At 65.4% G+C, this 55,531-nt stretch carries 49 protein-coding genes and 3 tRNA genes (2 of these 52 cut by a window edge); 19 read left to right on the top strand and 33 right to left on the bottom strand.

Features of this window, described 5'->3' with window-relative positions:
- Positions 1-953, bottom strand: partial view of a type 2 periplasmic-binding domain-containing protein gene (locus tag C7H85_RS06785; RefSeq protein WP_106728956.1) — the 5' portion only. It extends 127 nt beyond the left edge of the window; the window shows 953 of its 1,080 coding nt (coding positions 1-953); it begins with the start codon at positions 951-953; its stop codon lies off the left edge, out of view.
- Between the two features lie 50 nt (positions 954-1,003).
- Complete coding sequence (locus tag C7H85_RS06780; protein ID WP_106728955.1) at positions 1,004-2,065, bottom strand: 4-oxalomesaconate tautomerase; 1,062 nt, start codon at positions 2,063-2,065, stop codon at positions 1,004-1,006.
- 109 nt (positions 2,066-2,174) lie between these two features.
- Between C7H85_RS06780 and C7H85_RS06775 the strand changes: the two genes are divergently transcribed.
- Positions 2,175-3,071 (top strand): LysR family transcriptional regulator, encoded by an 897-nt coding sequence (locus tag C7H85_RS06775; RefSeq protein WP_106728954.1) that lies wholly within the window; start codon positions 2,175-2,177, stop codon positions 3,069-3,071.
- A 42-nt stretch (positions 3,072-3,113) separates the two neighbouring features.
- Here the strand turns inward: C7H85_RS06775 and C7H85_RS06770 are convergent, their stop codons facing one another.
- Positions 3,114-3,845, bottom strand: a complete 732-nt coding sequence (locus C7H85_RS06770) for a glycerophosphoryl diester phosphodiesterase (protein ID WP_106728953.1) — start codon at positions 3,843-3,845, stop codon at positions 3,114-3,116.
- 387 nt (positions 3,846-4,232) lie between these two features.
- On the opposite strand from C7H85_RS06770, the gene C7H85_RS06765 reads away from it, so the two are divergent.
- From C7H85_RS06765 to C7H85_RS06755, 3 genes are read left to right on the top strand one after another with little or no spacing between them, the layout of a single operon-like run.
- On the top strand, positions 4,233-5,426 hold the full coding sequence (locus C7H85_RS06765) for a methyl-accepting chemotaxis protein (protein ID WP_106728952.1): 1,194 nt from the start codon (positions 4,233-4,235) through the stop codon (positions 5,424-5,426).
- Positions 5,419-6,342, top strand: coding sequence for a nitrate- and nitrite sensing domain-containing protein (locus C7H85_RS06760; protein ID WP_106728951.1), 924 nt, complete (start codon positions 5,419-5,421; stop codon positions 6,340-6,342). The genes C7H85_RS06765 and C7H85_RS06760 overlap by 8 nt, the downstream gene beginning before the upstream one ends.
- The gene (locus tag C7H85_RS06755) at positions 6,312-8,447 is read left to right on the top strand and encodes a putative bifunctional diguanylate cyclase/phosphodiesterase (RefSeq protein ID WP_210433586.1); all 2,136 of its coding nucleotides are present in this window, start codon (positions 6,312-6,314) and stop codon (positions 8,445-8,447) included. The genes C7H85_RS06760 and C7H85_RS06755 overlap by 31 nt, the downstream gene beginning before the upstream one ends.
- 1 nt (position 8,448) lies before the next feature.
- On the opposite strand, the gene C7H85_RS06750 is transcribed toward C7H85_RS06755, so the two are convergent.
- On the bottom strand, positions 8,449-8,781 hold the full coding sequence (locus C7H85_RS06750) for an SMR family transporter (protein WP_106728950.1): 333 nt from the start codon (positions 8,779-8,781) through the stop codon (positions 8,449-8,451).
- 126 nt (positions 8,782-8,907) lie between these two features.
- Positions 8,908-9,810 (bottom strand): ChaN family lipoprotein, encoded by a 903-nt coding sequence (locus tag C7H85_RS06745; protein ID WP_106728949.1) that lies wholly within the window; start codon positions 9,808-9,810, stop codon positions 8,908-8,910.
- 86 nt (positions 9,811-9,896) lie between these two features.
- On the opposite strand from C7H85_RS06745, the gene C7H85_RS06740 reads away from it, so the two are divergent.
- A complete protein-coding gene (locus C7H85_RS06740; RefSeq protein WP_106728948.1) occupies positions 9,897-11,042 on the top strand; it encodes a 3-phenylpropionate MFS transporter in 1,146 nt (381 codons plus the stop codon).
- Positions 11,039-14,494 (top strand): hybrid sensor histidine kinase/response regulator, encoded by a 3,456-nt coding sequence (locus C7H85_RS06735; RefSeq protein WP_106728947.1) that lies wholly within the window; start codon positions 11,039-11,041, stop codon positions 14,492-14,494. The genes C7H85_RS06740 and C7H85_RS06735 overlap by 4 nt, the downstream gene beginning before the upstream one ends.
- Positions 14,495-14,670: 176 nt before the next feature.
- On the opposite strand, the gene C7H85_RS06730 is transcribed toward C7H85_RS06735, so the two are convergent.
- A complete protein-coding gene (locus C7H85_RS06730; protein WP_106728946.1) occupies positions 14,671-15,309 on the bottom strand; it encodes a response regulator transcription factor in 639 nt (212 codons plus the stop codon).
- 137 nt (positions 15,310-15,446) lie between these two features.
- Between C7H85_RS06730 and C7H85_RS06725 the strand changes: the two genes are divergently transcribed.
- Both C7H85_RS06725 and C7H85_RS06720 read left to right on the top strand, forming a co-directional pair.
- Positions 15,447-16,766 (top strand): MFS transporter, encoded by a 1,320-nt coding sequence (locus tag C7H85_RS06725; RefSeq protein ID WP_106728945.1) that lies wholly within the window; start codon positions 15,447-15,449, stop codon positions 16,764-16,766.
- Between the two features lie 15 nt (positions 16,767-16,781).
- Positions 16,782-17,504 carry a DUF3108 domain-containing protein gene (locus C7H85_RS06720; RefSeq protein WP_106728944.1) on the top strand — a complete coding sequence of 241 codons (723 nt, stop codon included), beginning with the start codon at positions 16,782-16,784 and terminating at the stop codon, positions 17,502-17,504.
- Positions 17,505-17,653: 149 nt separating this feature from the next.
- Here the strand turns inward: C7H85_RS06720 and C7H85_RS06715 are convergent, their stop codons facing one another.
- Positions 17,654-19,165 (bottom strand): sensor domain-containing diguanylate cyclase, encoded by a 1,512-nt coding sequence (locus tag C7H85_RS06715; protein WP_158260069.1) that lies wholly within the window; start codon positions 19,163-19,165, stop codon positions 17,654-17,656.
- Positions 19,166-19,384: 219 nt separating this feature from the next.
- Between C7H85_RS06715 and C7H85_RS06710 the strand changes: the two genes are divergently transcribed.
- Positions 19,385-19,828 (top strand): RrF2 family transcriptional regulator, encoded by a 444-nt coding sequence (locus C7H85_RS06710; protein WP_106728942.1) that lies wholly within the window; start codon positions 19,385-19,387, stop codon positions 19,826-19,828.
- Here the strand turns inward: C7H85_RS06710 and C7H85_RS06705 are convergent.
- The 5 genes from C7H85_RS06705 to C7H85_RS06685 all read right to left on the bottom strand — a co-directional run bounded on the left by C7H85_RS06705 (position 19,813) and on the right by C7H85_RS06685 (position 26,346).
- Entirely contained in the window at positions 19,813-21,132 is a 1,320-nt protein-coding gene (locus tag C7H85_RS06705) for a sigma-54-dependent transcriptional regulator (protein WP_106728941.1), read from the bottom strand. The two genes, C7H85_RS06710 and C7H85_RS06705, sit on opposite strands and share 16 nt — an antisense overlap.
- Positions 21,113-22,834 (bottom strand): ATP-binding protein, encoded by a 1,722-nt coding sequence (locus C7H85_RS20240; RefSeq protein ID WP_106728940.1) that lies wholly within the window; start codon positions 22,832-22,834, stop codon positions 21,113-21,115. Before C7H85_RS20240 ends, C7H85_RS06705 begins: the two co-directional genes overlap by 20 nt.
- A gap of 44 nt (positions 22,835-22,878) precedes the next feature.
- Complete coding sequence (locus tag C7H85_RS06695) at positions 22,879-23,253, bottom strand: DUF1850 domain-containing protein (RefSeq protein WP_106728939.1); 375 nt, start codon at positions 23,251-23,253, stop codon at positions 22,879-22,881.
- Complete coding sequence (locus tag C7H85_RS06690) at positions 23,253-25,265, bottom strand: TRAP transporter permease (RefSeq protein WP_106728938.1); 2,013 nt, start codon at positions 25,263-25,265, stop codon at positions 23,253-23,255. Before C7H85_RS06690 ends, C7H85_RS06695 begins: the two co-directional genes overlap by 1 nt.
- Positions 25,266-25,398: 133 nt before the next feature.
- Entirely contained in the window at positions 25,399-26,346 is a 948-nt protein-coding gene (locus C7H85_RS06685) for a TAXI family TRAP transporter solute-binding subunit (RefSeq protein ID WP_106728937.1), read from the bottom strand.
- A gap of 278 nt (positions 26,347-26,624) precedes the next feature.
- Between C7H85_RS06685 and C7H85_RS06680 the strand changes: the two genes are divergently transcribed.
- The gene (locus C7H85_RS06680) at positions 26,625-27,251 is read left to right on the top strand and encodes an energy-coupling factor ABC transporter permease (protein ID WP_106728936.1); all 627 of its coding nucleotides are present in this window, start codon (positions 26,625-26,627) and stop codon (positions 27,249-27,251) included.
- 68 nt (positions 27,252-27,319) lie between these two features.
- On the top strand, positions 27,320-28,051 hold the full coding sequence (locus C7H85_RS06675; RefSeq protein ID WP_106728935.1) for a DsbA family protein: 732 nt from the start codon (positions 27,320-27,322) through the stop codon (positions 28,049-28,051).
- 298 nt (positions 28,052-28,349) lie between these two features.
- Here C7H85_RS06675 and ycaO read toward each other — a convergent pair whose 3' ends face one another.
- The 7 genes from ycaO to C7H85_RS06640 all read right to left on the bottom strand — a co-directional run bounded on the left by ycaO (position 28,350) and on the right by C7H85_RS06640 (position 37,506).
- Positions 28,350-30,107: a 30S ribosomal protein S12 methylthiotransferase accessory factor YcaO gene (gene ycaO / locus C7H85_RS06670; RefSeq protein WP_106728934.1), complete on the bottom strand. Its 1,758-nt coding sequence runs from the start codon at positions 30,105-30,107 to the stop codon at positions 28,350-28,352.
- A gap of 319 nt (positions 30,108-30,426) precedes the next feature.
- Positions 30,427-31,530 carry an aspartate-semialdehyde dehydrogenase gene (gene asd, locus C7H85_RS06665; protein WP_106729387.1) on the bottom strand — a complete coding sequence of 368 codons (1,104 nt, stop codon included), beginning with the start codon at positions 31,528-31,530 and terminating at the stop codon, positions 30,427-30,429.
- Between the two features lie 112 nt (positions 31,531-31,642).
- On the bottom strand, positions 31,643-32,206 hold the full coding sequence (locus tag C7H85_RS06660; protein ID WP_210433585.1) for an MltR family transcriptional regulator: 564 nt from the start codon (positions 32,204-32,206) through the stop codon (positions 31,643-31,645).
- A gap of 7 nt (positions 32,207-32,213) precedes the next feature.
- The gene (locus tag C7H85_RS06655) at positions 32,214-33,365 is read right to left on the bottom strand and encodes a mannitol-1-phosphate 5-dehydrogenase (protein ID WP_106728932.1); all 1,152 of its coding nucleotides are present in this window, start codon (positions 33,363-33,365) and stop codon (positions 32,214-32,216) included.
- A gap of 62 nt (positions 33,366-33,427) precedes the next feature.
- Positions 33,428-35,350 carry a PTS mannitol transporter subunit IICBA gene (locus C7H85_RS06650; RefSeq protein ID WP_106728931.1) on the bottom strand — a complete coding sequence of 641 codons (1,923 nt, stop codon included), beginning with the start codon at positions 35,348-35,350 and terminating at the stop codon, positions 33,428-33,430.
- A 429-nt stretch (positions 35,351-35,779) separates the two neighbouring features.
- Positions 35,780-36,688, bottom strand: a complete 909-nt coding sequence (locus C7H85_RS06645) for a LysO family transporter (RefSeq protein ID WP_106728930.1) — start codon at positions 36,686-36,688, stop codon at positions 35,780-35,782.
- Between the two features lie 164 nt (positions 36,689-36,852).
- Positions 36,853-37,506, bottom strand: coding sequence for a TIGR04219 family outer membrane beta-barrel protein (locus C7H85_RS06640; protein ID WP_106728929.1), 654 nt, complete (start codon positions 37,504-37,506; stop codon positions 36,853-36,855).
- Between the two features lie 436 nt (positions 37,507-37,942).
- On the opposite strand from C7H85_RS06640, the gene C7H85_RS06635 reads away from it, so the two are divergent.
- The 4 genes from C7H85_RS06635 to C7H85_RS06620 are packed head-to-tail and all read left to right on the top strand — an operon-like array spanning position 37,943 to position 41,014.
- The gene (locus C7H85_RS06635; protein ID WP_106728928.1) at positions 37,943-38,710 is read left to right on the top strand and encodes an ABC transporter ATP-binding protein; all 768 of its coding nucleotides are present in this window, start codon (positions 37,943-37,945) and stop codon (positions 38,708-38,710) included.
- Between the two features lie 42 nt (positions 38,711-38,752).
- A complete protein-coding gene (locus C7H85_RS06630; protein ID WP_106728927.1) occupies positions 38,753-39,529 on the top strand; it encodes an ABC transporter substrate-binding protein in 777 nt (258 codons plus the stop codon).
- A gap of 48 nt (positions 39,530-39,577) precedes the next feature.
- Positions 39,578-40,318, top strand: a complete 741-nt coding sequence (locus tag C7H85_RS06625) for an ABC transporter permease (RefSeq protein ID WP_106728926.1) — start codon at positions 39,578-39,580, stop codon at positions 40,316-40,318.
- Between the two features lie 3 nt (positions 40,319-40,321).
- Positions 40,322-41,014 carry an ABC transporter permease gene (locus C7H85_RS06620; protein ID WP_106728925.1) on the top strand — a complete coding sequence of 231 codons (693 nt, stop codon included), beginning with the start codon at positions 40,322-40,324 and terminating at the stop codon, positions 41,012-41,014.
- Between the two features lie 107 nt (positions 41,015-41,121).
- On the opposite strand, the gene xthA is transcribed toward C7H85_RS06620, so the two are convergent.
- Complete coding sequence (gene xthA, locus C7H85_RS06615) at positions 41,122-41,931, bottom strand: exodeoxyribonuclease III (protein WP_106728924.1); 810 nt, start codon at positions 41,929-41,931, stop codon at positions 41,122-41,124.
- Between the two features lie 47 nt (positions 41,932-41,978).
- Positions 41,979-42,740 carry an SDR family oxidoreductase gene (locus C7H85_RS06610; RefSeq protein WP_106728923.1) on the bottom strand — a complete coding sequence of 254 codons (762 nt, stop codon included), beginning with the start codon at positions 42,738-42,740 and terminating at the stop codon, positions 41,979-41,981.
- Positions 42,741-42,932: 192 nt separating this feature from the next.
- Here C7H85_RS06610 and C7H85_RS06605 point away from each other — a divergent pair, with 192 nt between their 5' ends.
- Together C7H85_RS06605 and C7H85_RS06600 are read left to right on the top strand one after the other, a co-directional pair.
- A complete protein-coding gene (locus C7H85_RS06605; RefSeq protein ID WP_106728922.1) occupies positions 42,933-43,955 on the top strand; it encodes an efflux RND transporter periplasmic adaptor subunit in 1,023 nt (340 codons plus the stop codon).
- The gene (locus C7H85_RS06600) at positions 43,942-47,031 is read left to right on the top strand and encodes an efflux RND transporter permease subunit (RefSeq protein WP_106728921.1); all 3,090 of its coding nucleotides are present in this window, start codon (positions 43,942-43,944) and stop codon (positions 47,029-47,031) included. The genes C7H85_RS06605 and C7H85_RS06600 overlap by 14 nt, the downstream gene beginning before the upstream one ends.
- A gap of 84 nt (positions 47,032-47,115) precedes the next feature.
- On the opposite strand, the gene wrbA is transcribed toward C7H85_RS06600, so the two are convergent.
- From wrbA to C7H85_RS06585, 3 genes are all read right to left on the bottom strand, one after another.
- Complete coding sequence (gene wrbA, locus C7H85_RS06595; protein ID WP_106728920.1) at positions 47,116-47,712, bottom strand: NAD(P)H:quinone oxidoreductase; 597 nt, start codon at positions 47,710-47,712, stop codon at positions 47,116-47,118.
- A gap of 97 nt (positions 47,713-47,809) precedes the next feature.
- Positions 47,810-47,894: transfer RNA gene (locus C7H85_RS06590), tRNA-Tyr, on the bottom strand.
- A gap of 55 nt (positions 47,895-47,949) precedes the next feature.
- Positions 47,950-48,034 (bottom strand) — tRNA-Tyr (locus tag C7H85_RS06585).
- A gap of 124 nt (positions 48,035-48,158) precedes the next feature.
- On the opposite strand from C7H85_RS06585, the gene C7H85_RS06580 reads away from it, so the two are divergent.
- A complete protein-coding gene (locus tag C7H85_RS06580) occupies positions 48,159-48,635 on the top strand; it encodes a VC2046/SO_2500 family protein (RefSeq protein WP_106728919.1) in 477 nt (158 codons plus the stop codon).
- Here the strand turns inward: C7H85_RS06580 and C7H85_RS06575 are convergent.
- The 6 genes from C7H85_RS06575 to C7H85_RS06550 all read right to left on the bottom strand — a co-directional run bounded on the left by C7H85_RS06575 (position 48,632) and on the right by C7H85_RS06550 (position 53,545).
- Entirely contained in the window at positions 48,632-49,714 is a 1,083-nt protein-coding gene (locus tag C7H85_RS06575; RefSeq protein ID WP_106728918.1) for a ketoacyl-ACP synthase III, read from the bottom strand. The genes C7H85_RS06580 and C7H85_RS06575 overlap by 4 nt on opposite strands.
- 103 nt (positions 49,715-49,817) lie before the next feature.
- Complete coding sequence (locus C7H85_RS06570; protein ID WP_245879592.1) at positions 49,818-50,198, bottom strand: thiol-disulfide oxidoreductase DCC family protein; 381 nt, start codon at positions 50,196-50,198, stop codon at positions 49,818-49,820.
- Positions 50,199-50,270: 72 nt separating this feature from the next.
- On the bottom strand, positions 50,271-51,746 hold the full coding sequence (locus C7H85_RS06565; protein ID WP_106728917.1) for a carboxypeptidase M32: 1,476 nt from the start codon (positions 51,744-51,746) through the stop codon (positions 50,271-50,273).
- 32 nt (positions 51,747-51,778) lie between these two features.
- Entirely contained in the window at positions 51,779-52,360 is a 582-nt protein-coding gene (gene smrA, locus C7H85_RS06560; RefSeq protein ID WP_106728916.1) for a DNA endonuclease SmrA, read from the bottom strand.
- 117 nt (positions 52,361-52,477) lie between these two features.
- Positions 52,478-52,618, bottom strand: coding sequence for a DUF3149 domain-containing protein (locus tag C7H85_RS06555; protein ID WP_106728915.1), 141 nt, complete (start codon positions 52,616-52,618; stop codon positions 52,478-52,480).
- Positions 52,619-52,687: 69 nt separating this feature from the next.
- A complete protein-coding gene (locus C7H85_RS06550) occupies positions 52,688-53,545 on the bottom strand; it encodes a TraB/GumN family protein (protein WP_106728914.1) in 858 nt (285 codons plus the stop codon).
- Between the two features lie 76 nt (positions 53,546-53,621).
- Here C7H85_RS06550 and C7H85_RS06545 point away from each other — a divergent pair, with 76 nt between their 5' ends.
- Positions 53,622-53,957 carry a DUF1904 domain-containing protein gene (locus C7H85_RS06545; protein ID WP_106728913.1) on the top strand — a complete coding sequence of 112 codons (336 nt, stop codon included), beginning with the start codon at positions 53,622-53,624 and terminating at the stop codon, positions 53,955-53,957.
- A 4-nt stretch (positions 53,958-53,961) separates the two neighbouring features.
- Here the strand turns inward: C7H85_RS06545 and C7H85_RS06540 are convergent, their stop codons facing one another.
- From C7H85_RS06540 to C7H85_RS06530, 3 genes are all read right to left on the bottom strand, one after another.
- Positions 53,962-54,792 (bottom strand): SDR family oxidoreductase, encoded by an 831-nt coding sequence (locus C7H85_RS06540; protein ID WP_106728912.1) that lies wholly within the window; start codon positions 54,790-54,792, stop codon positions 53,962-53,964.
- Positions 54,793-54,907: 115 nt separating this feature from the next.
- A tRNA-Arg gene (locus tag C7H85_RS06535) sits at positions 54,908-54,983 on the bottom strand.
- An 83-nt stretch (positions 54,984-55,066) separates the two neighbouring features.
- A protein-coding gene (locus C7H85_RS06530; protein ID WP_245879591.1) for a flagellar assembly protein T N-terminal domain-containing protein crosses the window boundary here: on the bottom strand, positions 55,067-55,531 show its 3' end. It continues 669 nt past the right edge of the window; the window shows 465 of its 1,134 coding nt (coding positions 670-1,134); the start codon falls outside the window, past its right edge; its stop codon occupies positions 55,067-55,069.

The following is a 55,531-nucleotide window of genomic DNA, read 5'->3' as shown; positions in this document are numbered from 1 at the left end:
CCTATCTGCTCGACCGCATCCTGCTGGAAAGCCTGATCCTCGACCATGCGATCCACCGCCAGCAGCAGCTCCTGCTTCATGGGCGCGGGAATGTCCTTGGGTACCAGCAGCACCTTCTGCAGGGCGAAGCCGGCGGTCAGGAACTTGCGGTAGGCGTCGTACTGCATGCCCTCAGGATCCTCGCCCTTGTATTCCTTATAGACTTCCTCGAAGGTGGGAATATCCGGGAAGGCCGGATCGCGCACGGTATTGCCTTCGTCATCGATGATGCCGAGGGAGAACAGGGGCACCGCCTTGTTGCCGTTCACCAGATCGGTGACCGAGTTGATATAGGCGGACGTGGTCTGGAAGTCGACCTTGGCCTCGCCCCGCTCGAACGCCAGTCGGCCTTCGCCCCGGCTGGTCATGCCGAACACCGGCCGCAGATCCAGGCCCAGCATATCGAGCCCCAGCATCACCGGCAGTTCCAGCTGGGTAGGCCCCTGGGCGGCAAAGGGCAGGGTGACGCCGGCCAGCTTGCCCAGATCCTTGCCGGTGGCGACCCCGAGATCGGGCTGGATATAGACCACGCCGCCGGTGGGGGACGCCATGATCGGGGTCCACTTGTCGAAGTCGTAGCGGACCCGGGAATCGCCCAGCATGTAGGGATAGAGGGTGGAGGCGGAAATGCCCAGCATCTCGCTGCCATTGTCCTTGGCCCGCATGTAGAACAGGTTGGTACCGGTGATGGAGCCGCCGCCGGGCACGTTTTTGATCACCAGGGTCGGCGAGCCGGGCAGCTGTTTGGTCAGGTGGGGCGACATGAAGCGGGCCCAGACGTCGGTGCCGCCACCGACCCCGAAGGGGATGGTCCAGTGGATGGTGGAGGGCAGGGCTTGCGCCAGTACGGGTGCCGAGAGGGTGCAGGTGCCGGCCAGCAGGGTGGCACTCAGCAGCATTTTTAATTTTTTCATGATGTTACCTTCCTATGGTGGTGTCGCTTGAATCGTCACCGCGACGATGTTCAGGGTAGAAAAATGGTGCCGCTCAGGATCTTGCGGGCCGTGCGGAGCAGGGAGACGGCGGCAATGCGGTGGTCGTCTCCCCCCGCCTTGCAGACCTCGAGCTCCAGCATGCCCGAGGGATGCTCGATGCGGATGGTGGCGGAGGCCGGGGCCGCGGACGTCAGCCCGGCGGCCACGGTGCCTTCGATGCCACAGGCACTGGCGATGGCGATGCCGCCGGTGACCGCCAGTGCCTTGTGACAGCTGTGGGGCACGAAGTAGCGGGCGTGGATGTCGCCGCCGTCCCGGGCCGCCGCCAGCAGCACCGGCTTGGGGATCACCTGGTGGCTGACGTCGCCCATGCCCATCAATTGTCCGGCCTGGCGGCGGATGTGCTCAATCCTGGCCAGCAGCACCGTATCGCCGTCCAGCTCGGCGGGGGATTCGTAGCCGGTCTTGCCCAGATCCCGGGCCCGGATCAGCACGCAGGGAGTGGCGGCATCGATACAGGTGACACTGATGTTGTCGATGCTATCAGTGACCCGGCCGGTGGGAAACAGCCGGCCGGTCTTGGCACCCTGAACATCCAGAAAGGTCAGTTTGATCGGCGCCGCCGGGTTGGGGGCGCCGCTGATCAGGGCCTCGCCTTCGTAGCTGACCTGGCCGTTCGGCGTGGATACCTGGGCATGGATGATTTTGCCGGTGTTGAGGTTGCGGATCCGCACCAGGGTGACCGGCGAGGCGGCCGCCGCCATGCCGGTTTCGATGGCGAAGGGGGCCACCCCCGCCAGCATGTTGCCGCAATTGGGGGAAAAATCCACGCTGCGCTCTTTGATGCCCACCTGGGCGAAGAGGTAATCCACGTCGGCGGCGGGATCGGTGGACACCCCGACCATGGCGACCTTGCTGGTGAGGCTGTTGCCGCCGCCGATACCGTCCAGCTGCAGTTCATGGCCGGAGCCCATGATTTTCTGCAGCATCAGGGCGCAGTCATCACGGTTCGCGGGCAGCTCGCTGAGCTTGAGGTAGGGTCCCCGGGAGGTGCCGCCGCGCATGATGATACAGGAAATGGCTTGTGACATGGTTGTTTCCCACTGGTTGCTTTCTTGGGGGGAAGGTTGTCACGTTTTTGACATTTGCATCAAATGCAAAGAAAATCGGGTATTGATTTGTTTATTGCATTAATGGCCTATGCACCAGATTGAATTCAAGGACCTGGCGATCTTTATCCGGGTGGCCGAGAGCGGCAACTTCCATGAGGCAGCGGCATTCGTGCACCTGTCCCAGCCGGCCCTGAGCCGGCGCATGCAGCGGCTGGAGGCGATACTGGGCACGCCCTTGTTCGAACGCACCACCCGCAAGACCTGGCTGACCCCGGCCGGGCGGGAGTTCCTGCCCAAGGCGCGCCGCATGCTGGAGGACTTCGAGTTGTCGGTGCTGGGCATCAAGGAAATGGCCACCCATCAGAAGGGCAAGGTCACCATCGCCTGCATACCGACCGCGGCCTTCTATTTCCTGCCCGGCGTGATCCGCGAATTTAACCAGCTTTACCCCGGTATTCGCATCAAAATCCTCGACGTTAGCGCCAATGAAGGGCTGGAGTGCGTGATCCGCGGGGACGCGGATTTCGGTATCAACATGGCGATTGCCCAGTATCCGGAAGTCAGCTTTACCCACCTGCTGGACGATCCCTTCGTGGTCTGCATTCGGCGGGATCACCCCCTGGCGCAACAGCAGGACATCGGCTGGGCGGACATGGAACCCCACAAGCTCATCACCGTCAGCAAGGACAGCGGCAACCGAACCCTGCTGGACAGCGCCCTGGTGGAAAGCAATGTCCGGCTGAACGGCTTTTACGAGGTGCAGCACCTGTCGACGTCGCTGGGGCTGGTGGAAATGGGGCTGGGGATAGCGGTGATACCGCAACTGGCGATGCCGAGCAACGACAGCACCATGCTGACCTGCCGGCCGTTGCGAGGGGCCCCGATCAAACGGGTGATCGGGGTGGTCAGGCGAACCCATACCAGCATTACCCCGGCGGCGGATCTCTTTATCAATATCCTGCTGGAGAAATGGTCGACGCCCTGAAGCCGGAGGGGGGCGGCCAGGGCCGCCGCCCCGTGCCCGGGTTCAGCCGGCGGGCCAGCCCGCCTCCAGGTAGTCCTGGGGCTTGTCGGTGAAGATCATGTCGACGCCCCAGGCGGGGAAGTCCTTCACCTTGTCCGGGTGGTTGGCGGTGTAGCAGTGCAGCCGGTAGCCGGTGGCCTTGACCGCCTCGGCCTGCTCCCGGCTCAGGTAGCGGTAGTTACAGTGCAGGGCGGCGCACTCGAGCCGCTCCAGCTGCTGCTGCCAGTCGTCGGGGACATGCTCCACCAGCAGGCCGCGGGGCACCTGCGGCTGCAGCACCTGCAAATAGCGCAGGCAGTCGGGATCGAAACTGGAGAGCAGCAGGCTGCCCTTGTCGAACCCGTGCTTGTCAATCAGCTTGCTGAGCCGGCGGCACAGCCGGCCGGCGTCGTCCTTGTCGTACACCTTGAGCTCGACATTGACCTTGATGCCGAGCTCCCGGGCCAGGGCCAGGTAGTCCCTGAGCCGGGGGATGCGCTCCTGTTCGAAGGCCGGGTCGAACCAGCTGCCCGCGTCCAGCTTGCGCAGTTCGTCCCACTCGTACTTGCGCAGCTTGCCCTTGCCGTCGCTGCAGCGGTTGACCTTTTCGTCGTGGATCACCACCACCTTCTGATCCCTGGTCAGCTGCACGTCTATCTCCACCCAGGAAAGGCCCAGCTCCGCGGCTTTCCGCAGGCCGGCCAGGGTGTTTTCCGGGGCCAGGCTGGCCACGCCTCTGTGTCCGCACAAGATCATCGCAATGTCCTTCTAAAATGGGTCCTTGGCCGAGGGTAGAACGTCACCATGACAGATTTGTGACAAGGCCGCACCTGCAACCGCCAGGGTATTATCGGCGACTCGTTCCGCCGGCGGCTTGCCGGGCTGGTCCGAGCCTGCAGGAGGTCCGAGGAAGACGGCGCCAGCCTGATATTGCACCCATTCGGGGCGCTGCGCCGGCGTCCCGCACCCTGGGGAGGCATTCGGCACCGACCCGGGGCCCGGCTTCTTCCGTCCTTTCCCTGAACCGGTTGGGCGACCGCCTCTGGCGGGAGCTGGCGCAATTATTGCTTGGCCGGACTAACCCTATGGTGTTACCCCGATGGGATTAGCGGCGAGCGGCTGCCCGGGGCTTAAGGAGAAAACATGGACAAGTTGCTGGATAGGCCTGGCGCGGGCACGCGGAGCCAGGGGCGGCAAGGTACTCTGGCGCGTTGGCTGGTGGCGGCCTGGGGCGGGCCGGCCCTGGGCCTGGTGCTGTTCTGGGCGCTGCCGTCGGTCACCACGGCCGTCCTGGCCGTGCTGCTGGCGCTGGCGGGACTGGCGGCGGCGCTGCTGGTGTGGCGCCAGTACCGCCGGGGGCTGCGGGCCCTGGCCGGCTTTGCCGCCGAGCTGGGCAGCGGGCGGCTGACCGCCCGGCTGTCCACCGCCCGGGAGGACGACTTCACCCCGGTGGCGGAGCAATTAAATGGTGCCATACGGGGCTTTTCTGGTGTACTGATTGAGCTGGGCCGAGCGGCGGACGAGTTGCACAGCGTGGCGGCGGAGGCGACGCTCAACGCCGCCACCGGGGAAGAGGGGGTGCGCGCCCAGCGCGATACCACGGTGTCGGCCGCCGCCACCCTGGAGGAGCTGATCACCAGCCTGGCCGGCACCCGGGACGGTGCCGCCGAGGCGGCACGGACCGCGGAAATGGCGGTGGCCGAGGCGCGCCAGGGCGCCGGCCTGGTGAGTGCGGTGGATCAGTCGATGCACGGCCTGGCCCGGGACGTGAGCGACGCCGCCGATGCCGCCGCCGCGCTGGCCGACGGCTCGCGCAAGATCGGCTCCATCGCCACCATCATCGCCGAGATAGCGGCGCGCACCAACCTGCTGGCGCTCAACGCCGCCATCGAAGCGGCCCGGGCCGGAGACGCCGGCCGCGGCTTCGCGGTGGTGGCCGACGAGGTGCGCCAGCTGGCGGAACGCACCACCAGTGCCACCAGCGATATCAACGGGCTGATCGGCGATGTCCAGCATCAGGCCGGCTACCTGACCCAGGTGGTGGAGGCGGCCGACGACAAGTCGAAGCAGAGCGCCCGTCAGGCGGCGGAGGCGGCGGCGGCGCTCGCCTCCATCGAGCGGGCGGCGCTGTCGTCGCTGACCCGCATGCAGGAGATCGCCGAGGCCAACGCCGGCCAGAGCGTGGCGGGGGAGCAGATCGCCATCGACAATCAGAAGGTGGCGGAACTGGCCGACGACAACGCCCGCCGGGTGAGCGAAAGCAGCGAACTGGCCCGTTATCTGGAACAACTGGTGACCCGGCTCAAGGAGCGGGTGACGAGCTATCGCTATGAGTGAGGCTGAAATGAACAGCATGATCATCGGGGTATTGGCGGCCGTCCTGCTGGGTGGCCTGTTATGGGGCTGGTACCGGCGCCGGTGGCTGGCCGGGCTGCGGCCGCAACGGGCCCGGGCCGGGCTCGACTGCGCCGGCGAGCTGGTGGCGCTGGTGGCCGAGGTGCAGCAGCATCGGGGCATGAGCGGCGCCTGGCTGGCCGGCGATCAGGGTTTCGCCGGCCGGTTGCCGGCCAAACAGCAGGCGGTGGCACGCGGTTTCCAGGCGCTGCTGGCCCATGGCGAGCGGGAACAGCGGGAACGCTACTGCTGCTTCGGCCGGGACCAGGTAACGGTGTTGCAGCGGCAGTGGCAGGGCCTGGTGCAGGGGTTGGCGGCGAGCACTCCTGAGCAGAACTTCCAGGCCCATTGCCGGCTGGTGTCGGTGCTGCTGGAATGGCTGGCGGCGGTGGCCGAGGCGCGCATCGAACAGCCGCAGGTCCTGGCCGGCGCCGGCGACAGCGAGCGTAACTTCGGCCATCGGCTGCCGGCCCTGGCGGAATGCCTGGGCCAGGCGCGGGCCCTGGGCAGTTCGGTGGCGGCGCGGCGCTATTGTCCGCCGGTGGCCCGGGTACGGCTGCTGTTCCTCACCGGGCGGGCCGAGTCGCTGCTGGTCCAGGCCCTGGCCGCCGGCGGCCAGGGCGCCGAGGTGAACGCGGCCCGGCAGGCGGTGCACGTCTTCATCTCGGCCTTGCGCGACCGGCTGCTGCCGGCGGACGCCGCCGGCATGTCGGCGGTCGACTGCTTCAACCTGGGCACGGCGGCGGTGGATGCGGTGTTCCGCTGGCTGGAGCAGGAACGGTTGCGACTGGACGGCGCCCTCGGGCAGGCCGCAACCGGCATACCGGCATGGACGGCCACGGCGCCCGGGGCCTCGTGATGGGCGCGGTGATGACGGCGGCCTTTCCGCTCGAGGCAGCGTCCCCGCCGCCGCCCGGTCTGCTCTGCCTGCTAAACCGGCTGGAGGGCCTGGTGTATCGCGCCGGGCTGGACCGGTCCGCCGACTTCGTCAGCACCGGCAGCGTGGCGCTGTGCGGCCACCAGGCGGCCTGGCTGCAAGGGCGGCGGGACGGGCTGCACCGGCGGCTGGTGGTGGCGGAGGACTGGCCCCGGGTGCGGCGCGCCCTGGCCCGGGCACTGGCCGAACAGGGCTATTACCGGCTGGAATACCGGCTGCGCTGTCGCGATGGCAGCCTGAAATGGGTGAAGGACAGCGGCCGGGCGCTGCCCGGTGCCGGCGGCGAGGCGGTGCTGGAAGGCATGCTGAGCGACGTGCAGGAGCAGGTGCAGGACCGCTATCGGCTAGCTAGGGCCGAAGCCCGCTACCAGGGGCTGTTCGATCACTCGGTGATCGGCATGTTCCAGAGCACACCGGACGGCCACTACCTGGCCGCCAACCAGGCCCTGGCGGAGATGTACGGCTACGACGCCACCACGGCGCTGATGGCGGAGCTGAAGGACATCGGCAACCGGCTCTATGTCATGCCCGACCGGCGCGAACAATTCAAGCGGCAGATCCGCGAGCGGGGCTTCGTCAGCGACTTCGAGTCCGAGGTGTACCGCCAGGACGGCTCCACCCTGTGGATCGCCGAAACCGCCCACGCGGTGCACGATCTGGACGGCGAGCTGCTCTACTACCAGGGCACGGTAGAGGACATCACCGAGCGCAAGCGTTACCAGCAGCGGCTGGAATACCAGGCCAACTACGATCTGCTTACCGGCCTGCCCAATCGCCATCTGCTGGTGACCCGGCTGGAGCAGGGCCGACAGCAGGCCGGCGGTCGGGGCCAACTGGCGCTGGCCTTCGTGGATCTGGACAACTTCAAGGTAATCAACGACAGCCTGGGCCACGCCACCGGTGACCGGCTGCTGATCGATATCGCCCGGCGGCTCGAGTCCGCCCTGGGAGCCCAGGACACGGTGGCCCGCTACGGCGGCGATGAGTTTGTGCTGCTGGCGCGGCGGGAAAGCGCCGAGGCCCTGCACCGGGCGCTGGAGCGGGTGCTGGACGCGGTGTCCGCGCCGCTGCAACTGGACGGCCACGAGCTGCTGATCACCTGCAGCATCGGCGTGGCCCTGCTCGGCGCCGACGGCGACAACCTGGAGGCCCTGCTGCAGCACGCGGACGCGGCCATGTACTCCGCCAAGTCCCGCGGCCGATCGGGGCTGTGCTTCTACAACCGCCAGCTCAATGCGCCGGCGGTGGCGCGGCTGCGGCTGGAGGCGGCGCTGCGCCGGGCGCTGGAGCGGAACGAGATCGACGTGCACTTCCAGCCCAAGGTGGACCGGGACGGCCGGCCGCGATCGTTCGAGGCCCTGGTGCGCTGGCACAACCCCGAGTTCGGCGCCATCTCGCCGGCGGAATTCATTCCCATCGCCGAGGAAATCGGCCAGATCGAGCCGATCACCGAATTCGTGTTGGCCCGGGCCTGCCGGCTGGCCCGGGCCTGGCCCGGGGAACTGGCGGTGGCGGTCAACCTGTCGCCCCGGCTGTTCCACTCCGGCGAGTTGTGCCGCCGGGTGGAGCGGGCGCTGGCGGCGAGCGGGCTGGCGCCCCACCGGCTTGAGCTGGAGCTGACCGAGGGCATATTGATGGAGAAGAACATGAGGGCGGTGGCGCAGTTGCAGGCGCTGAAGGCGCTGGGGGTGCGGCTGGCGGTGGACGACTTCGGTACCGGCTATTCCTCGCTCGCCTACCTGCGCCGTTTTCCCCTCGATATCCTCAAGGTGGACAAGTCGTTCGTCGGCAACTGCCGGCCCGATGCCAGCGACGCCATTCTGGTGCGGGCCATCAGCTCCCTGGGCCGGGAGCTGGGGCTGACGGTGGTGGCGGAAGGGGTGGAAACCCGGGCCCAGTGGGACTTCCTGCGCCAGGCCGGCTGCGACGAGTTCCAGGGCTACCTGTTCGCCCGGCCGTTGCCCGCCGAGCAGACCCTGGCGTGGCTCGAACAGCACCGGCACGGCGTCGTCGGGGCGGCGCCGTAACTCAGTGGCCGCCGCTGTCGGACCACAGCTGGATCACCACCACCCCGGCGATGATCAATCCCATGCCGAGCAGGGCCGGCAGGTCGGGCAGCTGGCGGTAGACGACGACCGCCAGCAGGGTGATCAGCACGATGCCGGCGCCGGACCAGATGGCGTAGGCCACCCCCACCGGCACGGTGTGCATCACCAGCCCCAGCAGCCAGAAGGCGGCGCCGTAGCCGGCCACCACCAGCAGGCTGGGCCCGAGCCGGCTGAACCCCGCCGAGGCCTTGAGGGCGGTGGTGGCCACCACTTCGGCGGCGATGGCCATGGCCAGTAACAGATAAGGATTCATAGCGGCATCCGTGGCGTAAAGCGTCCAATGTGCCGCATTTCCCTCGCCCGGTAAAAGGAGGATCCATCGCTGAAATCGATAGACAGACGAGTCCGGTCCGCCGCCGCTGCCCGTTGGCGGACCGGCTCAGCAGGCGGTGCCGGCGGCGGTACCCATGGCCGGCAGCGGCTCGTCGCTCAGCCGGACCGGCGGCAGGGGCGCGACATGCAGCCGCCACAGCGGGGCCGGCGGGTTTTCCTCCCCGGCAACGACCGGGTAGATCAGCACGGTCCGCAGCGCCGGGGCCCGCAACCACAGGCGCTGGGCGGTGCCCAGCCCCTCGCCGATGTGAAAGCGACCCAGGGTCAGCATCACCCGGGTGCCGGGGTTGGCCCCCAGATGCTTGGCGATGCTTTCGGCCATGGTGTCGTCCCAGCTGGTCTGGGCGGCGAACTGGAATTCGCTGGGTGGCTGACCGTGGTGGCGGGAGGCCATGAAGCGGGCCTTGTAGGCATCGTCATCCAGGGTCAGCCGTTCGGCCACCCAGGCCCGGTGGCTGGCGGGCAGGCGGTCCAGGTAGCCCGGGCCCTCCTGGCCGATGCAGCGCACGATGTGGCGGGGGGCGTTGGCCGCCAGTACCGGGATGCCGGCGTCGCGGGCCAGCTCCAGCAGCGGGCGGTAGTCGCTGCGGTAACCGGGCCAGGCGTTGGCCCGTTCGATAAAGGTGTTCTCCCCCAGCTCCCGCTGCAGGTAGGCGTCGAGCACCGGCTGGCTGTCGCGGCTGAACTGTTCCATGGCCAGGGCGACGGGCCCCGGCCCTTGCAGCAGCCGGGCCAGCAGCTCGGCCTGAAAGCGATGAATACCCTGGTGGCCGTGCAGCTCGCCCACCATGATCACATCGGCGTCGGCCAGCCGGGCCGCCGCTTGCGCCAGCGACAGCGGCCGCCCCCCGGCATCCTGCAGCCGATAATTGAACAGGGTGGTCGGCGGCGGACCGGCCGCCTGGCAACCGCTCACCAGCAGCAGGACCAACAGCATGAGTACGTGCATGGGCTCACCTTTAACGCAATGGATAACAGCAATTTAACCGTAAAGTTATTATCATAGGCCGCATTATTCTATTACCCAGTGATGATATGGCGCCTGCGCTCTGGCTTTCCCTGTTTTTCGCGATTTACTATTTTGGTTACGGCATTTTCCTGCCGTTCTGGGCCCTGTGGCTCAGTCATGTCGGGGCGGAAGCCGGCTTTATCGGACTGCTGCTGGGCCTGGGCATGGCGGCCCGCTGTGCCGGCAACCTGGCGGTGATGAGCCGGATCCGGGCGGCGGAGCAGCTGTTGCCCGCCGCCCGCTGGTTGTGCCTGCTGAGCCTGCTGGTGTTTGCCGGCTTCTACGGCTGGCACTCCAGCCTGGCCCTGCTGGCGCTGATGGTGCTGGTCAACCTGATTTACCCGGCGCTGATGCCGGTGTCCGAGGCCATCGCCAGCCGCCTCATCGTGCAGGTGCACCTGGATTACGGCAAGGCCCGGCTGTGGGGCTCGGCGGCCTTTATCGCCGCCAACCTGACGGTCGGCAGCCTGAGCGGCAGCCTGGGGCCCCAGTGGGTGCTGCATACCATGGTGCTGTCGCTGGCGCTGATGCTGGCCATCTGCCTGCTGCCGATGAACCCGGCACCGGCCGATCTGCGCCGGGGCCGGCGCGGCGATACCATACTGCAGGCCCTGCGCCGGCCCGGTGTGCCGCGTTTCCTGCTGGTGACTTCCCTGCTGCAGGGCAGCCATGCCTTCTATTACGGCTTCAGCGCCCTGTACTGGCAGCAGCAGGGCTACAGCATGGCGGTGATCGGCTACCTGTGGGGGCTGGGGGTGCTGGCCGAGATCGCGGTCTTTGCCATGGACAAGAAGTGGTTCGGCCGCCTCCGGGCCCGCCACCTGCTGCTGGCCGGCGCCGCCTGCTCCCTGTTGCGCTGGGGCCTGATGGGCGCCACCACCGAGTTGGGCTGGCTGGTCTTCGCCCAGTTGCTGCACGCGGGCAGCTTCTGCCTGAGCCACCTGGGGGCCATCCGCTTCATCAGCCGGGAGCTCGACGGCGAGGCGGTGATCGGCACCCAGGCGCTCTATGCCGCCGTGTCCATGGGCATGGCGGTGGCGCTGCTGCTGGTGCTGTCCGGCCAGCTGTATCCGCTGCTCGGCGGCCAGACCTTCTGGCTGATGGGGGCGGCGGTACTGCCGGCACTGTGGCTGTCGGGGCGTAACGCCTGGCCCATGGCACAGGAGGCCTGATGCAGGGCTGGACCGTCATCAACATCGCGCTGGCCTACCTGGCGCTGCTGTTCGTGTTCGCCTGGCTGGGCGACAAGGTGCGCCTGGGGGCGCGCTCCCGCCGGGTGCGCCCGCTGCTGTACAGCTTTTCCCTGGCGGTGTACTGCACCTCCTGGAGCTTCTTCGGCACCGTCGGCCAGGCCAGCACGGATCCCTGGTCCTACTTCCCCATCTACCTGGGGCCGATACTGGTGTTCACCCTGGCCGGGCCCTTCATCGCCCGGCTGATCGAGGTGGCCAAGCGCGAGCACATCACCTCCATCGCCGACTTTATCGCCGCCCGCTACGGCAAATCCCAGCGGCTGGCGGTCTATGTCACCCTGATCGCCATTGTCGGGGTGCTGCCCTACATCGCCCTGCAGCTCAAGGCCATCGTCATGGGGCTGACCCTGGTGGCGCCCGAGGTGGTGGGCGGCGGCGGCCGCGATGCCGGCGAAGTGGCCTTTATGGTGGCGCTGCTGTTCATGTTGTTCATCCTGCTGTTCGGTACCCGCCATATCGACGCCACCGAGCACCAGCGCGGGGTGATGGTGGCCATCGCGGTGGAGTCGGTGGTCAAGCTGGTGGCCTTCATCGTGGTGGGGGGCTTCGCGCTCTGGCTGATCCTGGTCCATCCCAACCAGCAGCGGATGATGATCACCGAGGACTTCATCGCCGGCCTGACCGAGGTGACCGGCGCCAACCTGCTCGACATGGGGGTCTATACCCTGCTGTCGATGAGCGCCATCATCTGCCTGCCGCGCCAGTTCCACGTCACCGTGGTGGAGCACCACGACCCGGCCGACCTGCGCTGGGCCCGGCGCATCTTCCCGGTCTACCTGTTCCTGTTCGGGCTCTTCGTGTTGCCCCTGGCCCTGGCCGGTCAGCAGTGGCTGTCCGCCGATACCTCGCCCGACACTTATGTGATCAGCCTGCCCCTGGCGCTGGGGCACCCGGGCATTGCGGTGCTGGCCTTTATCGGCGGCGCCTCCGCCGCCACCGGCATGATGATCATCTCCACCATCGCCCTGGCGATCATGGTAAGCAACGATCTGGTGCTGCCGATGATACTGCGGCGCCGCCAACTGCAGGGGGCGGGCTTCGAGGACTTCGCCCAACTGCTGCTCAACGTGCGTCGCACCGCCATCATCGTGATCATGATGACCGCCTGGCTGGTGTTCCTCTGGCTGGGAGAGATACACAGCCTGTCGCGCATCGGCTACCTCAGCTTCGCCGCCATCGCCCAGTTCGCCCCGGCCCTGGTGCTGGGCCTGTTGTGGCGCGGCGGCAACCGGCGTGGCGCCTACTGGGGCCTGAGCCTGGGCATGCTGATGTGGCTGCTCAACCTGATGGCGGAAACCGGGCTGTTCGCCGGCGATGCGGACACCAACGTGCTGCTGTGGCTGCTGACCCCGCCCCAGTGGGGCCTGGTGGGCGAGATGAGCCCCGCCACCTGGGGCATACTGCTCAGCCTGTTGTGCAACCTGGCCGGCTACCTGCTGGGCTCCTGGCTGTCGGTGCCCTCGGTGAGCGAGCGCTTCCAGGCCGCCGCCTTCGTCGGCCGCCAGCACAAGGATGACGGCGACGTCTACCGGGCCAAGGTGTCGGTGCGGGATCTGGAGCAACTGGCCTCCCGTTTCGTGGGCGAATCCCGGGTCAAGCGGGCCTTCGCCCGCTACGCCGGCGAGCAGGGCACCCTGGACGGCAGCATGCAGGCGCCGGCCAGCCTGATCCGCCACACCGAACGGGTGCTGGCGGGGGTGTTCGGCGCCTCCTCGGCGCGGCTGGTGCTGTCGTCGGCGCTGCAGGGCCGTTCCATGGAACTGGAGGAGCTGGCCGCCATCGTCGACGAGGCCGGCGACGTGTTCCGCTTCAACCGGGGCCTGCTGCAGGGCGCCATCGAGCACATCGGCCAGGGTATTTCGGTGGTCGACAAGGAGCTCAGGCTGGTGGCCTGGAACCGGCGCTATATCGAGTTGTTCGCCTACCCGCCGGGCCTTGTCCGGGTGGGCCGGGCCATCGCCGACATCATCCGCTATAACGCCGAGAAGGGGCTGTGCGGCCCGGGCGAGGTGGAGCAGCAGGTGACCCGGCGGGTGGCCCATATGCGCGCCGGCACCGCCCACGTCTCGGCCCGTACCCGCCCCGACGGCCGGGTGATCGAGATGCAGGGCAATCCCATGCCCGGCGGCGGCTTCGTGATGACCTTCAACGACATCACCACCTTCCGCCAGGCGGAGCAGGTGCTGAAAGACGCCAACGTGGTGCTGGAGGCGCGGGTGGCGGAACGCACCCGGGAGCTGTCGGCGGTCAACCAGCAACTGCTGGCGGCGACCCGCCAGGCGGAGCGGGCCAATGCCTCCAAGGGCCGCTTCCTGGCGGCGGTGAGTCACGATCTGATGCAGCCGCTCAACGCCGCCAAGCTGTTTACTTCCTCCTGGCTGGAAACCTCGGGCGACGAGGAGAGCCGCCGGCTGGCGGGCCATATCGACCGCTCCCTCGGCGCCGCCGAGGAGCTGATCGGCGACCTGCTCGACATGTCCCGGCTGGAATCGGGCAAGCTCACCGCCCGGCCGAAAGACTTTGCCCTGAACAGCCTGTTCGACACCCTCAAGGCCGAGCTCGGGGTGCTGGCGGAGCAGGACGGCGGCCGCTTCGACGTGGTGGCCAGCCGGCTCGGGGTGCACAGCGATCCCCGACTGCTGCGTCGCATCCTGCAGAACTTCCTCACCAATGCCCTGCGCTACAACCCGGGCGGACGCATCCTGCTCGGGCTGCGCCGCCGTGGCCAGGAACTGTGCATCGAGGTGTGGGACAACGGCCCCGGTATTCCCGCCGACAAGCTGGGGGTGATCTTCGACGAGTTTCTGCGCCTCGATCATGGCCAGCGCCATCACCAGCAGGGGCTGGGCCTGGGGCTGGCCATCGCCCGGGGCCTGGCCGGCATCCTCGGCCATCGGCTGGCGGTGCGCTCGGTGGAGGGCAAGGGCTCGGTGTTCAGCGTGACGGTGCCGCGGGCCGAGCCCGGTGTGGCGCGGGACGAGCCCGCCGCACCGGCCAAGGGGCAACTGGCAGGGCTGCGGGTGCTGTGTATCGACAACGAGGCGGACATCCTGGTCGCCATGGCCAGCCTGTTGACGCGTTGGGGCTGCGAGGTGCGCCTGGCCGGTGACGGCCAGGCGGCGCGGCGCCATTGCCGGGAGGGCTTCAGGCCCCAGGTGATACTGTCGGATTACCACCTGGACGAGGGCGAGACCGGGGTGGCGGTGATCAATCTGCTGCGGCTGGAGTTCGGCGGTATACCGGCGGTGGTGATCAGCGCCGACCGCCAGCCGGAGCTGCAGGCCGAGCTGCAACAGTTGCAGCTGAGTTACCTGAGCAAGCCGGTCAAGCCGCTCAAGCTAAGGGCGCTGTTGCAGCATCTGGTGGCGTGATTCGGGGATTTGGGATTTGGGATTTGGGATTTGGGATTTGGGATTTGGGATTTTAAAATTGACTATTTGACATGGAAAATTTTTATTCAATTCTGCCAGTCCCCAGTCCCCAGTCCCCAGTCCCCAGTCCCCAGTCCCCAGTCCCCAGTCCCCAGTCCCCAGTCCCCAGTCCCCGCTCAGCGATCCCCACCGTCCAGTTGGGACAGGGCGATCACCGCCTGGGTGCGGTTCTTCACCCCCAGCTTGCGGAAAATGGCGGTGACGTGGGCTTTGATGGTGGCTTCGGACACCTCCAGCTCGTAGGCGATCTGCTTGTTGAGCTTGCCCTCGGACAGCATGGTGAGCACCTTGTACTGCTGGGGTGTCAGGCTGGCCAGGCGCTCGGCGATATCGTCTTCCGGTGCGTCCTCCAGGCTGATGCCTTCGGGAAACCAGGGTTCCCCCTCGAGGATGGTATTGAGGGCGCTGACCAGGGTGCGCATGGGGGCGGACTTGGGAATGAACCCGAGGGCGCCGAAACGCATGGCCTGCTGCATCACGGCGGGCTCCTCGCTGGCCGACACCACCACCACCGGCAGATCCGGATACAGGTTGCGCAACTGAGCCAGGCCGGAAAAACCGCTGGCCCCGGGCATCTTGAGATCGAGCAGCAGCAGGTCGACCTCGTCCACCTCGGTGAGCAACTGCATCAGGTTATCGATGCTGTCGACTTCCTGCAGGTGGGCGCCTTCCACCGCCAGCTGCACCGCCTGGTGCAGGGCGTTGCGAAACAAGGGGTGGTCATCGGCAATGATAATGCTGTAGCCCGTTTCCATGGTGTTATCTGAATCCTTGTATCGGGTGAGTAATCGATGGAAACTGCTTCCATCGTTTTTCCCTTGGTATGATAGGGCTTTAGGTCAGGCCTGAGAACAGGCCGTGGTGATTTTCGTGATCCGCTCAAGGAAGCCTCATGATGTTCAGCAAACTGGGCCGGGGCCAGTACCCGAGCCTGTCGGAAATACTCAACAACGACGAGGATGCCCGAGTCTGCCGGGACATCCCCGACGAGGCCTGCAGGGTGGTGCCCGCCAACCGGCGCCGGCTGGTGCTGTCCCAACTGGCCACCGCCCTGGCCGAACTGATGGTCAATGCCAAGACGGTGCTGCCCTGGCTGTTCCAGGCGGTGGGGGCGCCGGTGTGGCTGATCGGCTGGCTGGTGCCGATCCGTGAGAGCGGCTCCATGCTGCCGCAGATCATCCTGGGGGCCCATGTGCGACGGATGCCGCTGCGCCGCCGTGCCTGGCTGTGGGGGGCGGGGCTGCAGGCCGGCTGCCTGGTGCTGATGGCGTTGGTGACCCTGCTCGGCAGCGGCTGGCTGGCCGGCCTGCTGCTGCTGTTGCTGCTGACGGTGATGAGCCTGGCCCGGGGCCTGTGCTCCATCGCCGCCAAGGACGTGCTGGGCAAAACCATCCCCAAACAGGGGCGGGGCCGGGTTACCGGCACCGGGGCCAGCCTGGCCGGGGGCGTGGGGCTGATCTTCGGCCTGGTGCTGAGCCGGCTGGACGACATTCCCCCCTGGGGTTATGCCCTGATCCTGCTACTGGCGGCGCTGGTGTGGCTGTGGGGCATGGCTTGCTACCGGAATATCGAGGAGCAGCCCGGCGCTACCGAGGGGGCGGTCGATGGCTGGCGCCAGGCGATGGCCAGCCTGCGGCTGGTGCACGACGATCCCCACTTCGCCCGCTTCCTGCTGGTGCGCACCCTGCTGCTGTCCACCGCCCTGGTCACTCCCTATTATGTGTTGCTGGCGCGGGAAACCGACACCAGCATGAAGGTGCTGGGCATGCTGGTGATTGCCCAGGGGCTGGCGCAGTTCGCCAGCGGCTGGGTATGGGGCCGGATGGCCGACACCTCCTCCCGTCGGGTGATGCAGCTGGCGGCGGTGATCGCCTCGCTGCTGGGGCTGGCGGTATGGCTACACCTGGGGTGGCTGGCGGGCACGCCCCTGCCCGGCTATTTTCCGCTGGTGATCTTCGTCCTGAGCCTGGCCCATGCGGGAGTCCGGGTGGGGCGCAAGACTTATCTGGTGGATCTGGCGGGCGGAAACCGGCGCACCGATTATGTGTCGGTGAGCAATACCCTGATGGGGCTGTTGCTGCTGCTGGCGGGAGCGCTGAGCATGTTGCTGGCGCTGCTGTCCAGTTTGGCGGTGATCTTAGTGTTTTCTCTGATGGGACTGGTTGGTGTATGGTTGGCACAAGGTTTGCCGGAAGTTCAGGTGGACAGCTGAGTGAGGATAAAGTTGATGTTGCGAAAAGGCGTGCTGGCACTTTGTGGCCTGATGGTGGCCGGGACCGTTGCGGCCCGGGATATCGAACAGCTGCGGGCCGAGTTCTCGGTCCAGCTCAACGGGGACCAGACCAAGGGCGTCAACACCCTGACCATAGAGCGGAACAAGGATCAGTACCATGTGCACTTTGCCCTGTCCCACTGGTTGCTGGACGTGGAACAGAAGTCCAGCTTCGGCTGGCAGGACTGTACCGCCCGGCCCTCCACCTTCAACTACAAGGCCAAGGCCCTGGGGGTGACCCGGGAAGAGCGGCTGGTGTTCGATCAGCAGACCGACATGGTGCTGTACCAGGACAAGGACGGCGACAAGCTGCTGTCCGCCGAGGGCGGCGCCTTCGATCCGGTCAGCTTTTTCTTCGAGGCTCGCTGCGACCTGATGGCGGGCAAGCAGGCGCTGAACTACCCGGTGATCCGCAACGGGGAAATCAAGATGACCCCGTTCCGGGTGGTGGGCGAGGAGGCGCTGCGCACCGGCCTGGGCACCCTGGACACCCTGATCCTGGAGCGGGACCGGGGCGACAGCAAGCGTAAAACCCGTTTCTGGGTGGCCCCGGAGCTGGATTATCTGCTGGTGCAGATCAGCCACGAGGAGAACCGCCAGCTGGCGGTGACCGCGACCCTCAGCAAGATGACCTACAGCCTGGTGGACGCGCCGGACACGCAGGTGGCGGCGGAATAAGCCACGCCCCCTCGCCCCTAGGAACACAGAACAGTTTAAAACCTGACCAAATCGGCTGATTGTCTGTTGCGAGGTAGAGAAGAGGCCATCCCTGTTACCACTTGCAAGTCCCGCGCCGTCTGTGTGGTGTTGGCAAGCGGCACGAGTCCTCACTCGACACAGATACGGCAGCGGCCGCTTTCCTTGGCCTGATACAGTGCCCGGTCGGCCCGGGCCAGCAGATCGTTGATACCGTCCTCCTCCCGCCCCTGGGTCAGGCCGCCGCTGAAGGTGTAGCCGACGGTCTTGTCGGCCAGATACAGGGGGGTGCCGGCGATATTGTCGAGCAGCCGCTGTACCAGCGCCATCCCCTGTTGCCGGGTGGTCTGCGGCAGGATCAGCAGGAACTCCTCGCCCCCGATCCGGGCCAGAAAATCCGTATCCCTTATGGTGTCCCGGCTGACCTTGGCGAAATGGCGCAAGACCTGATCGCCGGTGTCGTGGCCGTACTGATCGTTGATGTGCTTGAAGTGATCGATATCCAGCATCACGATGCAGAACGGCTGGTGATGGCGCAGCAGGTTGGCCAGCTCGAACTGCAGCCGGGTTTCGCCCGCCCGCCGGTTGGGGCAGTGGGTGAGGAAGTCGGTGGTGGCCATCTGCTTGAGCTGCTGGTTCAGGCGCACCAGCTCGTTGTTGGCCCGGCTGACCGTCAGCCGGTGGCGCCGGTCGCGCTTGAAGGTCAGCAGGGTCAGCAGTCCGCCCCACAGCGAGCCGGTCGCCGCCAGGGTGACGATGGCGGCCAGCCGATCCTGCTCCTTGGCCAGCTGGTAAATGTGCTCCGCATTGGCCATGGCGTGCACCTGGTAGTCCCTCTCCGTGGTCCGGTGCGTGGCCAGCAGCACCGGGGCTTTCTGGGGCCCCAGCAGCAGCACCTGGGGCAGCAGCGGGCTCATGGTGATGGGCAGGGGCATGGTCCCGGACGGAGGCGGAGCGGAGCGGAGGTGGCGTTCGGGCAGGGTGTGCAGCAGCCAGTCGGGATTGTCCGCCAGCGAGATGATGCCATTGGCATCGGTGACCAGCAGCTCGATACGAAAGGCCTGGCGGCTGATGCCCTGCACATCGGCCCTGATCAGCACGCTGGCCGCCGGCCGGTCACCCTGCATGACCGGAGCGGCGTAGTAAAAGGTGGCCTGCCGGCGGCCGGGTTCGAACACGAAGCGGCGCAGGGGCTGGCCATGTTGCTCCGCCTGCCGCGCTCCGTTGGCCGGGTTGAACGAGGGCAGCGCCAGCCCGGCCGGGCTTTGCGCCAGTACCTGTCCCTGCGGGTCGATCAGCCAGATGCCGTTGAGGCGAAAGCGTTCGCCGAACCGGTCGAGATCCGCCTGCAGGGCGTCGGGTTGCCGGGGATTTTGCAGAAACTGGCGGGTGCTCGACAGGCTGGCCAGGGTCTGGGCGATGTCGCTGATCTGGCCGGAACCCTGTTGCAGATCCTGGGTGGCGGTGGCGGCGACCAGGTAGCTTTGTTGCTGCAGCTCCTGCAACTGGGTGAGGATACGCTGGTTGATCCAGTGCTGGCTGGTAAACCAGCTGAACAGGGCCACCGCCAGTAACAGCAAGGTGATGGCACCGAATGAAAAGCTGTCCTGGGGGAGCCAGCGGGATTTGCTGTGCAGCGGCATCGATCCACCTGTCATCTGGCCGGCAGGCCGATTTTGATGATGTGAAGCGCCTTAATTCTAGCCAAAAAAGCGCGTCACGACCGTGCCGGGTCAAGTTTTAAGTTATAAATAAAAAGCAACTTATTGCTGATCCAGATCAACGGCCGCCCGGACCCGATGGCACAGGATGACGTCGTGCCGGCCGGAACCCGCCGGTAGCACCGATCCGGGAGTATCCATATGCATCTTACCCACTATACCGATTATGCGTTGCGCGTGCTGATTTATCTGAACCTGCACCGCCAGCGGCGCTGTACCGCAGTGGAGATTGCCGGTCATTTCAGGGTGTCCCATCACCATCTGCGCAAGGTGATCCAGGATCTGCACCAGCGGGGTTACGTCACCACCATCAGGGGCAAGGGTGGCGGCCTGTACCTGCTGCGTTCACCGGAGCAGATAGTGATCGGCACCCTGGTGCGGGAGCTGGAGCCGGACATGAAGCTGACCGATTGCTTCGAATCCCGCCATCACTGCGTGATAGCGCCGGCCTGCCGGGGCCGGCAGATCTTCGGCCTGGCGCTGAAGCAGTTCCTGGCGGTGCTGGATCAGCACACCCTGGCGGACCTGATGCCGCCCCGGGCCCGGGGCCAGTGTATCGAGCTGCTGTATCAGGGCCCGTCCTGATGCTTGTACTTGGCCAGCTTGTCGTACAGGGTCTTGCGTGGTATCCCCAGTTGCTCGGCCGCCAGCGCCACGTTGCCGTCGGCCTGGCTCATCGCCGCCCGGATCAGCTGCTGCTCCCGTTGCGCCAGTTGCTGGGGCAGGCTCTGGCGCGGCTCCGCCGGTGGCGGGGCCGGCAGTACCCCCAATACGTACTGCTCCGCATAATGGCGCAGCTCGCGCACGTTGCCCGGCCAGTCGCGGGTGAGCAACTGCTGCATCAGTTCGCCGCCGGGCGGTGGGGCTTCCCGGTTGTACTGCTCCCGGGCCTGCTCCACGAAGTGCAGGAACAGCAACGGAATGTCCTCCCGCCGCTCGCGCAGGGGCGGTATCTGCAGGGTGACCACGTTGAGCCGGAAATAGAGATCGGATCTGAACAGCCCGGCCTCGCCGGCGGTTTGCAGATCGATCTTGGTGGCGGCCACCACCCGGGCGTCCACCTCGATCAGCTTGTTGCCGCCGAGCCGTTCCAGCACCGACTCCTGCAGCACCCGCAGCAGCTTGGCCTGCAGGTTGAGCGGCATGCCCTCGATTTCGTCGAGGAACAGGGTGCCGCCGTCGGCGTGCTCTATCTTGCCGATGCGGCGCTTGGTGACCCCGGTGAAGGCGCCGGGCTCGGCGCCGAACATCTCGCTCTCGAAGATCGACTCGGGCAGGGCGGTGCAGTTGACCGCCACGAAATGGCCCTTGCGGCCGCTGCCCTGGTGCAGGCTGCGCGCCACCATCTCCTTGCCGGTGCCGGTGTCGCCCAGGATCAGCACGCTGGCGCTGGTGTCGGCGATGTTGTCGATCTGCCGGCGCAGCAGCTCGATCTGCGGGCTGTGGCCGAGCAGCAGGCCGGGGCCGTGACTGGCGGCCAGCTGCTGTTTCAGTTGCCGGTTTTCCAGCACCAGCGCCCGCTTGTCCATGGCCCGGCGCAGGCTGTGCAGCAACTGCTCGGGCTGGTAGGGCTTTTCGAAGAAGTCCTGGGCGCCCAGGCGCATGGCGGCTACCGCCATGGGAATGTCGCCGTGGCCGGTGAGCAGCAATACCGGCAGCTCGGGATCGCGCTGCTGCAGCTGCTGCAGCAGGGCCAGGCCGTCCATGCCCGGCATGCGCACGTCGGACAGCACCACCACCGGCGCTTGCGGGGGCAGCGCCTGCAAGGCCTGCTCGGCCCGGGCGAAGCCGCGCGCCCGGATATCGGACAGCTGCAGGGTCTGCAGCAGGGTCTGGCGCACGTCCTCGTCGTCCTCGACCAGCCAGATTTCAATCTCGGGGTTGTTCATTCTCTCTCCAGCTCAGGGTAAAGCGGGCGCCACCTTCGGCGGTGACGGCGATCTCCAGCCGGCCGTCGCTGGCTTCCACCAGGTCCCTCACTATCGCCAGGCCAAGCCCCAGCCCTTGCCCCGCCTGCTTGGTGGAGAAGAAGGGTTCGGTGACCTTGTCGATCAGCTCGGGCGCGATGCCGGGGCCATTGTCCCACAGCCGGAGCTGCCGTGCCTCGGCGTCGATGATGATGGTGGCCTCGGGGCGCCCTGCCAGGGCATCCAGGCTGTTGCCGAGCAGGTTGGCCAGCACCTGCTCCAGGGCGTGCAGCTCCATGGGCAGCACTATCTCCCCCGGCGGGCGGTGGAGCCGGACGTCCTGCTCCTCGAAGCGGGAGCCGAGCCAGCTCAGCACATTGTCCAGCGCTTCGTCCAGCCGGGCCCGGCCGCGGGTCTTGCGGCGGGTGGCGGCGAACAGCTTGAGCTGGGCGCTGAGGCGGGCGATACGATCCACCAGCCGGCCCATGGTCTGCAGGCTCTGCTCCACCTGCTCGGTGTGGCCGCGCTGGGCCAGCAGCAGGGTGTTGACCGACTGGTTCCTGAGCGCGGTGAGCGGCTGGTTGACCTCGTGGGCCACGCTGGCCGCCATCTGGCCGAGGGCCGCCAGCCGGTTGACCTGGATCAGTTCGTGCTGCATGGATCTGAGCCGGGCCTCGGCCTGGAAGCGCTCCTGCACCTGTCGCTCCAGCTGGCGGTTGGAGGCGGCCAGGGCGGCGGTGCGCGCCATCACCTTGCGCTCCAGCTCGCCCTTGGCCCTGAGCTGGGCCTGCACATAGCGACGGCGCTGGCGCCAGTACAGCAGCAGCAGGGTGAAGGCGACGATGCCGAGCCCGGCGGCGGCGGTGACCAGGTTGGCGGTGGTGTACAGCGGCCGGCTCGGCCACCACAGCTGCAGGCGCCAGCGCAAGCGGGGCAGCATCAGCTCGCTGACCAGGTAACGATGTTCCTGCCAGACCAGTTGCCCGCCCTTGCGGCTCACCGCCAGGGGTTGCAGCGGCATGGGGATATACTGGCGGGTGCGCTCCAGCCGTTGTCGGGCGGGCGGGCTCAGAGGGATCAGGGTGTTGAACTTGAGCTCGCTGCGGGAGGCCAGGGCGATCACCTGGTCCGGGTCCACCACCATCACCAGGTCCTGGGCCGGCTGCCAGCTCCGCTCCAGCTCCAGCAGGGTGATCTTGGTGGCCAGCACCCCCTGGGCGCCGTGCTCCCGCCCCAGCCTCAGGCCGAAGAAGTAGCCGGGGATGCCGGTGGTGGCGCCCACCCCGTAGAATTCGCCGAAGCTGCCTTCGAGGGCGTCGGTGAAGTAGGGGCGGAAGCGGTAGTTCTGGCCGATAAAGGAATGGGGCTGATCCCAGTTGCTGGCGGCCAGGGTATCTCCCCGCTCGTCCATCATGTAGAGCGCCTCCACCCCGGTGTCCGCCGCCAGTTGCGCCAGCAGCCGGTTGGCCTGCTGTACGGCCTCGACATCGTCGGGCGAAGCCAGGGCGCGAGTCAGTACCGGATGGGAGCGCAGGGCGCGGGGAATGTTCTCGAAGCGGGCGATTTCCGATTCCAGCGCCGCCCGGTACACCAGCAGCTGCTGCTGGGCCCGGAGCTCCTGCTCCACCGCCTGGCGTTGCCAGCTGCCGTGCCAGATCCAGGCCAGCAGCAGGGCGAACAACATGATGCCGAGCAGCCAGAGCAGCCGCTTGCCGAGTGAGGGGGTATTCAGTTGACCTCCGCTGAGTCACAGGCGCTGAGGGTGACGGCCTGCCCGGCCGGCAGCCAGTGGCCGAGCGGGCGGCACAGGCCGGAATCTTGGCAGAGGGTATAATCGCCGGTAAATTCGGAGCTGGCAAGCTGCACTTCGGTCAGCAGCAGCCCCGGCCGCCAGCGCCAGGCGCCGCCCTCCAGCCGGGCCTCGGGCGGCGGCTCCATGCCGGCCCCCGAGCCCCGTACGCTGGCCTCCACCAGCCGCAGCCGGTCGCCTTCGACCCGGTAGTGCTCGCTCCAGCGGATTTTCTCCACCGAATGATCCCAGCTCAGGCCGATGCTGCCGGTCAGCAGTATCAGGGTGGCGGAGGCGGTGGCCAGGCAGATCATCAGGCCACGGCCAGCGCCCGCTGGCGCTTGTATTGCCACCAGTGGCGCCCCAGCAGCAGGGCGGCCAGGCCCAGGCCGAGCTCGTCGGTCAGTGGCAGCGAGAACACCAGCAGGGCGGCGGCGGCCACGGCAGTCAACCGCTCCCACCAGGCGAAGGGGCTCAGCCAGTAACCGATGGCGCCCATGCCCCACAGGGACACCGCCAGCAGCGCCTTGAACACCACGAAGACGGTGGCGGCCAGGCCCGCGTCGCCCTGCAGCATCAGCTCGGGGGCGTACACCGCCATGTAGGGCACCACGAAGCCGGCGATGGCGATCTGCAGCGAGCGGATGCCGATGCGCAGCCCCGATGCCTTGGCGATGGGCGAGGCGGCGAAGGCGGCCAGGGCCACCGGCGGGGTCAGATCCGCCATGATGCCGAAGTAGAACACGAACATGTGCGACACGATCAGCGGCACGCCCAGCTCCAGCAGCGCCGGGGCGGCGATGGAGCTGGTGATGATGTAGTTGGGGATGGTGGGGATGCCCATGCCCAGCACCAGGCAGGTGAGCATGGTCAGCGCCAGGGACAGCAGCAGGCTGTGCTCGCCCAGCTGGATGATGTAGCCGGCGACGATGGTGGCGGCCCCGGTGAGTGAGATGACCCCGATGATCACCCCCACCAGGGCGCAGGCCACGCCCACCGGCAGGGCGTGCAGGGCGCCCTGGTAAAGCGCGTTCACCACGGTGGACAGGATGCCCTGCTCGCGTTTGGCCAGCAACAGCACGGCGAGCACCGCCACCACCACGAAGATGGCGGTGATGCCGAACTGGTTGAAGGTGGCACAGGCCAGGCCCAGCCCTATCCAGAAGGCGTAGCGCAGCCCCCTGGCGCCCAGGTGTTTGGCGACGCCGTTGCCCATGATCAGCACCACGGTGAGCGCCAGGCCCATCATGCCCGCGAACAGCGGGGTGAAGCCGGAGAACAGCATCACCACCAGCGCCACCAGCGGCAGCAGCAGGTACCAGCGTTGTCTGAGCGCGGCCATCGGCTGGGGACACTGGTCCTTGGGCAGGCCGTGCAGGCCGGCGCGGCCCGCTTCCAGGTGCACCATCAGGAACACGGTGAAGAAGTAGAGCACGGCGGGGATCAGCGCCGCCTTGGTGATCTCCACATAGGGCACGTTGATGGTCTCGGCCATGATAAAGGCCACGGCGCCCATCACCGGCGGCATGATCTGGCCGCCCATGGAGCTGGTGGCTTCCACCGCCCCGGCGAAGTCGGCCTTGTAACCGAACTTCTTCATCAGCGGTATGGTGAACTGGCCGGTGCTGACCACGTTGGCCACGCCGGAGCCGTTGATGGTGCCCATCATGCCGGAGGACAGCACCGACACTTTGGCCGGGCCGCCGCGGGTGTGGCCCACCGAGCCGATGGCCACGTCGTTGAACAGCTTGAGCATGCCGGCCTGCTCGAGGAAGGCACCGAACAGGATGAACAGGAAGATGTAGCTGGAGGACACATAGGTGGGGGTGCCGTAGATGCCCTCGGTGCTGAAGGCCAGCTGCGACACCACCTGATCCAGGCCGTAGCCCCGGTGCATCAGCGCTTCGGGCAGGTGCTGGCCGAACAGGGCGTAGGCCACGAAGGCCAGGCAGATCAGCGGCAGCGCCCAGCCCATCAGCCGGCGGGCGGCGTCGAACACCATCACCAGGGTGACGCCGCCGATGATCCAGTCGGCCTGGTTCATGTCGCCGGCGCGATAGATGAGGTCCGCCTCGAACCACCAGTGGTAGAAGGCGAACAGCAGGGCGAGTGCGCCCAGCAGCATGCCCCAGACCGAGGGGCGGGACAGGTGCTGGCCCCGGGCGCCGTGAAGCTGGTACACCAGGAACAGCAGAAAGCCGACGTGGATGGCCCGCACCACGGTGGTGGACAGCGGACTGAAGGCGGCGGTCACTATCTGGAAGATCGAAAAGGCCAGGGCGCCGTAGAATATCAGCGCGTGGGGCCGGGTATTGGCACTGTTCATCATCACTCCTCAGCCGGTACCGTCGTTCCGCGGCCTGGCTGCTGGTTATTCGGTGGCCGACTGCGGCCCTGTCTTGTGTTTGATCTCGGTTGGTCGTTGATGGGCCACGGACGGTTCGCCCGTGGCCCGGTCCTCAGTTCAGCAGGCCCTTTTCCTTGAAGTAACGCTCGGCGCCCGGATGCAGCGGCAGCGGCAGGCCTGCCACCGCCAGTTCGGGGTCGATGCCGTTGGCGGCGCTGTGGGCGTTGCGCAGGGCGGGCAGGTTTTCATAGACCTGTCTGGCCATCTGGTAGGCGGTGTCGTCGGAGACCTCCTCGTGGGTGACCAGCAGGTTGCTGATGCTGACGGTGGGCACGTCCGCGTCCTGGCCGGTATAGGTGCCGGCGGGGATCACCCCGGTACGGTAGGCGTCGTTGCCGATGTTGGCCACCAGCTCCTCGGGGATGGGGATGAACACCACCGGGGCGTGAGAGGCCAGATCCCGGAAGGCGGCCATGCCGAGGCCGGCGGACTGCAGGGTGGCGTCCAGCTGGCGGTTCTTCATCAGCTCCACCGACTCACCGAAGGGCAGGTATTCGGTGCGGGAGAAGTCGTCGTAGCTCAGGCCGGCGGCCTTGAAGATGGCGCGGGCGTTGAGCTCGGTGCCGGAGCGGGGAGCGCCGACCGAGATGCGCTTGCCTTTCAGATCCTCCAGGCTGCTGATGCCACTGTCGGCCCGGGCCACGATCTGGATGTAGTTGGAGTAGGTGGCACCCACCGCCCGCAGTTTTTTCAGCGGCGTCTTGAAGCCGGCTTCCTCTTCGCCGTTCCAGGCGTCGGCCACGCTGTCGGCCAGGGCGAAACCGATCTCGCCCCGTCCCCGGTCCAGCAGGGTCAGGTTTTCCACCGAGGCGCGGGTCGCCTGCACCTGTACCTTGGCATCGGGGATGTGTTCACCATAAAGCTGGGAGATGGCCACGCCGAGCGGGTAGTAGACGCCACTGGTGCCGCCGGTGAGCACGTTGATGAACTCGCTGGCCTGGGTGGCGGTGGTGGAAAGGGCCAGGGTGGCGCCGAGCAGACAATGTTTGATGACCTTCATTGGTTAGCTTCCTTGGTTATGGGTGTGCAGCGATAAGGTTGCAGTTTTGATGCCAGCTGTTAATGAAGTGTTTTTGTTGGTAACTAATTGATTTTACTAAGTGTGAGTTTCTGGCGATTCCGGGATTCAGGAATGCGCGGTGGTTTTGTTCCGGATTTCCAGACAACAGGCCCCGGCCGGGGATGGGCGCCGTCGCCGCCGCGCTTGTGGTAGCATGAAATGCCTGACGCCCGGCGCCGTTGCCGGGCATCTTTCGTGCAGTGAGGGAGCGGGGAGCGATGTGGTTGTTTTTGAGTGCCCTGGTGCTGCTGGCGGCGGCCCGGAGCCTGGACTGGCAGGCATGGCTGGCGGACAAGTCGCGCCAGCATCTGTGCTTCGGGGCGGCCATCGCCCTGGTGCCGTTGTGGATGCTGCAGGCCGGCATCCGGGACGGGCTGGAGGTCCACTTTCTCGGTCTGACCACCCTGGCGCTGATGCTGGGCTGGCGGCTGAGCCAGCTGATGGCCCTGCTCAGCCTGCTGTTGGTGACCTGGTTCGGGATCGAGCCCTGGCATGAATTCGGCGCCAACCTGCTGCTGGGGGGGATACTGCCGATCAGCGCCAGCTACTTCGTGTTCCTGCTCAGCTACAGCTACCTGTACCGGCACCTGTTCGTCTATATCTTCGTGGCCGGCTTCTTCAACGCCGCCCTGACCATGGCGGTGAAGACCCTGGCCTTTGCCGGTTACGTGACCTGGTCCGGCCAGTACCCCTGGCAGGTGGTGGTCGACGACTACCTGAGCATATTGCCGCTGCTGTTGTTCCCGGAGGCGCTGCTCAACGGCATGGCCATCACCCTGCTGGTGGTGTTCCGGCCCCAATGGGTCCGTACCTTTTATGACAGGGACTACCTGATCAACAAGTGACGATGGGGACTGTTGGTGGCCGAGCCGGTCTGTTAGTCTGCTCCAAAGCAACCCGAAGCGAGAATCCGATGAAGCATAGAGTACTGAAAACCATGATGCCGGTATTGGCCCTGGGTTTGTTGCCCGCCGCCCAGGCCGAGATGAGCCGGGAAGAGTTCCAGCAACTGGTACGGGAAACCCTGCTCGAGCAGCCGGAAATCCTGCGCGAAGCCATCATCAAGCTGGAAGAGAAAGACAAGCTGGCCCAGCAGCAGCAGTTCGCGGATCAACTGAAGCAGCAGTCGGGGCAGCTGTTCGCCAGCACCACCGACGGTATCATGGGCAACCCCGAGGGCAAAATCGAGATGGTGTATTTCACCGACTACAACTGCCCTTACTGCCGCCGGATGAACGAGAGCCTGAAAGAGGTGCTGAACAGCGAGCCGGAACTGAAGGTGATCGTCAAGGACATCGGCATCCTGGGGCCGGATTCGGTGCAGGCCGCCCGCCTGGCCCTGGCCGCCGCCCGGGAGGCGCCCCGGCAGTACGAAGAGCTGCACCAGGCGCTGATGAGCCAGCAGCGGGTACAGACGGCAACCCTGGCGACCATCGCCGACAAGGCGGGGCTGGACGCCAAGGCCTTGCAGGAAAAAGCAAACAGCAAGGAGATCGCCGACAAGCTGACCCAGAACATGGCCCTGTTCCGCAACCTGGGGCTGAACGGCACCCCGGCGCTGGTGTTCCCCGACGGCACCCTGATCCCCGGCGCCATCGACGCCGCCGGGCTGAAGGAGATCCTCAAGGACAAGCAGAAGTCGTAGGGATTGGGGAACGGGGACTGAGGACTGGGGATCAGACAGTTCCGGTTTCCCAGCGGTGTAAAAGCAAAAGTCCCGGGCCAAGGCCCGGGACTTTTGTGTATCGGAGCGCAGGCGGCTCGCCTGCAATGGCGCCGAAGGCGCCAGCATTGCCTGATTGAAGCGAGGGTTTAAGGTTGCCGCTTCGCGCCAAGATGCGGGCAGGCTGCCCGCGCTCCGAAGGCACGATTCAGACGTCAAGCTCCGGCGGTTTGCCCGGTGAAGCCGGGCTACCCAGTCCCGAATCCCCAGTCCCCGGTTTTTACTTCCAGCTGGCGGCGCGCTTGGCCTTCTGCAGTTTTTCGTAGGTGGCCAGCAGCGCCTGGTGGGCGGCGAAGTCCGCCAGGCTTTCGTCGGCGGCGGTCAGGCCGTGGAAACGGGCTTCGCCCGCTACCTGTTGCCAGGCCTGGGCCACGGTGCCGGCGCCGAACATGCTGTCGAAGGCGGCCCGGTATTGCGCCGGCTCGCGGTGTTCGTCCAGGTGCAGCTCCAGCGAGGCCTTGAGGCAGCGGTAGTAGCGGTGGCGTTCTTCGGTAAACACCGAGGCGTTGAAGCTCAGGGTCCAGTCGGCGTAGTCCAGGGCGGTTTCCAGCTCGCCGGCGGCCAGGGCCAGCATGCACTTGAGTTCGCCCACCCGCAGGGTGTGCCAGGCGGTGCCCTTGTTGGGGGCGATGCCGATCAGTTCCCGCACCCGGGTAAAGTCGTCCAGTCCTTCCTCTTCCAGCAGCTCGTACAGGCCCATCAGCTGCTCGCCGTCGGCGTCGCTGGTGGGCAGGCTCAGCAGGGTGGCGCGCAAGTGGGCCCCCATGTTGTTGTTGGCCAGCTCCAGGTCTTCCACCGGGTAAATGTCGGACATGCCGGGCACCAGGATACGGCAGGCGTACACGCCCAGGTGCTCGTAGTCGGCGATGTACACCGGCTGCTCCAGCTCGTTGAATACCGCCATCAGGTGGTTGAATTCCTGTTCGGACGTGCCGCTGAAGTCCCAGTCGGCAAAGGCGTAATCGGCCTGGTCCTTGAACAGATCCCAGCTGATCAGGCCGGAAGAGTCGATGAAGTGGGTTTCCAGATTGTGGTGGTCGGCCACTTCGTCGTCGTCGAAGGAAGGCGGCACGAACACGTCCAGATCCTTCAGACTGCGGCCCTGCAGCAGCTCGGTGACGGTGCGCTCCAGCGCCACTTCAAAACGCGGATGGGCGCCGAAGGAGGCGAAGCAGGTGCTGTTGGCCGGGTTGAACAGCACCACGCAGATCACCGGGTAGCGGCCGCCCAGCGAGGCGTCGAAGGCGTGGATGGGGAAGCCTTCCGCTTCCAGCGCCGCGATGGACGCCTGGATGTGCGGGTAGCGGGCCATCACCTCGGCGGGGATGCTCGGCAGGCTGATGCGCTCACTGATGATGCGGTTCTTGATATGGCGCTCGAACACTTCCGACAGCCCCTGGGTGCGGGCTTCGGTCTTGGTGTTGCCGGCGCTCATGCCGTTGGAGACGTAGAGGTTGCCGACGATGTTCATCGGGATGTAGACGGTTTCATTGTCGCCCTGGCGCTCGAAGGGCAGGGCGCAGATGCCGCGCTCCTCGTTGCCCGATTGCAGATCGACCAGTTGCTCGGCGGTCAGCTCACCGTCGGGATCGTAAAAGCCGCGGGTAAAGTCGTCGAGCAGGCCGGCGGGCAGGGTATTGTCCTGGGGCAGCGGGAACCACTTCTCGTTGGGGTAGTGCACGAAGTCGCCCCCGGCGATGTCCCGGCCCAGGTAGAAGTCGGCGAAGAAGTAGTTGGTGGCCAGCCGCTCGAAGTATTCACCCAGGGCCGAGGCCAGGGCCGCCTTCTGGCTGGCGCCCTTGCCGTTGGTGAAGCACAGCGGGCAGTCCCTGTCACGGATATGTACCGACCAGACGTTGGGCACCGGGTTCAGCCAGGAGGCCTCTTCGATGTCGAACCCCAGGGACCGGAGCTGGCGCTGGAAGTAGTCGATGGAGTCTTCCAGGGCGGCGTCTTTGCTGGGGATAAAGGTTTTCATGGTGTCCTCGGGCGTGATCGGCAAAAAAGGGGGCCGATCCTAACCCGAGGCGATAATTTGAACAAGTGGGAAGGAGGAAATCGTAGCGGCGTCGGCCCACGCGAATGACCTCTGGTCGCTCCCGCGAATTTATCCCTTGTCACTCCCGAAGGCGGGAGTCCATCAAACCCGGCCAGGAGCAAGGCCTGTGCTGGTTGCTCCTGGATGCCCGCCTTTGCGAGCATGACGGATTTTTGGGATCGGCGTTGCGGCCAGCCGAGAGCACAAAGAAAACGCCCGCCGAGGGGCGGGCGTTGTTCACACATAACCGGGAGAACGCTTAGGGCAGCAGGTGCAGCATGCGGCGCAGGGGCTCGGCGGCGCCCCACAGCAGCTGGTCGCCGACGGTAAAGGCGGACAGGTACTCAGGGCCCATGTTCAGCTTGCGCAGGCGGCCCACCGGCACGGTGAGGGTGCCGGTCACGGCGGCCGGGGTCAGTTCTTCCATCGACAGCTGGCGGTCGTTGGGGATCACCTTGACCCAGTCGTTGTGGCTGGCCAGCAGCTGCTCGATCTCGGGGATGGCGATGTCTTTCTTCAGCTTGATGGTGAAGGCCTGGCTGTGGCAGCGCAGGGCGCCGATACGCACGCACAGGCCGTCCACCGGAATGGCGGCCTGGGTTTGCAGTATCTTGTTGGTCTCGGCCTGGCCCTTCCACTCTTCCCGGCTCTGGCCGTTTTCGAGCTGCACGTCGATCCAGGGGATCAGGCTGCCGGCCAGGGGCACGCCGAAGTTGTCCACCGGCAGGTCGCCGCTGCGGGTCTTCTCGGTGACCTTGCGCTCCAGCTCCAGGATGGCGGAGCCCGGATCGGCCAGCTCGGCGGCCACTTCGTCACGCAGCATCCCCATCTGGGTTACCAGCTCGCGCATATGGCGGGCACCGCCGCCGGACGCGGCCTGGTAGGTGGACACGGAGACCCACTCCACCAGATTCTGCTCGAACAGGCCGCCCAGCGCCATCAGCATCAGGCTGACGGTACAGTTGCCGCCGACGAAGGTCTTGACGCCGCTTTCCAGCGCCTGGCGAATTTGCTTGCCGTTCACCGGATCCAGCACGATCAGCGCGCTGTCGTCCATGCGCAGGGCGGAGGCGGCGTCGATCCAGTAGCCGTTCCAGCCGGCGGCACGCAGCTTGGGATAGACTTCCTTGGTGTAGTCGCCGCCCTGGCAGGTGAGCACCACGTCGAGGGCCTTGAGGGCGTCGATATCGAAGGCATCCTGCAGGGTGCCGGCGTCTTTACCGAAGTCGGGGGCAGGCTGGCCGGCCTGGGAAGTGGTGAAAAACACCGGGTCGATACGGGCGAAATCGCCTTCTTCCACCATGCGGCTCATCAGAACGGAGCCGACCATGCCACGCCAGCCGACCAGACCTACTTTTTTCATCATCAAGTGTCCTTTACTTTGGAAGTGAATAACCGAAAACCTTATTCACAATACTGATTGAGCGCAAAGGTGCAAGGGGCAATAGGGGATCGGCGGGGGATTTTTGGCGCCGTCAGCCGGCAAAAAGCGGGTTGTTGCGCATCATTTCGCTGCAGGCGCCGGCCACCGCCAGCGCCAGCGCGGAGCGGATCACCTGCTCCTGGCGCAATTGTTGCATCTGTAGCAACGCCGGCTCCAGGTCGGTGGCGGCGACCGGCACGGAGAAGGGCTGCACCTCCATGGCGGCCACCATGTGCAGGGCCTTGAGCGGCTCGGCGATTTCCGGGTCGGTGAGCCGGTATTCCTGGCCCTGGCTGTTGAGGAAGTCGCGCAGCCGGAGCAGCCGGTCGATGTCCTGGTACAGCTGCTGGGAAATGATGCCGAGGCCGTAGATCAGTTTGAGCCGGACCGTCAGATCCGCCAGCGGCCCCATGGTGCCGAGCAGGGGTTCGACCGCGAACTTGACCGCGTAGTCGTCCTTGCGAAACACCTTCTGGATCAGTTGATCGAGCATGTCGTCGAACACCTCCACCATGGCGATGACAAAGCCCCGGGCGGACGGCGCCCGGTTGAGGCGTTCAAATATCTCGGCTTCTTGCTCGTGGCTGATCATGGGTCCTGGCTCATACTGCGTCATGGTGTCTTCAGTGCCGGAGCTGCCGGTACCGGGCTGCTATTTTCTCGGCAACATCGCTGTCGGCATCCAGCCCGGTGTAGTGGGCCAGGGTGGCCTTCAGCCCCTCCGTCGCCAGCCGCTGCTGCAATTCCACTGCCTGGGGATCGTCCTCGTTGCGGTAGCAGAAGGCGGCTGCAATGCCTTTTAACAGATTTGCGTTGTCGATGCCATATTCCAGGGTGCCGAGCAGGGGCTTGATCAGCCGGTCGCCGGGGCCCAGTTTGCGGATGGGCTGGCGGCCGACCCGGTCGATCTCGTCCACCAGGTGGGGGTTGGCGAAGCGGCCGAGGATCTTCTCGATATAGGCCTGGTGCTGCGCTTCGTCGAAGCCGTAGCGGCGGATCAGCACGGCGCCGCTTTCCCCCATGGCGGCCCTGACCTGCCCCCGGATCGCCGGGTCCTGGATGGCCTCGCCGATGGTGTGGTAGCCCGCCAGGGCGCCCAGGTAGGCGGTGATGATGTGGCCGGTGTTGAGGGTGAACAGCTTGCGTTCGACAAAGGCCATCAGGTTGTCGGTGGGCTCCATGCCGGGGATGGCGGGAATGTCGCCCCGGAACTGGGTCTGGTCCACTATCCATTCGCTGAAGGTCTCGACGGTGACCGCCAGCGGGTCCGAGGCGTCGGTGGACGGCGGCACGATGCGGTCCACCGCCGAGTCGACGAAGCCGACCTGCTGCTCGAGCTCGGGCAGGTAACGCGGGTCCAGATGCTTGAGCACTTCTTCCTTGAGGAAGCTGGTGCCGCGCACCTGGTTTTCGCAGGCGATGATGTTGAGCGGGGAGCGGTTGCCCTGTTCGAAGCGCCGTTGCAGGCCCTGGGCCAGGGTGCTGGCGATCAGGGTGAGCACGGTCGGGCCCACGGCGGTGGTGATGAGATCGGTGCCGGCAATCAGCTCCAGCAACTCGGGGCGGCGGGAGTCGACGGCGTCGACGCCGGTGACGGTGTCGGTGCACACTTCCTGGCCGACGATGTGCACCGGGTAGCTGTGGCGGCTGCTCAGGGCCTCTACCAGTTGCGGGTTGACGTCGGCGAAGGTCACGTGGATGCCGGCGTCGGCCAGTAGTTTGCCGATAAAGCCGCGGCCGATATTGCCGGCGCCGAAATGAATGGCGGTTGTCATGGGGTCACCTTGTGTAACAGGGGGCCGTTATCCGGCCCCGATAATCATAAACGGGTCCAGGCTCAGGCCGGATTAAGCACTTTCAATACTTCTTCCACGCTCTGGGTGCTGGTCAGCCTGGCGATAACGGTGTCGTCGTCGAGGGCGCCGGTGATGGCGGCGATCACGTCGAGATGCTCGTTGTTGCGGGCGGCGATGGCGATCACCAGCCTGGCGATGTCGTCCTCGTCATCGCCGAACTTCACTCCCTGCGGGTACTGGCAGACGATGACCCCGGTCTTTTTCACCGCGTCCTTGGCGTCGCTGGTGCCGTGGGGCACGGCGATGGACTCGCCCAGGTAGGTGGAGGTCAGTTGCTCCCGGGCCAGCATGGCGTCGACATAAGAAGGCTCCACGTAGCCGCCTTTCACCAGTTGTTCACCGGCGAAGCGGATGGCGTCTTCCTTGCTGGTGGCGCTCAGCCCCAGGTGGATGTTGTCCGCCTGCAGCCGGAAGGGGGCCTTGTCATCCGCGCCGGCCTCGGCGGCGGCAACCGGATCGGCAACCGGAGCAGTGGCCGGGGCCGGTTCGGCAGCCTGGGCGCGACCCTTGCTCAGCCGGGCGACCAGACTGTCGTAGAGGGAGCCGTCGAGGAAGTTGGTGAGCGAGATATGCTCGGCCTGGGGCGCGTGGCGACGGGCCCGGTCGGTCAGATCCTTGTGGGTGAGCACGATATCGACGCTGTCGTCCAGGTTGTTGATGGCCAGGTTGCTGACCGAGATGCCGAGCCCCGCCGCCGTTACTTTCTTGGCCAGCATGCTCGCCGCCATGGCGCTGGAACCCATGCCCGCGTCGCAGGCCACGATGATCTTGCGTACCGCGGCCGGATCCTTGGTGATGGTGCCGCCGGACTGACCCTTGCTTTCGGCCTTCATCGCCTGAACCTTGGCGGCGGCGGCTTCCAGTTCGTCGCCGCCGGTGTCGGCCTGGCGCTGTGTTTTCAGCAGCAGGGAGGCGACCACGAAGGACACCGTCATCGAGGCCAGCACCGCCAGGATCACCCCGACGTGGGCGCCGCGGGGGGTCATCAGCATCACCGCGAAGATGGAGCCGGGAGAGGCCGGAGCCTGCAGGCCGGCGTTGAACAGGGTCAGGGTGAACACCCCGGTCATGCCGCCGGCGATGACCGCCAGGATCAGGCGCGGGTTCATCAGCACGTAGGGGAAGTAGATTTCGTGGATGCCGCCGAAGAAGTGGATGATGGAGGCTCCGGCGGCGGACTGCTTGGCGTTGCCGCGGCCGAAGAACATGTAGGCCAGCAGCACGCCCATGCCCGGACCCGGGTTGGCTTCGATCAGGAAGAAGATGGACTGGCCGAATTCGCTGGCCTGCTGGATGCCGAGCGGGGTGAAGATGCCGTGGTTGATGGCGTTGTTGAGGAACAGGATCTTGGCCACTTCCACGAAGATGGAGGTCAGCGGCAGCAGACCGGCGTCCACCAGGAAGCCGACACCGGCGGCCAGGGCCGCGGACATCAGCTTGACGAAGGGGCCGATCAGCAGGTAGGCGACGATGGCGCAGAGCATGCCGATGATGCCGGCGGAGAAGTTGTTGACCAGCATCTCGAAGCCGCTCTTGACCTTGCCCTCGATGGCCTTGTCGAAGTGCTTGATGGCCCAGCCGCCGGCGGGGCCGACGATCATGGCGCCCATGAACATGGGGATGTCGGTACCGACGATGACCCCCATGGTGGTGATGGCGCCCACCACTGCGCCCCGGTCGCCGCCCACCAGCTTGCCGCCGGTGTAGCCGATCAGCAGCGGCAGCAGGTAGGTGATCATGGGGCCGACCATGGTAGCCAGGGTTTCGTTGGGCAACCAGCCGGTGGGAATGAAGAGGGCGGTGATAAAGCCCCAGGCGATAAAGGCGCCGATATTGGGCATCACCATGTTGGACAGGAAGCGTCCGAAGTTCTGAATCTTGATTTTGCTGTTCTGGGATAACATAAACAACCCCGCCTGGTGCGATGTCAGTTCCATTGTCGGTAGGCGGCATGACCGCCCGCTATTTGAGCTCGTAAGAAATCTAACACCTCCGGGGCGGGGCGTAGCGGCAGTGACGGTTACTGTGATGCAGATCGATTTTTTCGATGGGGGACGGGAATTTTTAAGTGATCTTTGTCACGACGTTGCACGGTAATTTTGCTACTTTTCGATTTTCTTATTTAAAAAATAGGATTTTTTGTGATTTAAATCACATTTCCATCTAGGTGAGCTCTTGTTTTTTGTGTGACTTGGATCGCGTATTTTGAACGTGGTGCCGCGACAGGCGGAAAGCGTCGTGATCAGGGTCACTTAATGGCGGACGCCGATGGCGCTGGCCGGCCCCGGAACGGAGCCGGCCAGAAGAAATGTCATTTTATTACAGTTTGCGATTCAGCCGGTGAGCGACAGGAAACCGAGGATGAACACCGGTCCCGCCAGGCTCAGGATAAAACCGGACACGATGGCCACCGGCACCACGGTGACGCCACCGGAACGCTGCAGCACCGGCAGGGTGAAATCCATGGCGGTGGCGCCGCCGTAGCCGATGGCGCAGGAGGGATGACGGCGCATCAGCGCCGGGATGATCAGGATGGCCACCAGCTCCCGGGCCAGGTCGTTGAGGAAGGCGGCGCTGCCGAGCACCGGCCCCAGCTGATCGCTGATCAGGATCCCGGAGAGAGAATACCAGCCATAGCCGGAGGCGAACGCCAGCCCCTGGCTGGCCGGCATGCCCAGCAGCCAGGCGCCGGCCAGGCCCCCGCCCCAGGAGCTGACCATCACCACCAGGGCCACCGCCAGGCCCCAGCGGTTGAGCAAAATCTGGCGCAGCCTCATGCCGGAGTTGCGCAACTGAATGCCGATCAGCAGCAACAGCAGCATCAGTGCCCATTCGCTTAAGCGTTCCACCGCGAACCACTCGGGATCGAGCAGCTGGCCGAGCAACACCCCCGCGAGGATCACCAGGCACAGTTTGGCGGAATCCAGCAACAGCGCCCACTTGCTGAGGGCCGGAGCGCCCCGTTCCCCCTCGAGCCGGCCGCGCTTGACGTCCAGCAGCCACAGGCCGGCCAGGTTGGCGACGGTGATGCAGGCGAGAAACACCAGGCAGACGGTAAAAATGGTGCCCAGGTGGACGCTCAGGTCGTCGACAAAGGCGAGGCTGATGCCCATCAGGAACAGGATCAGATAGACCATGCGGGCCACGGCCACATTGATGAAGTGAATGATGGACCGGGAGCGGCAGGGAATGCCGTAACCCAGTGCCAGGGGCAGCAGGACGATAAGCAGGCCGGAGTACATGTTGATTATTTTCCAGTTTATTGATACGGCTTTATTTTGTACCGCTTTATTGGGTAACAAACAGGATACGTGAGCCTTTCCGGAAAACAAGGCCGAACAATCGGATTTAACCGGGGGGAAAGTTGGCAGGAAAGACCCCGGCCACCGGCCGGGGCAGAGCGGGATCAGAACTGGACTTCGGCGCCGGCAAAGAAACCGTCTATGGTTTGATCGACGCGCACACCGTCCAGCCGATGCAGATCCAGCACCGACTCGCGCCAGCCGGCGCGCAGATTGACCGGCAGGCCGGACAGGGCATAACGGGCGCCCAGGCGATAGTCGTAGCTGCTGTCATCGTCCCAGTCGGCGGCGCGGACATCGCCGAAGAAGCTCAGGCCGGAGCCTACCACCTGCGCATCGGCGGCCGCATAGGCCATCAGCTTGGTGCCGTCGTAGCCGCGGCCGTTGATATCGCCATCGTAATGGCGCAGGTTGGCGCCGAGATCGATGCCGAACAGGCCGTTGTCGAACACCTGGTAGTAAAAGGTGGTGTCCACGGTGTCCAGGTCGTTGTCGAAGAAACGGCCGGAGCTGCCCAGATCGGCCACCTCGAGGGCGACATTGGGCAGCAGGGGAATGCTGTGCTCCAGCCGGAGGTGGCCGGTCAGTCGGTGATTGTCATCATAGTGTCCCGGTTGGCTGGCGCCCTGGCCGTGCACCCGGCCGTGGGTGTCGGTGTTCCAGTAGTCGGCACCGGCGGTGATGCCCCAGTCATCGGCCAGGGCGGGAGTGGCGGCGAGCAGCAGCGAAACGGAAGAAAGCAGCAGATTCTTGTTCATTATTTGAGTCCATTAAAGGTTACCACGGCGCCATTGTAACGGCCTGGCCGGTAATAGCCAGCCGGCCAGGCCTCCGCGCGATCGATGTTGACCGGCGCGCCATTGTGCCCCGTTGCCGCCGCCGGCCCGCTCCGGACCGGTATAATGAATAATGTCGCAGCCGGCGTCATGGTGCGCCGGCCGGAATAGTGTTATTGCTCGGCTCCGAGGTAAGGTGGCGAGTTATGCCTTGATATTTTATTCGGTATTTTTGAATAATTTTATACTGTGTTGTGGTGGTATTTTCGTATAAAAAACCGACCATCGTGGCAAAGTAGAGGGGATTGTGTTGTTATTGGCCCGAACAGATGGTAATTTTCTGGCAGCGGTTAACAAGTCGTTAACCATGGATAAGAGTTATGCCGCCCTGTCGGCATCGGGAATAAAGGTCTAACGGATGAGCAAACCTGCCCTGGAAGTGTCGGGCCTGCACAAGCATTACGGCTCCCTGGAAGTGCTGAAAGGTATCGATTTAAGCGCCGGCAACGGCGACGTCATCTCCATCATCGGTTCCTCCGGATCCGGCAAATCCACCTTCCTGCGCTGCATCAACCTGCTCGAAACCCCGTCGGCCGGCGAGGTTCGCGTACACGGCGAACTGATCGAAATGCGCAGCAACAAGGCCGGCGAGCGGGAGCCGGTGAGCATGCGTCAGGTGGAGCGGATCCGTTCCCGGCTGGCGATGGTCTTTCAGAGTTTCAACTTATGGTCTCATATGACCATATTGCAAAACATCATCGAAGTGCCGGTGCATGTGCTCAAGGTGCCGAAGAAAGAAGCCATCGAGAAGGCCGAGGCCCTGCTGCAGCGGGTCGGGCTCTACGATCGGCGGGAATACTATCCCGGCCACCTGTCCGGCGGCCAGCAGCAGCGGGCAGCCATCGCCCGGGCCCTGGCGGTGGATCCCGAGGTGATGCTGTTCGACGAGCCCACCTCGGCGCTGGATCCGGAACTGGTCGGCGAGGTACTGGGAGTGATGCGCGGGCTGGCGGAAGAAGGCAGGACCATGCTAGTGGTGACCCACGAGATGAGTTTCGCCCGGGACGTGTCCAACAAGGTGATGTTTTTGCATCAGGGACGAGTGGAAGAGCAGGGGGATCCCAAGCATATTTTTGCGAACCCCAGTTCCGAACGGTTCAAACAATTTATTTCCTCGGTTTACTGAGACCCAGGCAATGACCAAGGATGTTACACAAGGAGTAAGGCTATGAAGAAACTGTTGGTTGCCGGCGCCATGATGGCCGCACTGGCTACAGGCGCGGTTCACGCCCAGGACTGGAAAACCGTACGCTTCGGCATCGAAGGCGCCTATCCCCCCTTTTCCTGGACCGATGAAAGCGGCCAGTTGCAGGGCTTCGACGTGGACATGGCCAATGCCCTGTGCGAGCAGATGCAGGTGAAATGCGAACTGGTGGCCCAGGACTGGGACGGTATCATCCCCGCCCTGCTGGCCCGCAAGTACGACGCCATCATCGCCGCCATGTCGATCACCGAGGAGCGCAAGCGCACCGTCGACTTCACCGGCAAATACGCCCTGGTGCCGAACAAGTTCGCCGCCAGGAAGGGGGCCGAACTCGAGCTGAGCAAGGAAGGGTTGGTCGGCAAGCGTGTCGGCGTACAGATCGCCACCACCCACGACAAGTACCTGACCGACAACTTCGGCCAGGACGTGTCTCTGGTGCGTTACGGCACCGCCGACGAAGCCTACCTGGATCTGAAGTCCGGCCGCATCGACTACGTGTTCCTGGACGCCACCGCCATCGAGGAAGGGCTGCTCAACAAGGACGGCGGCGACCAGTTCGAGTTCGTCGGCCCCTCGGTCACCGACGAGCAGTGGTTCGGCGAAGGCTTCGGTATCGCCGTGCGCAAGCAGGATCAGAAGCTGAAGGAAATGCTGAACGAGGCCATCCTGGAGCTGCGTGAAAACGGCAAATACCAGGAAGTGAACAGCAAGTACTTCGAATACGACGTATACGGCGGTTAATCAGCGGTTACCGGCCCCGGCTCGGGGCCGGTATGATAGGAAGTCGTTATGCTGGATCTGAAAGGATACGAAAGCTCCCTGCTGGAAGGGGCCTGGGTGACCATAGAGGTGGCCCTGTTGTCATTACTGCTGGCGGTGACCCTGGGATTGCTGGGGGCGCTGGCCAAACTCTCTGCATTCCGGCCGGCCCGCTGGCTGGCCACCGGCTATACCACGGTGATCCGGGGCATTCCGGACCTGGTGCTGATGATGCTGATCTTCTTCGGCGGCCAGGTACTGCTCAACAATTCCCTCTACTCGCTCAATCAGAAGCTGAACGACTGGATTGGTGGCGGCGACCCCGCTCATCAGTGGGTCAGCTATCTGCCCGACTACGTGGAGATCAGCCCCTTCATGGCGGGCATCATCACCATCGGCTTCATTTTCGGCGCCTACATGACCGAAACCTTCCGCGGCGCCATCCTGGCGGTGGACAAGGGAGAGCTGGAAGCGGCCCGGGCCTACGGCATGAGACCGACCCTGGTGTTCCGCCGCATCCTGTTTCCGCAGATGATGCGCCACGCCCTGCCGGGGTTGGGCAACAACTGGCTGGTGTTGCTCAAGACCACGGCCCTGGTGTCGATCATCGGGCTCGACGACATGGTGCGCAAGGCGTCGCTGGCGGCGGGGGCGACCCAGTTGCCTTTTACCTTCTATATGGCGGTGGCCATTATTTTCCTGCTGTTCACCGCGGTGTCCACCTCCATGCTCAGGTGGGCGGAACGTCACTACGCCATTCAGACGAGGTAATAAATGGACTTTTCAATCATCGTGAATGAATGGGACGTGTACTGGCAGGGGCTGTACACCACGGTGTTCCTGGTGGCGCTGTCACTGCTGCTGGGGCTGCTGATCGCGGTGCCCACCGGCATCTGCCGCAACAGCCACAACTGGCTGCTCAAGGGACCGGCCTGGGCCTATATCTACTTCTTCCGCGGCACGCCCCTGTTGGTACAGCTGTTCTTGATCTACTACGGGGCCGGCCAGTGGACCTGGCTGCGGGAATCGGTGGCCTGGGAACTGTTCAGCCAGGCCTGGTTCTGCGCCATCCTGGCCTTTACCCTCAATACCGGGGCCTACACCGCCGAGATCATCCGCGGCGCCATCAATGCCATGCCCAAGGGGCAGGTGGAAGCGGCCTATGCCTATGGCATGAGCCGGATGACCACGTTGCGGCGGATCATTCTGCCCAACTCCTTCCGTCGCGCCCTGCCGGCCTACAGCAACGAAGTGATCTTCATGCTGCACGGCTCGGCGGTGGCCGGGGTCATCACCATCGCCGACCTCACCGGCGCGGCGCGCATCGTCAACTCCCGCTACTATTCGCCGTTCGAGGCGTTCCTGGCGGCGGGGCTGATCTACATGTGCCTGACCTTCCTGCTGGTGTGGGGCTTTCGCAAGCTGGAAAATCGCTGGTTCCGCCATCTGAAGCCGAGAACGGCGTAAGACCAGGGGACTGGGGATCCGGGACTTGGGATGGGTGATAATTTCCAGTCCCCAGTCCCCAGTCCCCAGTCCCCAGTCCCCAGTCCCCGGTCCCAAATCCCTGCGCTTTATTCCCCGAAACTGGCCCAGATGGGGGCGTGATCCGAGGGTTTCTCCAGCCCGCGCAGCTGGTAGTCGATACCGGTGTCGGTCAGCCGCTCGGCCAGTGGCCGGGTCGCCAGGATCAGATCGATGCGCAGGCCCCGGTTGTCGTCGAAGCCCCGGCTGCGGTAGTCGAACCAGGAATAGGTCTGGTCCTCCTCCGGGTGCTGCAACCGCCAGGTGTCCACCAGCCCCCAGCCCAGCAGCCGGTCCATCCATTCCCGCTCTTCCGGCAGGAAGGAGCACTTGCCCTCGCGCAGCCAGCGCTTGCGGTTGGCTTCGCCGATGCCGATATCCAGATCGGTATGGGAAATATTCATGTCCCCGATCACCACCAGGGCGTCGTCGGGTCGGTGATACTCGTTCAGGTAGCGTTGCAGATCCGCGTAGAAGCGGGTCTTGGCCGGAAACTTGGTGTCGTGGCTGCGGTTTTCCCCCTGGGGGAAGTAGCCGTTGAGCACGGTGAGCAGGCTGCCGTCGGGGCGGGCGAAACGGCCGATGATCAGACGGCGCTGGGCGTCCTCGTCGTCGCCGGGAAAGCCCTTGCGGATCTCGACGGGCTCCGCCTTGCTCAGCAGGGCCACGCCGTAATGGCCTTTCTGGCCGTGGAAATGCACCCGGTAGCCCATGCCCTCGACCGCCGCGAGCGGAAAGGCGTCATCGTGTACCTTGGTTTCCTGCAGGCCGATGATATCCGGCTGGTGTTTATCGATCAGCGCCTGCAACTGCGGCAGCCTGGCTCTCAGCCCATTGATATTGAAGGAAATAACTTTCATGACGTCGCCAAACAGAGAAATTTGGCCTCATGCTAGCAGAAAGCCGGCTATTCGGCAGCCGGGTTGTCCAGGTAGATCATCCGTTTGCTCATGCCGCCATCGACGATGAACTCCTGGCCGGTGATGAAACCGGCTTCCGCCGAGAGCAGAAAACGGGCCAGGGCCGCCACGTCTTCCGCCTCGCCGACTCGGCCCGCCGGGTGCTGGCGATGGTCCGCCGGGCTGGGCGGCGGCTCGTTCTTGCCGGGCTGCAAGGCGCTGACATCAATCCAGCCCGGGCTGATGGCATTGACCCGGATCTCCGGGCCCAGGCTGACGGCCAGGGCGTGGGTCAGGGCGATCAGGCCGCCCTTGGCGGCGGCGTAGGCTTCGCTGTCCGGCTCCGACTGATGGGCGCGGGTGGAGCCGATGTTGACGATGGCGGAGCCCGGCCTGAGCAGGTTTGCCATGTGCTTGCAGATCAGCATGGGGCCGGTGAGGTTGACCGCCAGCACCCGTTGCCAGTGCACCAGGGACAGCTGCTGGATCGACTCGTGGTAGGGCAGGCTGATGGCGGCGTTGTTGACGATGCCGGTCAGCCGGCCGAACTGGCGTTCGATCAGCCGGCTGAGGGTCTGTACCGACTGTTCATCGGCCACGTCCAGGTGCACCAGCTGCAGGCCGGGCAACTGGGCTTCATCCAGCTCGGTGAGGGCATACTTGTCGATGTCGAGGCCGAGCACCTGATAGTCGTGCTGCAGGAAATAGCGGGTCATGCCCAGCCCCAGGCCTCGGGCCGCGCCGGTGATCAGTATCTTGCCCTGGCTCATGGTGTCTCTCCTTGACCGAATGTAATTCAGGGTTAACCGCCTCTAATTAATAAGCGTAGTGGGATTTTTAACGGGCTGTCACTGTCTCGCCGGTGGCCTTGCCACACTTTGTCACATCTTTGTGGGTGACTGACATAGTCTGGCCGGGCGAAACGGGTACACTGATGCCAGCAGCAGACAAGGGATAAGAGCATGTGGAACAAGGGTAAATACCTGGGAGTCGTGTTGGGGGGCCTGCTGGTCTTGCCTCCGCTGGCCGGGGCGCAGAGCGGTCCCCTGGTGTCTACCGTGCGGGTGGTCGAGCAGCCGGTGCAGTCCGAAGTGGAGTTGATTGGTACCCTCAAGGCCAACCAGGAAGTGGCCATCGCGCCCCAGGTCAGCGCCCGGGTGACCCGGGTCCACTTCGTTCCGGGACAACAGGTGGAACAGGGGCAAACCCTGCTGAGCCTGGACGACAGGGCGACGCAGGCGGCGGTGAAGGAAGCCGAGGCGGCGCTGATGGACGCCCGCCGCATCCTCAACAATTACCAGACCCTGTTCCGGCGCAAGGCGGTCACCCAGACCGAGCTGGAAGGGCAGCAGGCGGCGGTCGCCATGGCCGAGGCCAAGTTGCAGGCCGCCCGGGTCGAGGCGGATTACCTGACCCTGAAGGCGCCCTTTGCCGGCGTGATCGGACTGAGCGACGTGGCGCCCGGCATGCTGCTCGGCGCCAATACGCCGGTGGCGGATCTGCTGGATATCGGCACCTTGAAACTGGATCTGGCGGTGCCGGAAAAATATTTCCGCAAGCTCAGGGTGGGCGAGCAACTGACCGCCGTCACCGATGCCTACGGCCGGCAGCCCTTTATCGGTGAGCTGGCGGTGATCGCCCCCAGCGTCAACGCCGACACCCTCAATGCCGGGGTGCGGCTGGTGTTCGACAACAGCGGCGGCCTGCTGGTGCCCGGCATGCTGATGCGGGTGCAGCTCAGCCTGAACAACAGCCTGCAGTCGGTGATCCCGGCCCAGAGCCTGCTGTACGCGGGCAACCAGCGCTATGTGTTCGTGGTGGACGAGAGCGGCAAGGTCAGCCGCCGCACCGTGGAAGTCGGCGCCAACCTGGGAGAGCTGGTCACCATCGCCGCCGGGCTGGAGCCGGGCGAGCAGGTGATCAGCGAGGGCACCGTCAAGGTGCGCGACGGCATGCAGGTGGAGGTCAAGCGTGAAGCTCTCTGACATTTCCATCTCCCGGCCGGTACTGGCCACGGTGGTGAGCCTGATGCTGTGCGTGTTCGGGCTGATCTCCTTCCTCGAACTGCCCCTGCGGGAGATGCCCGACACTACCTCGCCGATAGTCACGGTACGCACCGACTACACCGGGGCCAGCGCCGCCGTGCTGGAAACCCAGGTGAGCAAGCGGCTGGAAGACGAACTGTCCGGCATCAGCGGGGTCAAGTTCATCAGTTCCAGCACCACCGACGGCAGCTCGCGCATCACCATCGAATTCGATCCCAGCCGGGATCTGGACAACGCCGCCAGCGACGTGCGCGAGGCGGTATCCCGCGCCTCGCGCCGGCTGCCCGACGAGGCGGACGCCCCCATCGTCACCAAGGACACCGGCCGCAACGACGTCATCCTGTGGGTGACCCTGAGATCCACCGGCATGTCGGCGCTGGATCTGGGCGACTATGCCCAGAACGTGCTGGCGGATCGCTTCAGCCTGCTCGACGGGGTCAGCTCGGTGTGGGTCGGCGGGCGCAAGGAGCGGGTGATGAACGTACGCCTGGATCCGGCCGCCATGGCGGCGCGCGGGGTGACGGTGGCGGACATCGGCGCCGCCCTGCGCGCCCAGAACGTGGAGTTGCCGGCCGGCACCCTGGAAAACGCCCAGCAGAATTTCGCCACCCGGATCCAGCGCGGCTACGAGCAGGCGGTGAACTTCGAGAACCTGACCATCCGCCGTATCGACGCCGGCAGCCGGGTCTATCTGCGCGACGTGGCCGAGGTGTGGGAAGGGGAAAAGCCCGAGGATACCCTGTTCCGCTCCAACGGCCTTAACGTGGTGGGCCTTGGGATCGTCAAGCAGACCCAGGCCAACACCCTGGACGTGGTCAACGAGGTCAAGCAGGCGGTGCTGGCCCAGCAGCCGTTTCTGCCACAAGGCACCGAGCTGACCTGGACCTACGACAGCTCGGTGTTTATCGAAAGCGCCATCGGCGAGGTGTACCAGACCCTGATGATCACCGTGGGCCTGGTGGTGCTGGTGATCTACATCTTCCTCGGCCAGGTCAGGGCGACCCTGATCCCGGCCATTACCGTGCCGGTATCGCTGGTCAGCGCCTTTATCGTAGCACTGGCTATGGGGTTTTCGGTCAACCTCATCACCTTGATGGCGCTGATCATGGCCATCGGCCTGGTGGTGGATGACGCCATCGTGGTGCTGGAAAACATCTACCACCACCTGGAGCGGGGCCGCTCGCCGCTGGCCGCCGCCTATCACGGTGCCCGGGAAGTGGGCTTCGCGGTCATCGCCACCACCCTGACCCTGATCTCGGTGTTCCTGCCCATCGTGTTCATGGGCGGCATCATCGGCCGCATCTTTACCGAGTTCGCGGTGCTGCTGGCCTCGGCGGTGGCGTTTTCCTCGCTGGTGGCGCTGACCCTGACCCCGGTGATGGGCAGCAAGATCCTCAAACCCCACAGCCAGTCGGGCTGGCTGGCCCGGCATTTCGACTCCGGCTTCGCCCGGCTGGAAAGCGGCTACCGGCGCCTGCTCGGCAGCGAGCTCGGCCATGTCTGGTGGGCGCCGCTGGTGATGGTGGTGGCGCTGGTGCTGATTGGCCTGCTGTTCCGCGCCATCCCCCAGAGCCTGACGCCGAAGGAGGACAGGGGCGTGGTCTTCGTCATGGTGCGCGGCGCCGAGGGCGCCAGCTTCGAGCGCATGACCCGGGCCATGGGTGAAGTGGAGGAGCGGCTGACCCCGCTGCTCGACGAGGGGCTGGCCACCAGCCTGACGGTGCGCACCCCCGGCTTCGGTGGCGGGGTAAACAGCGGCATGGTGATCGCCAGCCTGGAAACCTGGGACCGGCGCGATGTCCCGGCGGAAACCCTGGTGACGCGGATCCGCGGCATGACCCGGGACGTGGCCGATGTGCTGGTGATCCCGATACTGCCGTCGTCCATCCGCAGCGGCTCCACCTCGCCGGTGGAATTCGTGCTGGGCGGGGCCGACTACGACGAACTCTACCTATGGGCCGAGCAGCTGCGGGATCTGGCACGGGACAACCCGGGGCTGAGCGATCTGGATCTGGACTACGCCCAGACCAAGCCCGAACTGCTGGTCGAGGTGGATCAGCAGCGGGCGGCCAAGCTCGGCATTTCGGTCAGCGAGGTGGCCGACAGCCTCAACGTGATGCTGGGCGGCCAGGCCATCACCACCTATTCCCGCCAGGGCGAGGAGTACGACGTCTACCTCAAGGGGCGGGAAGAGGCGTTCAGCCGGCTGACCGATCTGGCCGGCATCTACCTGCGCAGCAGTGGCGGCGAGCTGGTCTCGCTGGACAACCTGGTCTCGCTCAACGAGCAGGGCGCCTCTCCCTCGCTCAACCACTACAACCGCAAGAAGGCCATTACCCTCAGCGCCAACCTGGTGGGCAATTACAGCCAGGGCGAGGCGCTGGACTACCTGGACGAACAGGTGCGCGAGCATCTGCCCGACAATGCCACCGTGGATTACAAGGGCGAGTCGCTCGAGTACAAGTCCAACCAGGGCGACGTGGCCTTCGTGTTCGGGCTGGCGCTGGTGGTGGTGTTCCTGATCCTGGCGGCCCAGTTCGAGAGCTTTATCCACCCCTTCATCGTGCTGCTGACGGTGCCGCTGGGGCTGCTCGGCGGCCTGCTGGGGCTCTACCTGGCCGGCATGACCCTCAATGCCTACAGCCAGATAGCCCTGGTGATGCTGATCGGCCTGGTGACCAAGAACGGCATCCTGATCGTGGAGTTCGCCAACCAGTTGCGGGACCGGGGGCTGTCGTTCCACGACGCGCTGGTGGAGGCGGCGGTGCGTCGCCTGAGGCCTATCCTGATGACCGCCTTCACCACGGTGGCGGGCTCCATTCCGCTGATTCTGGCCAGCGGGGCCGGGGCCGAGAGCCGGCAGGCGGTGGGGATAGTGGTGTTTGCCGGGGTGTCCCTGGCCACCCTGCTCACCCTCTTTATCGTGCCGGCCATGTACCGGATGCTGGCGCGCCACACCCATTCGCCGGAGCACCAGCAGCAACGGCTCAACGAGGCGCTGAAAGAACAGCCCTGAGTGCCCGACGTGGCAAGCCGGCAGCAAAACAAACGGGAAGCCTTGAGGCTTCCCGTTCCGTGTCGTCAATCGACTTTCCAGCTTTCAGCCCAGCCTGGCCGTCATCCTGGCCACGTGCTCGCCCTGGAAGCGGGCCATGTTCAGCTCCTGCCCGGTCGGCTGGCGGCTGCCGTCGGCACCCGCTATGGTGGCGGCGCCGTAGGGCGAGCCGCCGTGCAGTTCCTGCAAATCCGCGAGATCCGCGCAGGAATAGGGCAGGCCCACTATCATCATGCCGTGGTGGGCCAGGGTGTTCCAGGTCGAGGTGATGGTGGTTTCGTTGCCGCCGCCGGTGCCGGTGGAGGTGAAGACGCTGCCGACCTTGCCGATAAGCGCGCCCTTTACCCACAGGCCACCGGTCTGATCCCAGAAGTTGCGCATCTGGGCGCACATGTTGCCGAAGCGGGTGGGGGTGCCGACGATAATGGCGTCATACTCCGCCAGCTCGGCGGGGCTGGCGATGGGCGCCGGCTGGTTGGTCTTGGCCCCGCTCTTTTCCAGCACCTCCGCCGGCACCAGCTCGGGCACCCGCCTGAGCGTGACCTCGGTATCGGCCACCTGCTCGGCACCTTCCTTGATCGCATAGGCCAGGGTCTCGATATGGCCATACATCGAGTAATAAACAACCAGTATTTTCTTCATGAGTTGCCTCCTGTGGATGGGTTCCTAGGAGTATAGACACGATCGGAGATGATACGGCGGGCACGAAAAAGCCGGTGCGATGCACCGGCTTGAAGGATGGTGGAGGGGACTGGATTCGAACCAGTGAAGGCTGAGCCGTCAGATTTACAGTCTGATCCCTTTGGCCACTCGGGAACCCCTCCACGAGTAAACTTTTTATATTGTAGATTAGCGCACAGAGCATTAATCGAGGATAGATGGTGGAGGGGACTGGATTCGAACCAGTGAAGGCTGAGCCGTCAGATTTACAGTCTGATCCCTTTGGCCACTCGGGAACCCCTCCACACTTTGTGGGGCGCATACTACCAAACTGAACGGCTTTGTGAACCCCTTAAAAACAATTAATTTCCTAAAAAAAGGCGATTGGCTGCCGATAACCGTTTAAATGCCTAATATTTGCACTTTTCATGCTGCCAGAGATCGCCGCCAATTTGCTTGTAAACGACAGCCAGCTCGGTGACCGCCTCAATCAGGCGGTCCACGAGGGGCGTCGTGGCGATTTTGGCCTGCTGCTGGCGCTGATTTCGGATGATGCCCGGGATCTGCCGCGCATCGACGAGCCGAAAGACGAGCGGGGTGCCCCCGACTGGCGAGGCTACTTCGAGCTGCCCGCGGCGGACCCGCTGTACGCCACCGACAGCGATCGCCGCCGCGCCCCGCAGTTGTCGGCCCTGGCCGGCGAGCTGCAGCAGGACAGCCTGCGGCTGCTGCTGGCGATGCGGGCCGAGCCGCTGCGGGTAACGGATGAGGTGTTGCCGGCGGAGGTCAGCGGCAACCTCAATCCCCGCACCCTGGCCCGCCTGAACGGGGCGCTGAATGTCGGGTTGCCGGTGCAGCCCGAACGCATGCTGGCGGTGCTGGAGGCGGTGCACGCCACCGCTTAACCACCACGGGCCCGGCGGCAGCCGGCGATGGCCGGGGCGAGCAGTTCCAGCGCGCTCTGGTTGCAGGGCGGCAGGGTGGCGTCGCTGGCGTGCAGCGGCGTCACCCGCTCTCCCCACCGGATGAGCCCGGCACCCCAGGTCAGGCCGGCACCGAAGGCAGCGGTCAGCAGCAGGGCACCGGGCCGGATCCGGCCCTGCTCCAGCGCCTCGCACAGGGCGATGGGCACGGTGGCGGCGGAGGTGTTGCCGTACTGGCCGATGTTGATCATCACCTTGTCTGTGGGCAGCTCCATTTTCCTGGCCAGGGTCTCGATGATGCGCACATTGGCCTGGTGGGGCAGCAGCAGGTCGATATCCTGTCCTGTCACCCCGGCCCGGGCCAGCACGGTGGCGGCCGCCTCTCCCATGCCCTTCACCGCGCGTTTGAAGATTTCCTTGCCTTCGAAGTTCACCTCGAACAGGCCGTCGACATGCTCGAAACGCTGGCGGGCGGTGCCCGAATCCGGCACCGCCAGTATCGCCCGGGCCTCGGCATCGCAGCCCAGCTTGTCGGCGATGAGCCCCAGCGGCGCATCGCCGGCTTCCAGCACCACGGCGCCGGCGCCGTCGCCGAACAGCACGGCGGTATCGCGCTGGGTCCAGTCCAGGTAATGGGTCAGCCGTTCGGCGCCGATCACCAGCACCTTGCGCATGCTGCCGGCTTTGATCAGGGCGCTGCCGACACTCAGCCCGTAGATGAAGCCGGTACAGGCGGCATTGATGTCGAACACGGCGGCACCGGTGGCGCCCAGCCGTTGCTGCACGGCGGAGGCGGCGCTGGGCACCAGGCTGTCGGGGCTGGCGGTGGCCAGTATGATGCCGTCCAGCCGGGCGGCGGCCAGGCCGGCGGCGGCCAGGGCGTGGCGGGCGGCCACCGTGGCCAGTTGGGAGGTGTCGACGTGGGCGATGCGCCGGGAACGGATACCGGTGCGGCTGTATATCCATTCATCGGAGGTGTCGAGAAAGGTGCTGAGATCGTCGTTGCTGAGGGCGGCCGGCGGGAGACACTTGCCCCAACCGGTAATATTGGCGTAACGCATGGGCGGCCTGCTTCGCTTGAGGGTATGCAGGCGATTATGCCCCAGCTCGCCAGCACTGTCATGGGGGCGTAACCAGGTTGGGCCTGCGTCGGACCGGCGGCGATCAGAGCCGGCCCTGCTGCTCCAGGCGGTTTCTGACCCAGGTGCGATACAGCCAGGACAGGCAGGGACGGATCAGCGGCAGCCCCATCAGCCAGGCCAGTGGCCTGAGCCGGGGCAGGCGTTTCATCAGCAGGATGTAGGCATCCAGTTCAGAGAAGATTTCGCCGTCGGCGTTTTGCACGTGCAGCTCCTGCAGGGCCCGCTGCGGGCTGATGCCGAGGCTCAGCAGTACATCTTCCTTGCCGGTGATATCGAACCAGTAGATGTCGTCACCGCTGTCGCCGGCCCAGCGCTCGTAGCGGGCCCTGTCCTTCACGCATCCCTCGCAGGAGCCATCATAAAATACCACCAGCTGGTGGCGGGGCTTTTTTCCGTCCATCATGCTGCCCTCCTGGGCCCGTCGGCTCCATCCATGGAACCCCGTCACTATCAGCATAGTGCAGCATAGTGCGGTTCAGCCCAAATATCGTTGCTCCAGGTGGGATCTGAACGGTGCGGGATCCAGCGCCTGGCCGCAGGCCCGGGTCATCAGGGTGGCGGTATCCTGCAGGCTGGCGTGCTGCCAGATGTGTTGCCGCAGCCAGTGGAAGATGGGGCTCATGTCTTCGGCGATCAGCGCCTCCAGCGGACCCAGCTGCCGCTGCATGGCGGCGGCCTGCTGGGCGGCGTAGATGGCCCCCAGGGTGTAGCTCGGGAAGTAGCCGAAGCTGCCGTCGGTCCAGTGGATGTCCTGCAGGCAGCCGTCCCGGTAGTTGCCCCGGGTGTCGAGGCCGAGATAGCGCTGCATCAGTTGATCCCAGCGCTCGGGCAGGTCCCGCGCCTCCAGCTTGCCTTCGATCAGATCCCGCTCGATTTCGTAGCGCAGCATGATATGGGCCGGGTAGGTGACCTCGTCCGCGTCGACCCGGATCAGGCCCGGTGCGACCCGGGTATAGAGCCGGGCCAGGTTGTCGGCGGCAAAGGCCGGCTGGGGGCCGAAATGGGTGTCCAGCAGGGGCGCCAGCCGGGCGATAAAAGTCGGGTGGCGGGCCAGCTGCATTTCGAAGAACAGGCTTTGGGATTCGTGCACCCCCATGGATCTGGCCTGGCCGACCGGCAGCTTGCGCAGGGCCGCAGGCAGGCCCTGCTCGTAACGGGCGTGGCCGGTTTCATGGATGATGCCCATCAGGGCCTGGGTGACGTCCTGCTCGTTGTAGCGGGTGGTGAGGCGGACATCCTCGCTGACCCCGCCGCAGAAGGGGTGGGCGCTGACGTCCAGCCGGCCGTGGTTGAAATCGAAGCCGAGCAGCCGCATCACTTCCAGCCCCAGCGCTTTCTGGCGTTCGATGGCGAACGGACCCCGGGGCGCCAGCAACGGTTCGCCGCGCTGTTTTTCCTGTACCTCGCCGATAAGCCCCGGCAGCCAGCCGCGGAGCCCGTCGAACAGCGGGTCCAGCCGGGCGCTGCGCATGCCCGGCTCGTACTTTTCCAGCAGGCTGTCGTAGCGCGACAGCCCCAGCGCCTCGGCCCGGGCCGAGGCGGCCTGGCGGGACAGGTTGAGTACTTCCTCGAACAGCGGCAGAAAGCCGGCCCAGTCGTTGGCCGGGCGCAGGCTGCGCCAGGCATGCTCGCAACGGGAGCCGGCCAGGGACAACTGGCGCACCAGGTCCGCCGGCAGCAGGGTGGCATCGCGCCAAGCGCGCTGCATTTCCCTGAGGCCGGTGGCCTGTTCCGGTGCCAGCGGCTCCTGCTCGGCGGCGGCGAACCAGTCGCCGAGGCACGGATCCTGCAATTGCCGATGGCAGAGCACCGCCAGGGTGCTCAGCGCCTCGGCCCGGGCCTCGTTGCCGCCCGGCGGCATCATGGTCGCCTGATCCCAGCCGCAGATGGCGCCCAGGTGCTGCAGATGATGCAGCTGTTCGAAGTGTTCCACCAATAAGGCGTATGACATAGAGGGATTCCTTTGGTCGTGGATAAAGGGAGTCAGCCCAGCCGGCTCTGCAGGCGTTCGCGGGTGTCCTGCTTGGCGCGTTCGCTCTTGCGCAGCAGCACATAGAGGCTGCCGGTGCCGCCATGGGGCCGCTGGGTGCTGTGGCAGGCGAGCACCTCCGGCAGCTGTGGCAGCCAGCCGGAGACATAGCTTTTCAGCAGGGCCTGGGGCTGGCCGCGTTCGCCCTTGCCGTGCACCACGATCACCGAGCGCAGATCCAGCCGCCGGCAGTCGCGCATAAAGCCGAGCAGGGCCCGGCGGGCCTGTTCGATGCTGTGGTTGTGCAGATCAAGCCGGGCTTCGCAGGGGTACTTGCCGAGGCGCAGCTTCTTGAATACCCCATCCTGCACCCCGGGCTTCTTGTAGCTGACGACATCGTCCGGCCTAAGCAGGGTGACGGTGTCCAGCGACAGGCCGGGTTGCTGGCCGGCGGGGTCGCTTTCGGCGGCCTGGCGCCGGGCCTGCAGGCTGTCGGCGTCCCGCTCCGGGCGTGGTGCCGCGGCCAGGGTGTCTTGCCGGAGCGGGGTCAGCCCGTCCAGTTCATGGAGAAATGAAGACCATTCGGAAGAAGACATAGCGACGGCTCCTCGAAAACGGGAATAGCCGCAGTATAAGCAAGTTGGGGAAAAGGGGAAACGGCAGACCCCGGGGGAGGAGGAGGTCGGGGTCCACCGTTGTTTAAACTGTAGGGATCAGCGGTTTTCGTCGGCGTTCTTTACCTTGTAGATGAAATAGCCCGCGTAGAAGCTGATCAGCAGCAGGGTGGCGATGATGACTATCATGGACATCAAGCCGACATCGCTGCCGAACATTAAATCAAGCCAGAATGCCATGGCCCGTCTCCTTTCCTGTGTGCCATGGGGGTATCTTAACGGGCCGGCGGGACGCCATGCTGATCCGGATCAATAAAGCGCCTTATCCTCGATTTTATTGAGGGTATAGCCGGCCTGCTCCAGCAGGGAGACCAGGCCCTGCTCGCCGTACAGGTGCAGGGCGCCGACCACCAGCAGGGCGTTGCGCGGCGCCAGCCGCTCCAGCCGCTCCAGCCAGCGGCGGTTGCGCTCCGCCAGCAAGCGCCGCTCGATAAAGTCGCCGAGTGCCGGGCTCTGCCCGGCGTCGAGCAAAGCCAGCAGGGCGGCTTCATCACCGCTCAGCCAGGTAGTGAGCAGGGTATCCAGGTGGCCCTGCATGCCGGGTAGCTCATCCAGGCTGTGGCGCACGAAATCCGCCTCCAGCCGGTGCTCCGCCAGGGTGGACAGCAGGCGGAACACCAGGGTAGGGGGTTCCAGCCCGGCGATAGGGATCCCCAACTGCCGGGCCCTGGCCTGCAGCTGCAGATCCACCCCCTGGCCGCTGGCAAAGCCCAGTTCCCGCGCCCTGGCCTGGGTGAGCTGCATGGCGGCAAACCAGGGGACGCTGTGCTGCAACGGGAGCAGGCCGGCCGACCGTATCGCGTCGTGCAGTTCGGCGGCGAGGCCGGTCCCCAGGCGGGTGGACCAGCCGTCGCCGGGAGGCAGGCTCAGCAGGGGGACGAGTTCGGCACCGGAGAGCGCCGCCGGATCGACTTCCAGCAGCAACAGCTCGCTGTCGGCCAGCACCTGGAGCAGCCGCGGCGGCAACCCGGCCAGCCGTTCGTCGGCGAGATGGATGGAGCCGAACAGCCACAACTGCCGTTCCCCCTTGCTGGCCGACCACAGGGCCGGCGCCGCCAGGCCGTGGCCGCACCACAACCACAACAAGAGATAGCCTAAAATTTTCATGTGCCCCCGCTGTTTTGTCCGACGGCTTGTGATTATGATGCCAATCTAGGTTGCCGTTAAGGAAAAGGAAACAGTTATGCCTCATCTGCGCTTTCGCGGGGTGTCCCGTGAAACGGTCAAACAGCTCAGCAAATCGCTGGTCGATACCCTGGCGCCGCTGGCCGGCAGTCCCAGAGAGCACTTTACCCTGGAATTCATCCCGGCCGAGTTCGTGCACCAGGGCCATGTGGTGGCCGGTTATCCCTTCGTCGAGGTGTTCTGGTTCGAACGCCCGCTGGAGGTGCAGGACCGGGTGGCCGCCGCCATTACCGAGGCCCTGCGGGCCCGGGTGGGGGACGAGCCGGACGTGGCCGTGGTCTTTACCCGGCTGGAAGGCCGCAATTACTACGAGAACGGCGGCCACTTCGGCTGATGCCTCAGCCGCCGGCCTTGAGCATCAGCCGGTCCAGCGCCCGATCGCTGAGCAGGCGCTTGAACCAGCCCATCATCACCGTGGCCCGGGTGACCGGGTAACGGGTTTTGGGCCTGGTGCTGGTCAGGGCGTGGTACACCGGTGCCATGCAAGCCTCGGCCGGCAGGCTGTAGCGGGAGCTGGGCCCGGGCTTTTGCAGCCTGGCAAGGGTTTGCCGGTAGCCTTGCCGGTGGCGACTGTGCTCCGGGTCGATATGGCGTAAGAAGGCCGCCCTGGCGTTGGCCCGGAAGCGGGTTTCTATGGGTCCGGGCTCCAGCAGGCTGACGTGGACGCCGGTGCCGGCCAGCTCCAGCCGCAGGGTGTCGGTATAGCCTTCGAGGGCGAACTTGGAGGCGTTGTAGGCGCCCCTGAACTGCATGGCCACCAGGCCCAGTACCGAGCTGTTCTGGACGATGCGCCCTTCCCCCGCCGCCAGCATGGTGGGCAGCAGCAGCCGGGTCAGGTGATGGGTGCCGAACAGATTGGTGTTGAACTGCTGCCGCAGGGCGGCGGTGGGCAGGTCTTCCAGCGCCCCGGGCTGGCCGTAGGCGCCGTTGTTGAACAACCCGTACAGGCTGCCGCCGGTGAGCACCAGCGCCTGTTCGACCCCGGCCTCAATACTGCCTTCGTCGGCCAGATCCAGCGCTACCGCCTGCAAGCCTTCCTGCTGCAGGCGCGCCACGTCTTCCGCCGTCCTGGCGGACGCCACCACCTGAAATCCCTGTTGCCTGAGGTAGTGGGCGGCACAATGGCCGATGCCGGAAGAACAACCGGTAATCAATACGCTGCGGGTCATAAACGGCTCCTGAACTGTCGATGTGGCTACTCTGCCGCCGATCGGGGCCGGCTGCAAGTATCGTCGCGGATGTTCAGGAACTGTGGCGCCGAAGCGCAAGAGGTAAATTAAGGAATGGCGCCCCCACCAGGACTCGAACCTGGATCGCCCGCTTAGGAGGCGGGTGCTCTATCCTGTTGAGCTATGAGAGCGTGAGCGCGAGTATATATAACTCGGGGGCCGAAGAGAACCCGGGGGCGGTCGAGTGCGTATAAAATCGGCAGCTCGCCCGGGGTCAGCGCTGGGTCAGTATGTCCCCGGGCATGACCCTGACCTGGCGGGCGCCGGCGTCGGCCGGCGCCAGCAGGCTGTAGTCCGGGTGGCTCTGCTGCACCACGAACTGGGCCAGGGAGGAACTTTCGCTGTAATAGCCCGGCTGCAGCTGGCGCCGGTGCATCAGGGTGAAGCGATCCCCGACCTGGATCCCGGCCTGGCGGCCCAGATCCATCAGTATGCCCTCGTCCGACTGCTGCAGGATATGACCGATGGCTTTCATGCAGGACTGGGCCTGGACGATATCCCGGCCGGCCCGCAGCAGCAGCTGGTTGATGGTTTCACCGTAGGCGGACTGCCAGAAGGCGGCATCGTGTACATTGACCTTGTCGTGCTTCCGGTAGGCCCAGGGCGCCTGCTGCCGGTATTGCCGCTGCAGCAGCAGCTCGCCGGTGAGGGCGTCTTCCAGGGTCAGTCGCAGCTGGAA

The organism is Zobellella endophytica (assembly GCF_003012775.1).
Classification (GTDB): domain Bacteria; phylum Pseudomonadota; class Gammaproteobacteria; order Enterobacterales; family Aeromonadaceae; genus Oceanimonas; species Oceanimonas endophytica.
The sequence above is the reverse complement of the archived record's forward strand: the minus strand, read 5'-3'. Positions and strand labels throughout refer to the sequence as shown.

What these genes read in the sequence shown, in the direction of transcription:
- C7H85_RS06675 (WP_106728935.1), top strand. Translation starts at nt 27,320, where the DNA reads ATGAAGCATAGAGTACTGAAAACCATGATGCCGGTATTGGCCCTGGGT.
- C7H85_RS06660 (WP_210433585.1), bottom strand. Translation starts at nt 32,206, where the DNA reads ATGACGCAGTATGAGCCAGGACCCATGATCAGCCACGAGCAAGAAGCC.
- C7H85_RS06715 (WP_158260069.1), bottom strand. Translation starts at nt 19,165, where the DNA reads ATGCCGCTGCACAGCAAATCCCGCTGGCTCCCCCAGGACAGCTTTTCA.
- C7H85_RS06770 (WP_106728953.1), bottom strand. Translation starts at nt 3,845, where the DNA reads ATGATCTTGTGCGGACACAGAGGCGTGGCCAGCCTGGCCCCGGAAAAC.
- C7H85_RS06685 (WP_106728937.1), bottom strand. Translation starts at nt 26,346, where the DNA reads ATGAAGGTCATCAAACATTGTCTGCTCGGCGCCACCCTGGCCCTTTCC.
- xthA (WP_106728924.1), bottom strand. Translation starts at nt 41,931, where the DNA reads ATGAAAGTTATTTCCTTCAATATCAATGGGCTGAGAGCCAGGCTGCCG.
- C7H85_RS06620 (WP_106728925.1), top strand. Translation starts at nt 40,322, where the DNA reads ATGGACTTTTCAATCATCGTGAATGAATGGGACGTGTACTGGCAGGGG.
- C7H85_RS06760 (WP_106728951.1), top strand. Translation starts at nt 5,419, where the DNA reads ATGAGTGAGGCTGAAATGAACAGCATGATCATCGGGGTATTGGCGGCC.
- C7H85_RS06780 (WP_106728955.1), bottom strand. Translation starts at nt 2,065, where the DNA reads ATGTCACAAGCCATTTCCTGTATCATCATGCGCGGCGGCACCTCCCGG.
- C7H85_RS06725 (WP_106728945.1), top strand. Translation starts at nt 15,447, where the DNA reads ATGATGTTCAGCAAACTGGGCCGGGGCCAGTACCCGAGCCTGTCGGAA.
- C7H85_RS20240 (WP_106728940.1), bottom strand. Translation starts at nt 22,834, where the DNA reads ATGTTGTTCGCCCTGCTGCTGGCCTGGATCTGGCACGGCAGCTGGCAA.
- C7H85_RS06580 (WP_106728919.1), top strand. Translation starts at nt 48,159, where the DNA reads ATGCTGCCAGAGATCGCCGCCAATTTGCTTGTAAACGACAGCCAGCTC.
- C7H85_RS06640 (WP_106728929.1), bottom strand. Translation starts at nt 37,506, where the DNA reads ATGAACAAGAATCTGCTGCTTTCTTCCGTTTCGCTGCTGCTCGCCGCC.
- ycaO (WP_106728934.1), bottom strand. Translation starts at nt 30,107, where the DNA reads ATGAAAACCTTTATCCCCAGCAAAGACGCCGCCCTGGAAGACTCCATC.
- C7H85_RS06655 (WP_106728932.1), bottom strand. Translation starts at nt 33,365, where the DNA reads ATGACAACCGCCATTCATTTCGGCGCCGGCAATATCGGCCGCGGCTTT.
- C7H85_RS06550 (WP_106728914.1), bottom strand. Translation starts at nt 53,545, where the DNA reads ATGAAAATTTTAGGCTATCTCTTGTTGTGGTTGTGGTGCGGCCACGGC.
- C7H85_RS06750 (WP_106728950.1), bottom strand. Translation starts at nt 8,781, where the DNA reads ATGAATCCTTATCTGTTACTGGCCATGGCCATCGCCGCCGAAGTGGTG.
- C7H85_RS06605 (WP_106728922.1), top strand. Translation starts at nt 42,933, where the DNA reads ATGTGGAACAAGGGTAAATACCTGGGAGTCGTGTTGGGGGGCCTGCTG.
- C7H85_RS06740 (WP_106728948.1), top strand. Translation starts at nt 9,897, where the DNA reads ATGGCGCCTGCGCTCTGGCTTTCCCTGTTTTTCGCGATTTACTATTTT.
- C7H85_RS06710 (WP_106728942.1), top strand. Translation starts at nt 19,385, where the DNA reads ATGCATCTTACCCACTATACCGATTATGCGTTGCGCGTGCTGATTTAT.
- smrA (WP_106728916.1), bottom strand. Translation starts at nt 52,360, where the DNA reads ATGTCTTCTTCCGAATGGTCTTCATTTCTCCATGAACTGGACGGGCTG.
- C7H85_RS06625 (WP_106728926.1), top strand. Translation starts at nt 39,578, where the DNA reads ATGCTGGATCTGAAAGGATACGAAAGCTCCCTGCTGGAAGGGGCCTGG.
- C7H85_RS06555 (WP_106728915.1), bottom strand. Translation starts at nt 52,618, where the DNA reads ATGGCATTCTGGCTTGATTTAATGTTCGGCAGCGATGTCGGCTTGATG.
- C7H85_RS06695 (WP_106728939.1), bottom strand. Translation starts at nt 23,253, where the DNA reads ATGATCTGCCTGGCCACCGCCTCCGCCACCCTGATACTGCTGACCGGC.
- C7H85_RS06575 (WP_106728918.1), bottom strand. Translation starts at nt 49,714, where the DNA reads ATGCGTTACGCCAATATTACCGGTTGGGGCAAGTGTCTCCCGCCGGCC.
- C7H85_RS06765 (WP_106728952.1), top strand. Translation starts at nt 4,233, where the DNA reads ATGGACAAGTTGCTGGATAGGCCTGGCGCGGGCACGCGGAGCCAGGGG.
- C7H85_RS06545 (WP_106728913.1), top strand. Translation starts at nt 53,622, where the DNA reads ATGCCTCATCTGCGCTTTCGCGGGGTGTCCCGTGAAACGGTCAAACAG.
- C7H85_RS06610 (WP_106728923.1), bottom strand. Translation starts at nt 42,740, where the DNA reads ATGAGCCAGGGCAAGATACTGATCACCGGCGCGGCCCGAGGCCTGGGG.
- C7H85_RS06730 (WP_106728946.1), bottom strand. Translation starts at nt 15,309, where the DNA reads ATGGAAACGGGCTACAGCATTATCATTGCCGATGACCACCCCTTGTTT.
- C7H85_RS06565 (WP_106728917.1), bottom strand. Translation starts at nt 51,746, where the DNA reads ATGTCATACGCCTTATTGGTGGAACACTTCGAACAGCTGCATCATCTG.
- C7H85_RS06540 (WP_106728912.1), bottom strand. Translation starts at nt 54,792, where the DNA reads ATGACCCGCAGCGTATTGATTACCGGTTGTTCTTCCGGCATCGGCCAT.
- C7H85_RS06635 (WP_106728928.1), top strand. Translation starts at nt 37,943, where the DNA reads ATGAGCAAACCTGCCCTGGAAGTGTCGGGCCTGCACAAGCATTACGGC.
- C7H85_RS06720 (WP_106728944.1), top strand. Translation starts at nt 16,782, where the DNA reads ATGTTGCGAAAAGGCGTGCTGGCACTTTGTGGCCTGATGGTGGCCGGG.
- C7H85_RS06570 (WP_245879592.1), bottom strand. Translation starts at nt 50,198, where the DNA reads ATGATGGACGGAAAAAAGCCCCGCCACCAGCTGGTGGTATTTTATGAT.
- C7H85_RS06755 (WP_210433586.1), top strand. Translation starts at nt 6,312, where the DNA reads ATGGACGGCCACGGCGCCCGGGGCCTCGTGATGGGCGCGGTGATGACG.
- C7H85_RS06705 (WP_106728941.1), bottom strand. Translation starts at nt 21,132, where the DNA reads ATGAACAACCCCGAGATTGAAATCTGGCTGGTCGAGGACGACGAGGAC.
- C7H85_RS06630 (WP_106728927.1), top strand. Translation starts at nt 38,753, where the DNA reads ATGAAGAAACTGTTGGTTGCCGGCGCCATGATGGCCGCACTGGCTACA.
- C7H85_RS06650 (WP_106728931.1), bottom strand. Translation starts at nt 35,350, where the DNA reads ATGTTATCCCAGAACAGCAAAATCAAGATTCAGAACTTCGGACGCTTC.
- asd (WP_106729387.1), bottom strand. Translation starts at nt 31,530, where the DNA reads ATGAAAAAAGTAGGTCTGGTCGGCTGGCGTGGCATGGTCGGCTCCGTT.
- C7H85_RS06680 (WP_106728936.1), top strand. Translation starts at nt 26,625, where the DNA reads ATGTGGTTGTTTTTGAGTGCCCTGGTGCTGCTGGCGGCGGCCCGGAGC.
- C7H85_RS06775 (WP_106728954.1), top strand. Translation starts at nt 2,175, where the DNA reads ATGCACCAGATTGAATTCAAGGACCTGGCGATCTTTATCCGGGTGGCC.
- C7H85_RS06745 (WP_106728949.1), bottom strand. Translation starts at nt 9,810, where the DNA reads ATGCACGTACTCATGCTGTTGGTCCTGCTGCTGGTGAGCGGTTGCCAG.
- C7H85_RS06690 (WP_106728938.1), bottom strand. Translation starts at nt 25,265, where the DNA reads ATGAACAGTGCCAATACCCGGCCCCACGCGCTGATATTCTACGGCGCC.
- C7H85_RS06645 (WP_106728930.1), bottom strand. Translation starts at nt 36,688, where the DNA reads ATGTACTCCGGCCTGCTTATCGTCCTGCTGCCCCTGGCACTGGGTTAC.
- wrbA (WP_106728920.1), bottom strand. Translation starts at nt 47,712, where the DNA reads ATGAAGAAAATACTGGTTGTTTATTACTCGATGTATGGCCATATCGAG.